The following is a 57,671-nucleotide window of genomic DNA, read 5'->3' as shown; positions in this document are numbered from 1 at the left end:
CAGCAACGCCTCCAGGCATGCTGAACCGCTCCTCGTAAACATTATACATTTCGGCAAACCGTTTGCGAAGACCCAATCCGTTAGAAACTCGGGCCTTTACAGGGCATTCAGCTCGATCTCGAATCCCAAATCCTCGATGATCTGGTGATCCGCCGTAACTTCCTGGCCTGCCGTCGTCAAATAATCGCCGACAAAAAGCGAATTGGCGGCATACAACGCCAGCGGCTGCAGGGAACGAAGGTTGACCTCGCGCCCCCCGGCGACGCGGATTTCTTTTGACGGGCAAATGAACCGGAATAACGCCAACACCTTGAGCGCTTTGACCGGCGCCGTGCGTCCCGCGTTTTCCAGCGGAGTCCCGGGTATGGCATTCAGGAAGTTGACCGGAATCGAATCGGCGTCCAGCTCCCGAAGCGCGTACGCCATTTCGGCGATTTCGCCGTCGGTTTCCCCCATGCCGATAATAACGCCGGAACAAGGGGACATCCCGTGAGATTTTACCTTCTCCACCGTCTCCACGCGCTGGTCGTAGGTATGCGTCGTCGTAATCGATGGATAGTTCGTTCGGCTGGTATTCAGATTGTGGTTGTACCGGTGCACGCCCGCCTCCGCAAGGCGTTCGGCCTGGCCTTCCTTCAGCAGGCCCAGGCAGGCGCAAATTTTGAGCGGCATCGTTTCCCGGATTTCCTTGACCGCATCGACCACCTGATCCAGCTCCCGGTCCGTCGGGCCTCTGCCGGAAGCGACGATGCAGTACGTTCCCGCCTTGCGCGACATGGCTTCGCGCGCCCCGGCTAGCAGCGTTTCCTTGTCCAGGAGGGTGTATTTTTCGATCGGCGCCGTCGATACGATCGATTGCGAGCAATACCCGCAATTTTCGGGACAAAGGCCGCTTTTGGCGTTAATGATCATATTCAGCTTCACTTTTTTTCCGTAGTAATGCTTTCGCACCTCAAAAGCCGCCTGCAGGATCGGCAGCAGTTCATCGTCGTCGGATCGGAGCACCGCCAGAGCCTCCTCCATCGATATCCGTTCTCCGTTCAGCGCTTTTTGGGCAAGCTCCCGCCACGGGTTGACCGAAATCATGCTCATGGAATGAATCCCCCTCATCATGTTATGGATAAAACCGCTCTGACCGGTTCCAGCCGGATCGTTTTCCGGGCGGTGCCGCGCAGCCGAAGATAAGCGGCGGTCCGAACCGTATGGTTCACCGTGCCGATGCCGGTCATCGCTTCAAGCTCGGCTTCGGCGCTGACAAGCGGGCATCAAGACGACCGCCGGCCGTTCACGTCGAACAGCTTGATCCCTTTCAAATCGTCAACCAATTATATTAACAATGGTTAACAATTGAATAGTGCCATTCTATCAAACCATAATTTTCTTGTAAAGCGCCTATGCGCCGATGTCTCTAGCCCTCCTCCCCCGTTTCGTGGAGCGAATATGCCGAATTTTTTGAATGGTTGTCCCCCCTCTTTATGCCTAAAAAAGGCCTCGGCTCCAAGCCTGCAGCCACGCAGAAAGACCGCCGCGCGCCGTCCTCCCGCCGAACGGGCAAAGAATTGTCAACCTTACGTTAAAAAGGCATCCTGATTTTTCGCGGGCAGATGGTATGATAATAAGCAAAGACAAGTTATTATTTGCCGTAGGAAGTGAGAAAACGATGTGGAAGCCCGACCGACATAACCCAAAACCGCTCTACGAACAAATTGCGGATCATCTCGAGCAGCGGATTTCTTACGGCGAATTTCCTCCGGGGAGCCTGCTTCCGTCCGAAAGGAAACTGGCCGAACAGCTTGGGGTCAACCGTAGCACCGTCATTTTGGCATTCGGCGAGCTTCGCTCCATGGGGATTATCGAAAGCCGGCCGGGGAGCGGGACGCGGGTAAGCAAATTCAAATGGGGGGCCGTGCCCAAACATACCCCGAACTGGAAGCGGTATGCCGAAGGCGGGAGTTTTTTGCCGAACCTGCCGTTTTTGCGGCGCATACGCGAAGCGCTTCAGCAAAACCCGGCGCTGATCGATTTTGCCAGCGGAGAGTTGTCCGCGGATTTGGCGCCGATCGAGGAAATGACCGAACTGATGGGAACTAATCCCTATCCTTCATACCTGGGGTACGGCCACCCGCAAGGATATATGCCTTTAAGGCAAGCCGTCGCATCGTACCTGGACCGGTACCGCGGAATCCAGGCGACGGAATCGTCGATTTTGATCACTTCGGGATCCCAGCAGTCGCTTTATTTGATCACGCAATGTTTATTGTCTCCCGGGGACGCGGTGGCGATCGAAGATCCGTCGTATCACTATTCGCTGCCGATGTTCCAGTCCGCAGGGCTCCGGCTGGTCCGCCTCCCGGCCGACGAGGAGGGGATCCTGCCGGAGGAGATCCGCTCGCTGCACAAAAAACACCGCATCAAAATGATATTCGTCAACCCGAATTTCCAAAATCCGACGGGGACGCTTTTGTCGGACGACCGGCGCGGGGCGCTGCTGGAAGTCGCAAGCGAACTCGGCCTGCCGATCGTGGAGGACGATCCCTACAGCTTGACGGATTATGAAGGCATCCCCCGTTCGCCGCTGAAATCCATGGATCGGGTCGGCTCGATCCTGCATATCGGCTCTTTTAGCAAAATGGCCGCTGCCGGCCTGCGCGTCGGCTGGATGGTCGCCCCCCATTCCATCGTGGAACGGCTTGCGGATGCCAGGCAGCAAATGGATTTCGGACTCAGCGTCATACCGCAGCAGGTTGCGGCCCGGTTCCTGGAATCGCCTTATTTCGAACCGCATCTGCATCGTTTGCGCACGCAGCTCCGGCGGAAGCGGGACCTGCTCGTCGAGGCTCTTCAGCAAGAACTGCCGGATTCCGTCCGTTTTCATGTTCCGCAGGGCGGCATCCACCTGTGGTGCCGACTCGTTCCAAGCGTGAGCGATGCCAAGCTGCTGGAAGAGGCAATCAAAAAGGGGGTCGTGTTCGTGCCGGGCAGCGTGTACGGCTCCGATTCGGGGTACGTCAGGTTCACGTTCGGACGGGCAAAAGCGGAAGAGATCGGCCCGGGAATCGCGAAATTCGCCGAAGCTCTGCGCGGATTGACCGATTCGTTCCCGACCGTAAAGAAAGCAAAATAAAAACGGCCGCGCTTCTAGAAGCGCGGCCGTTTTTCCATGTGTCCTTTTATTATTTGCCCGTTCCAACCATAATCATGATGACGGCAAGCACGATGATGCAGGCGACATAAATTCCGCTGAGGCGCCCCCACTTTTTCCCCGTGTGCTTGAAATAATTCGGATCGCTTTCTTTATTGCTCTTCGATTGCCCGATCATCATGGTTGCGACAAAACCGGCCGCCATCACGAGCACGGCCATCACCAATAACCAGAACATCTTTCCCCTCCTACCATGGGTCCTACCTGAACATGTCTCATTATAATCAAACGGCCGGGTCCTGACACCATCCATTGACCCGCCCGTTTGAACCATCCAGTTTACTCCCACAATCCGAGCTCCTCGTAAATTTTCCGCGAAACGACGCCGTCCTGCCTCCATTGACGTTCGCGCTGGAATCTTTTGACGGCGGCGGTGGTCCCGGGGCCGAACCTTCCGTCGCATGCGCCATGAAAGTATCCCGCGCTTTTCAGGCGGGATTGGATGAGCTGCACGTCCCCGCCGACGTCGCCTTCGGCGAGGTCTCTCGGATTTTGTTGCGGTTCGCCCAAGACATGGCCGTGAATCGTGACTTTCGTCCCGATCGGAATCATGTCGTACAAACGAATCACGTCGGCGTTGTTCATGCGGACGCAGCCGTGGCTTGTGTGCTGGCCGATGGAATAGGCTTTATTGGTGCCGTGAATGCCGTAAATGCCCCAAGGAACGTTTAATCCAAGCCATCTGGGGCCGAAAGCCGGTCCCCAGTTTGTTCCTTTGTAAACCACTTTGTATTCTCCGATCGGGGTTGGGGTGGAGGGGTTTCCAACCGCGACGGCATATTTCTTGACGATCAAGCCCTTTTTCTTGACGATAAGCCGATGTTTGTCGGGATAAACCTCGATGGCGAATTCCCCTTCATCCGCAACGATCGGCAGCGACGGTTCGGCAAAAGCGGACTCGGTTTGAACGCCCCCTATCCAGCAAACCGCCAACCCTAACTTCAAGATTCGAACAGCTAATCTATGGATCTTTGGCCGCAACATGGTCACCACTTTTATAGTATCATCTTGTCTTAAGTGTGCGACCGATCCGGCTTTTTATGCAGCGAGCCCCGGCGGCGCGTCCTCTCCTCAAAACGCAAAAAGCTCCCCTTGATTTTCAAGGGAAGCTTCCGCAAATAGATGCTCTATGACATTTTCACCAGGCTGTAGTTTTTCTTGCCTTTCCGGATGATGATAAACCGGCCGCCGATCGCGTGATCCGCCGTCACTTCCAGCGTCAAGTCCGTCACCCGCTCGCCGTTCATCGAAATGGCGCCGTTGTTGATATCCTCGCGCGCCTGTCGTTTGGACGGCTCGATGCCCAGATCGACCAGCCAGTCGACGATGTTTTTCGATTCCTTCGCCGCTTCGAACGTCGGCATTTCTTTGAAGCCCTGCTCGATTTCATCGGCGGTCAGCGATTTGATGTCGCCGCTGAACAAAGCGGCCGTAATGCGCTTGGCCTGCTCCAGCAGCTCCTCGCCGTGAACGAACCGGGTCATCTCTTCGGCCAGCGCTTTTTGGGCTTCGCGTTTATGCGGCTCGGTTTCGACCTTGCGCGCGAGCTCCTCGATTTCTTCTTTGGACAGGAACGTAAAGTATTTCAAATATTTCACGACGTCGCGGTCGTCGGTGTTCGCCCAGAACTGGTAGAACTCGAACGGCGTCGTTTTGTTCGGATCCAGCCAGATTGCGCCGCCCGCCGTTTTGCCGAATTTCGTGCCGTCGGCTTTGAGCATCAGCGGAATCGTCAAGCCGAACGCTTTCGCTTCGGGCCCTTCCTTTTTGCGGATGAGGTCCAGCCCGCTCGTGATGTTGCCCCATTGGTCGGAGCCGCCGATTTGCAGCTGCACGTCCTCATGCCGGTACAGATGGAGGAAATCGAGCGACTGCAGGATTTGGTACGAAAATTCGGTAAAGGAAATGCCGCTTTCAAGCCGGCTGGCCACGACATCCTTCGCAAGCATCGCGTTGATGCTGAAGTTTTTGCCGTAATCGCGCAAAAATTCGATGACGTTGATTTGATGCGTCCAGTCGTAGTTGTTGACGAACCGGATTTGATTGTCGCCTTCGGTCATGAACAATTTTTTCAGCTGCGCGGTCAGCGCGTCCACGTTGGCCTGCACTTGTTCCAGCGATTGCAGCGAACGCTCCGTTTGACGCCCGCTCGGATCGCCGATCGTGCCGGTGGCCCCGCCGATCAAAATCACCGGGCGATGGCCGGCAAGCTGGAACCGCTTCAGCACCATAAACGGGATCAAGTGGCCGATATGCATGCTGTCGCCGGTCGGGTCCACCCCGCAGTACAACGAGACCGATTTTTGGCTCGTCAATTCCCGGAGGCCTTCGGCGTCCGTCTGCTGATTGATGGCATCGCGCCATTCAAGCTCGTCGATAATATTCACTGCAAAAACACTCCCTTAATGTCAAAAATGCCCTTATACCGCATCGTGATGGCGTTGAAAAAGCAAAAATCGCCCCTTGTCTATTCAGACATAGGGACGATCGAATAACCGTGTTACCACCCACATTGCACCAATGGCCGTTCGCGCACGCCGCGCGCCGTTGATGCCGCTCTATCCGCGAAATATCGTTCGCGGCTCCGCCCGGCATTACCCGGGATGCTCCAGAGTGTAATTCGCAGGCGTTTGGTGTGTGCCGGGTTCCACCACCCCCGGCTTTCTGGAACAGGGACCAAGCTTGCTACTGGGCTCTTTCAACGCATATCGCATATAAGATTACAGTCAGTATAGTGAAATCGCATGTTGATGTCAACCATGCCCTTAGCTTGGCCAGGCGGCGCCCTATTTATAATACCTGCTCCGAAACCGGCTCGGGGATTCCCCCGTCCAGCGCTTAAACTGCCGGCTGAAATGCGCGATATTGTGATAGCCGAGCCTTGAAGAAATGGCCTCGATGGACAACTCCGGGTCCATCAAAAGCAGCTTGGACTTCTTCAGCATCAAGGCCGACATGTACTGCCGCGGCGAAAGGCCGTACGCCTGCGTAAAAATCCGGTTTATCGCCGACGTGCTGTAGCCGACCTTGGCAGCGATCGACGCAATGCCCGCCATATGAACGGGCCCGCCGTCGTCAAGCGTCCGCTCGACCTCCCGTTCGAGCAAAGCCGCGATATGCGAGGCCGTCAGGGCGTGTCGGGTGTGGGCTGCGCCGCTCTCCTGCTCCGAAAGGGTTCCGCTAATGCCCGCAAACAGCTCGAACAAAGCGGACAGGATCCTCATCCGCGAGTCCACGCGAGCCGCCGTTTCATCCGAGGTTAACGCCAGCAGCCGGTCCAGGGCGGGGCGAATCGCGGCCGCGAGCGGACTGCCCGCTTCGTGAAAGCAGGTGCGGTTTTGGCATAACAGCTCGCGAAAGGCCCGTTCGTCCACGTCGAAGTGAAGGCAATAATACGTCATTTCCCCGCCGCCGACGACCCGGCTTTCATGCCGGTCCCCGGGGTTGAGCAGCATGAGGTCGCCCGGCTGCTGCGTGTATTGCCTTCCGTTTACGCTCATTTCCTGGGTCCCCGAAAGAACAAGGTTTACTTCGAACAGCGGATGCCGGTGGAGCGGGTAACTCCATTCGCCGGTGACCGTCCGCCAGTGGGCGGCAAACACGCGGAAGGTCGAATCGATATCCGGAAGCATATATTCCTTGCGCATCAGATGGGGGGCGAATTCCATCGCGATCAGCTCCTTGGGATTGAGGTTGACAGTTGTTTCGAAATGATTGGGCGAAATGGGTAAATATCGGCCAGCAATGGATATGTGAACGTCCCGATATCATTGATAAGATGTAGATATTATAGCATAAATTGAAGCCCGTTCCCGAAGTACAGGAATGGGTAATGACTTCGAAAGAGGAGTGTTACGATGGCCATCATCCAAAATCCGATCCTTACCGGTTTTAATCCCGATCCTTGCATTTGCCGGGCAGGCGAAGACTATTACATTGCCGTATCCACCTTCGAATGGTTCCCGGGCGTCGGGATTTACCATTCGAAAGACTTGAAGCATTGGCGCCTGGTTTCCAGACCGCTTAACCGGCTCAGCCAGCTTAACATGACGGGCAATCCGGATTCGGGCGGCATTTGGGCCCCCCAATTGTCTTATGCAGACGAACGTTTTTGGCTCATTTACACCGACGTCAAGGTGACGGAGGGGCAGTGGAAAGATTGCCATAACTACCTCGTCACGTGCGAGACGATCGACGGGGAATGGTCCGATCCGGTCCATTTGAACAGCTCGGGGTTCGACCCGTCGCTGTTCCATGACGAAGACGGAAAAAAATACCTCGTCAACATGATGTGGGACCAGCGCGTCGGCCATCATCCTTTCTACGGCATCGTGCTGCAGGAATACGACGCCGGGCGGCAAACGCTCGTCGGCAAACGGGAAGTCATTTTCAAAGGCACCGACATCAAACTGACGGAAGCGCCCCATCTTTATAAAATCAACGGGTACTACTACCTGCTGACGGCCGAAGGCGGCACCCGTTACGACCATCAGGCGACGATCGCCCGATCCAAACATCTCCGCGGGCCGTACGAAGTGCATCCGGACAATCCGCTCATCTCTTCATGGTCCACGCCGCGGAATCCGCTGCAAAAAGCCGGACATGCCTCGATCGTGCAGACTCATACCGATGAATGGTTCCTCGTCCATCTGACGGGCAGGCCGCTGCCGCGGGAAGGCCAACCGCTCCTGGATCCGCGCGGGTATTGCCCGCTTGGCAGGGAGACGGCGATCCAGCGTTTGGAATGGCGGAACGACTGGCCTTACGTCGTTGGCGGCAACTCCCCCGCCCTGGAGATCGAAGGACCGGACATGCCGGAAATGCCTTGGGAGCCGGATGTTCCCGAAAAAGACGACTTCGACGGCAGCGTGCTGAACCTGCATTTTCAAAATCTGCGCATTCCGTTAGGACCGGAGACGTTATCGCTGACCGACCGGCCCGGACATCTTCGCCTGTACGGCCGGGAATCGCTGACGTCCAAGTTCACCCAGGCCTACGTGGCGCGGCGCTGGCAGCACTTCCGGTTTACGGCGGAGACCAAGGTGGCCTTCAGGCCGGACACCTTCCAGCAATCCGCGGGGCTCGTCAATTACTACAATACGCAAAACTGGACGTCCTGCCAGATCACGTGGAACGAGGAGAAAGGCCGCATTTTGGAGCTCGTCACCTGCGACAACTTCGTCTTCGACCAGCCTCTGAAAGGCCGGGAAATTGCGATTCCGGACGAGGCGGAATACGTGTACTTGCGCGTCGACGTCGATTATGACGTTTATCGTTACTCCTATTCGTTCGACGGCAAGGATTGGACGACGCTTCCGGTGACGCTCGATTCCTCCAAGCTGTCGGACGACTACATCCAAGGCGGCGGATTTTTCACGGGAGCGTTCGTCGGCATGCAGTGCCAGGATACGTCCGGACGCCGCCAACACGCGGACTTTGATTATTTCAGCTATATCGCGCGGTAAGAAGCGCCAAACGAGTTTATCGAAGACGGTCTGCCTTACGGCAGATCGTTTTTTGCTTGGCAGAACCTCGATTCCCCTTGATCGCCGGTCCTCCGTAATATAAAACAATCCCTTCCAAGTCGTATTGGAAGGGATTGTTTTATCGCTGCTTGGCCTTTGGCAGCATAAAAGCTTGCCCGAAGACCGGGATCCCGGTCTTCGGGCAAGCTCTGCGTTTTTTTAGCCTTTTACCGAGCCGGCGGCGATTCCTTCCACGATCCGGTCGCTCAGGAACAGGAACATGACGAGGATCGGCAAAATGCTGATCATCAGCGTCGCCCCGATCGAACCCCAATCGGTCGTGTACTGGCCGATAAAGTTCTGCACCCCGACCGTCAGCGTCTTGTACGAGTCCGAGCTGATGAACGTGTTGACGAAAATGAATTCGTTCCAGTTATAAATCATGTTGATGATGCCCGTCGTGGCAATGACCGAGCTGGTCATCGGCAGCACGATCCGGAAAAACAAGCGGTTGACGGAGCAGCCGTCCATCACTCCCGCCTCCTCCACTTCCCGCGGCAGCGCGTAATAAAAACCGAGCATGATCATGATCGTGATCGGCATGTTAAACGCCACGTAGGACAAAATCAGCGACAGCGGATTGTCGTTCAGCCCGGCTTTGTTGAACATGCTGAACAACGGAATCAGCGTGGAATGGACGGGAATCATCATCGCCACCATAAACAGGCCGAGCACAAGCGAGCTTCCCTTCCATTTCATCCGCGTCATGGCGAACGTCGCGAGGCTTCCCAGCATAATCGTCAGGGCCGACGCGGCGATCGTGATCCATACGCTGTTCAGAAAATAAACGCTGATATTGCCCGCGCTCCATACCTTTTCGTAGTTTTCCCAGCGGAAATGGGTCGGGAGCGAAAGCGGCGGGAGGTTGAACACTTCCTGATTGTTTTTCAAAGAGAAAAAGAACAGCCAGACGAGCGGCAGCAGCTGCAGGGCGGCAACGGCCGTCAATACGATGTACAAGACGCCGTAACCGATTTTTTTGCCCGTCTTGGACTTCGGCGACATCTGCCGGGCAGGCGGCAACAAAGCTTCGGACGTCATAAAGCGGCCCTCCTTAGGAATATTGAATCGTATCTTTCGTGGCGGTCAGCTTGCGGATGATCCAGGTCACGACGAGACAGATGACCAGCAGGAAAAAGCCGATCGCGCTGCCGTAGCCGAAATCATAAGCACGGAACGCCGTATGATACATGTAGGACGCCATCACTTCGCTCGAGCCGTTGGGTCCGCCGTCGGTCATGACGTAGATCAAATCGAAATACTTCAAGGAACCGACCGCAGCCAGCACGATCGTCACCTTGATCACTTCCATGGCCAGGGGCAGCTTGATTTTCCAGGCGATCTGCCAGGAGTTCGCCCCGTCAATTTTTGCCGCCTCCTCCAGCGAGGAAGGGATGTTTTTGAGGGCGGCGTAATAGATCAAAATATAGAAACCCGCATACTGCCACAAAATCGGAACGAACAGGGCAAACAGCACCAGCTTCGGCTCCGACAGCCATGCAGGGGGATTGGCAAAACCAAGCGACTCCAGCACGCTGTTGACGATGCCGTTCGACGGATGGTAAATCCGCAGCCACAGCTGCGCAATGGCCACCGAAGACAGCAGCATCGGGATCAAATATATTTTCCGGAACAGGTTGGCGCCTTTGATCCGGGCGGCCAGCACCATCGCGATCGCCAGGTAAACAAGCAGGCTCGCGCACGAAAAAACGGCAAGCAGCAGGGAATGCCAGGCGCTGTTCCAGAAGGTGCGGTCCCCAAGCAGCTCCGCGTAATTGTCCAGCCCGACGAACTTCATGCGGCCGATGCCGTTCCACTCGTTCAGCCCGTAATAAGCGGTCAAAACGATCGGAATATAAACTATGGCCAATATAAGCAGCAGCGCGGGCAGCACGTACAGCGCAATCATTTTTTTGTTGGACATGACCTTGTCCATCGCTTCCGTCTCCTTTCTGGATGAGGATGCCGGGAAAAACTGATCCGGCCTGACGGCCGGATTCAGTGCGTGTTTGCTTCTCCCGTACCCTTCTTCTCGTTAGTTGCCCTTCGCAATCGCCTTGTCATGTTCTTCCGAAAATTGCTCAGGGGAGACGGCTTTGCCGAACAGCGCCTGAATGTTGTTCAGATGCGTCTCGGCCGCGTTGGCCGGCATTTGTACGTCCGCAAACAGGGTAATGCTGCTCGCTTTATTCATTTCGTTGAACAGATCGATGTACAATTGAGGCAAATCAAGGGAAGACGTATCCACTTTGGTCGCCGGAATGACGCCCGCCCCGGTGACCGATTGCTCGCCCCATTTGGTCACGAAATACTCCACAAAAGCTTTGGCTTCTTCTTTCACTTCGGAATTTTGGGATACGAACAGGCCTACGCCCGGGCCGCCCACCCAGCTGTCGATATTGCCTTTGCCGCCTTCCACCGTCGGGAATTTGAAAAAGCCGACGTTGTCGCGGAATTCCTTCGGAATCTCTTCATTGGTCGTATAGTTCGGCAGTTCCCACGTGCCCATCAGGTACATGGCCGCTTTGCCGTTCAAAAACTCGGATTTGCCTTCCTCGTTGGACAATCCGTTAAAGCCCTTGATAAACGCATTGCTGTCTACCAGCGACTGCACTTCCTTGGCCGCCTGCACGAGACCCGGGTCCTTGAACGAACCGGAGCCGGCGATCGCGTCCGCAAGCGCTTTTTGCCCGGCAATGCGGTCGGCGAGGTACATGTACCAAAGCGATCCGGTCCAGCGGTCCTTGTTGCCGAGCGCGATCGGCGCGACGCCGTTGTCGGAAAGCGTTTTCGATACCGCCTTAAATTGCTCGTAGGTTTGCGGAACTTCGAGATTGTATTTCTTGAAAATCGCTTTGTTGTAATAGATCGGCGCAATGTTGAATTCAAGCGGAAGCGCATACGTTTTGCCGTCGATCGCGTAAGCTTCGGTCGTGCCGGCCACGAACTTGTCCTTCAGCTCGCCGCTCAGCAGGTCATCGACCGGCGCAAACAGGTTGCCTTCGACGTAAGGCTTCAGGAATCCGGCCGCCCAGGTTACGCCGACGTCCGGCAGTTCGTTGGAAGCGGACAACACTTTCAGTTTGTTTTTGTACTGCTCGTTGTCGAGCACTTCCTGCTTGATCGTGACGTTCGGGTGCTCTTTTTGATAGTCGTTTATGATCTGGTTGACGATTTTGTTCTGCCCGGCGGATACGCCTTCAGGCCATAAATGCATAAACTTGATCGTTACTTTTTCGCCGGCCTTGTCGCCGCCTGCGGAGGAGGATGCATTCGAACCTTCGTCCTTTTGGCCGCAGCCGGCCGCAAACAACGCGACGCACAGCGTCAATAGCAAAACGCCCCATTTTTTACCGAACATCTTTCACAGCCCCTTTTTTCGTTATCTGTAGACGGGTTGCAACCGCTTACCTAAAGTGTATCAGCGCGCCGCCCGGGCCGTAAGGTCAGAGAGATTGGGACTCATACCACTTTTATTGGATCTTCGCATCCTCGTCCAGCCACTGCTGCCTGTACTGCCCCGGACTTACCCCTTCCAGGGAACGGAACACCTTCACGAAATATTTGGGCGTCTGGTAACCGGCCTGCTCCGCGATTTCGGCGATGGACAGCCTTGTGCCGGTCAGCAGTTCCTTCGCCCGCTGTACTCTCCGCCTGGTGACGTAATCGCTGAACGTAAGCCCCGTCTGCTCCTTGAAATGAACGCTGAAATAGCTCGCATTCATATGCAGATGTTCGGCGGTTTCGCGCAGCGAGACCGATTCCCCCAGATGCTCGTCGATGTACTGGAGCGCCTTTTGGACCTGGGGGCTGTAGACCTTTTCATCCTGAACCGTTTCGAGCAGCTTGGGGTCCACCAGCTTCCGCATCCGTTCGATCCGGCCGTTCCACTGCTCCCGCTGCAGCGCCGTTTCCACCGCCTGGACGAGCTTGGTTTTGTCCAGCGGCTTCAGCAAATAATCGACGACCCCGAATTTCAGCGCGGTGCGCGCGTATTCGAAATCGGAATGGCCCGAAATGATAATGACTACCGGAGGATGAGGCATGCCGGCGATCCGCTCCACGAGTTCAAGCCCGTTGATTTCCGGCATGCGGATATCGGTCACGAGCAGGCTCGCGTCATGGTTCTCCAGCCATGTCAGCGCTTCCCCGCCGCTTGAGGCGATTTCGATCCGGTAACGTCCCGAGGACCACATCTCCAACGTTTTGCGGATGCCTTCCCTCGTCCGCGGTTCGTCGTCCACGACAAGAATATTTTTCATTGGGATCTCCCCTTTCCGTCATCAGGTATTTCCAAAGAAACCGTCGTGCCTTTCCCTTCCTCGCTGCGAATCGAAAGCCCTTCCGCTTTGTCCATGTAATACAGCCGAAGCCGCCGCTCCACGTTGACGATGCCGACGCCCTTCCCTTTGGAGGAGCTCATGTAACCTTCCCGCATCGCTTCGTGGATCGAGGATATTTTGTCGGCGGACATTCCCGGGCCGTCGTCCGTCACCGTAATGCGCGTATATCCCTCGCGTTCGGAAGGCCGTACCTCCAGCACGACCATGCCCGGACCGGTACGCTGCTCGACGCCGTGCAAAATGGCGTTTTCGACGAGCGGCTGGATGAGCAGCTTCGGCAGCGGAACCATGCGGCAAGCTTCATCGGCGTCGATCCGCCAGGCAAGACGGTCCAGCATGCGCATTTTCATGATCGTCAAATACCTGGCCGCATGATCCAGTTCGTCCCCGATCGTTACCCACTCTTCGTCGTCGGACCGGTTAATGACGTACCGGAACAGGCCGGACATGGCCACGACGATTTGCGCCAGCTCTTCCTCCCCCTGATCCTCCAACGCCCAATAGAACGCTTCCAACGTGTTGAACAGAAAATGGGGGTTGATTTGCGCCTGCAGCGCTTTCAATTCCGTCCGGCTCTGGATGATCTCCTTCTGGTATACGACCTCGATCAGCTCGTTGAGCGAATCCACCATCTGGTTGTACGTGTTGTTCAGCTCCTGGAGTTCCATCGTGGAGGACTCGATCGTATTGCGCTTCAAATTGCCGAACCTGGAGCCGCGCATCGCTTTGATCAGGTTCAAGATCGGCCGGGTGATCATCGTGGACAGCATGAAGCTCAAGACCAGGAAAAGCAGCGCCCCGGCGAGGCCGGACACGATAATGACCGTCCGCAGCACCGAAATGCCCTCGGTCGTATAATTCACCGGCGTCAAAATGACAAGATCCCAGCCGGTTTTTTTGGACTGGCGTTCGACGGCGATGTACGCTTCGCCGCCCAGCCCGATCGTCTCCCCGTCGCGGTGAAGCACCTGCCGGGAAAGGATCGCCGGACCGAAGCTGGAAAATATTTTTCTGCCCGCTTCATCGAACAACCCCATCGTCTCCTGCGTTTCGGTCGCGGAATGGATGTCGGAGAGCGCAAAATAGCTTTTGTCGATCCGGACGAGCACGTAACCGCCGTGGGCAAAAGATTCGTCCATCAGCCTGACCTGCCGGATCGCGACGACCGTGTCCGGATCGAGCGGATCCAGGCCGAGCCAGACCAGCTTGCCCCCGTTTTGGTCCACCCTTTGGATCCAGGCGGCGGACACGCGGTCGGTAAGCTCGAGGTCGTACAGGGGCACCAGGCTCCGGTAATCGGTCGTATACAGCTCCAGCGAACGGATTCCGGTCGTGTAAGCTTCGTATTTTCGCACCTCTTGTTGCAGCGACTGGCGCATGGCGAAGCTGACCCGCTCCCCCCGCACCTCCCGGCCCAGCAGCGATTGAATCGTCGCATCCGTCGCCACCTGCGTCGACAGCATGTCGATCTGCTGCAGCAGCGCGTCCAGCTGTCCGGCAGCCTGCACCGCCGTCTGCTGAATATGCTTCTGGGCGTTGTTGCGGAGCAGCACCGACACCCGGTCGAACATAAAAAAACCGACAAGCGCCAAAATGATACACATGACCAGCATGAATCCAAGAAAGATTTGGTTGCGCAGCGTGTTCCTTTTTCCCAAATGTATCAACAACTCACTTCTCCCCCTTGAAGCTCCCCATGTCTGCCTGCATTGTACACCAAAAACGCGCCGGCTGACGAGAGCGTCGCGCCTTCCGCATGGCACGGCATCCGGGAGCAACGGAAAAAGCGCCCTTCTTCAGAGCGCTTCGGCCAACCTTTTTTTCCATTCTATCGGGCTTTTTCCTCTTTCCGCCTTGGCTTCAGACCCGTTCTTTCGTTCGAACTCCCGGAAATTTATTTTCCCGCAAGCCGGGCCACGCGGTCATAGGCCGGTTTCGGCCGGTGCCGCTCGTCGAACAGGAACGGCCAGTTTTTACGGCCGCGCACCGGAAAATCGTCCAGCCACGTATAATCGTCCGCGGCTCCCCAGAACGTGACGGCGCTGACCGTCCCGCGGTATTCCTTCAGCAGCCGGAACACCGCTTCGTACACCTCGGCCTGCCGTTCCAGCATGCCGGGCTCGGGCTCCGCCAGATCCGTCCGCCGGTCGTCAAACCGGAAAACCGACACGTCCAGCTCCGTCAGCTGAAGCTCCAGCCCCAGGGAGGCGTATTTTTCGATTGCCGCGCGGATATCGTCAAGCGACGGATCGAAAATGTTCCAGTGCGCCTGCAGGCCGATGCCGTGGATCGGAACGCCCTGTTCGAGCAGCGACTTGACCAAGGCGTAGATTTTGTCGCGTTTATGCGGATGGGATTCATTATAGTCGTTGTAGAACAACCGGGCGTTTGGATCTGCTTCATGCGCGAATTCAAACGCTTTGGAGATAAAGCCTGGACCTGCGATATCCAGCCATTTCGACGGCCGGAGCAGTTCGCCGCCCTCGTCGGCGACCGCTTCATTGACGACGTCCCAGGCATAAATCTCGCCTTTGTACCGTCCGACAACGGTTTCGATATGGGAGCGAAGCCGCTCCAGCAGAACCTCCTTGCCGGCGGGGCGTCCGTCCCCGTCCTGAAACAGCCAGTCTCCGGTTTGGTTATGCCACACCAGCGTATGTCCCCGCACAGCCATGCCGTGCCGGCGCGCAAAATCGACGATGGCATCGGACTCGTCAAACGCGTAGACGTCCTCCGCCGGATGAATATTCTCGAACTTCATCTCGTTTTCCGCCGTCACGCTGTTAAAATGCCGCTCCAAAAGTTCCTCTTGCGTTTGAATTGTCCCGGAGCTGACCGCCGCCCCGATCTTGAAATCGTCCGCAAACACGTCTTTTAACGCTGCCTCGGCCGTCTTTGATTGATTCATGAACCTCTCCCCCTTCTGCTTTCCGTAAAACGATGGATTCGGATCTTCGGGAAGCACCGTCCTCCCGGGCTAAGGTACACCTTTCGCATACCGCTTATTCTTTTACGCTTCCCACGTTCAGGCCGACGACAAAATATTTTTGCATAAACGGATAGACGAGCAAGATCGGCACGGAAGCCACGATCGTAACCGCTGCCCGGATCGACAACGGGGTTACCATCGAAACGGCCGCATCCTGCGTCATGCCGGCCCCGTTGGCCACGGCCGGGTTGCTGTTGGCGTTCATGCTGGATGACAGCAGCTTCATCAGCTCGTATTGCAGCGTGCTGAGCTCCTGCCGCGACGAGGTGAACAGGAAGGCGTCAAACCAGGAGTTCCACGCCCCTACGGCGACAAACAGCGCGATGGTGGCGAGCACGGGTTTGCACAGCGGAAAAATGATCCGCCAAAAAATTTTGAACTCCCCCGCTCCGTCGATTTTTGCCGACTCCACCAGGCTTTCGGGGATCGTGCCGATATACGTGCGGATCACGATCATATTAAACGCGCTGATCATCGACGGAAGGACGTAGACCCAAAACGTATTGATCAGATGCAAATCTTTCATCAGGAAGTATCCCGGAATCAAACCGGCGTTAAAATACATCGTCAGCACGAATATAAGCGTGATCGGCTTGCGGAATACGTACTCCCGCCGGCTGAGCGTGTAGGCGAGCATCGTCGTCAAAAAGATGTTCAGCACGGTGGAAAGCACCGTCCTCGCCACGGAAATCAGGAAAGCGTCGTAGATCGTTCCCGACGCAAACACGGCCTTGTAGTTTTGCAGCGTAAACTGCCGCGGCCACAAGTAAAGTCCGCCCCGAATCGTATCGTTGCCGGCATTAAACGACACGACGATCGTGTTCAGGAAGGGATACAGCGTGACCACGACCAGCAAGATCATGAACACTGTGTTGAACGTATGAAAAAGAGTCGGCTCGATCCGGCTTTTCCCGCTCCGTTTATACGTCGCAGCAGCCGGCACCGGCCCCGGGGTGATGGTTTGGTTTCCCATGTCTATAACAGCCTCTCTTCCCCTAGTCGTTTGGCAATCCAGTTGGCGATCAGCAGCATCGTGACGCTGACGACGGTTTTGAATATGCCGCCGGCCGTCGCTAACGAATAGTTGCCTTGCGCTATCCCGTACTTCAGCACAAAGATGTCGATCGTTTCCGCCCAATCCACGACAAGCCCGTTGCCGAGCAGATACTGCACCTCAAATCCCGCTTCCAAGATGTGGCCGATCGACATGATCAACAAAATGACGATGGTCGGCTTGATGCCCGGAAGCGTGACGTGGAACATTTTCTTGTAACGGCTGGCCCCGTCGATTTCGGCGGCTTCGTACAGCGCCGGATCGATGGAAGACATGGCGGCCAAATAAATGATCGTGTTCCAGCCGACTTCCTTCCAGACGTGGGAAGCGCCGACGACGCCCCAAAAATAATGGCCTTCGCTGAGCCACAGGATCGGCTCCTTAATCAAATGCAGCTTCATCAAAACGTCGTTGACGATGCCGTCCGAAGCCAAGGTTGTCGCCACGATGCCGGTAACGATGACCCAGGACAGGAAATGCGGCAAATAGGAAATGGTCTGTACCGTCCGTTTCCAGAATACTTTTTTAATTTCGTTCAGCAAAAGCGCCAAAACAATCGCCGTCACAAACCCCAATACCAGATTGATGACGCTCATGGCGAGCGTATTGCGAAGTACGCGCAAAAAATTGTCGTCCAGAAACAAAAACTTGAAATGCTTGAATCCTACCCATTTTTGATCCGCAAAATCGAGGGCCGGCTTGTAATCCTGGAATGCCATCGTCCAGCCCCAGATCGGCACGTAAGAAAACAAGATGATATACGCCAGCAAAGGGACCGACATCCAGATCAACTGCCGCTGGTTTTTGATCAAGGACCAGGTCATCGGCTGCCTTTTCCCTTTTTTCGGTTTGCGGACGACGGGCTTTTTCGTTAAGGTCTCTTCCATCATTTTTTCTCCCCACCGAGCCTTGGATTTAAGAAAGCGGAAGGCCGCATTGGCGCCTCCCGCCTCCAGCTAGCTTCTGATGCCTTACTTCACCGACCAGTTCTCGATCCGCCATTGAAGAACTTCGTTGATCCGATCCTCGTAAGCTTTAATGTTCAGCTTGTGGATCTCGTTCGTATATTCCGTCCATACGCTGTCAAAATCGGACGGGTTTGCCAAGATCGCTTTCGGCAAAAATTTGGTCGACAAGTCGTTTTGCTTCGTATTGACGATTTTGGCTTCGGAACCTTCCACCAGATCGACGCTCCATGCCGGATAATAGATCGGATTCTCCGGCGCCGGGCTGAAGAAATCGACATAGCTGTTGAAGCCGTAGGCCTTCAGGAACTTTTTGTCGTATTCTTCGAGGCCTGCCTGGTACTCTTCCGGCTGCGCCGCGCCATCCGTCGCGTTGCCGTCACTGAAGAAACCTTGCATTTTCGGGCTGAAGCTGTACAGCGTGTCCGCTTTGTTCGCCAGCTTCCAAGTGGCGTCCGTAAATTTGTCGCGCTGCTCCTGCGTTTTCATGAAACGGCCTTTCTCGTTCACGATGTAGTCCTCGCCTTCGATTCCCCAGGAGAGGATCTTCTGCCAATCTTCCTGGATCAGGCGGTCCCACAGCTTGATTATTTTCACCGGATCCTTGGCGTTCACGCTGATGCCGAAGCCGTTGTTCAGGTTCAGCGCCGGGCGGTCCAAATAATAATCCCTGGTGCCTTCGTCATACACGAGCGGAAGCCCTACGTACGTTCTTTCATGTTTTTTCTGCGTGATCAGGGCGTTTTCGGCGTTTTGGAAATTCCAATGCTGGTCGAACATGCCCAGTACCGTTCCGCTGGAAATTTTGGCGAGGTACTGATCGAAGTTCTGCGTGAACGTTTCTTTGTCGATCAGCCCTTTGGCGTTAATTTCGTTCAGCTTTTGATAGTAACGTTTCGCATAGTCCTTGTCGGCAAAAATTTCCGCCTTGCCGTCGTTGACGACCACGCTGCCGTCGTTCGGATGGCCGATCAAATGCTGCGGCGGGTTGAACAAGCCCCAGTTTTTCCAGTCGTAGTTCAAAATTTCGAATCCGATCGTCGGCTTGCCGTCGATGTTCGGATGTTTTTCCTTATACTTGGCGATCAGGTCGAAATATTCGTCCAGCGTTTTGACCTTCGGATATCCGGCTTCCTCAAGCACCGCCTTCTGAATCCAGAACGCCGGCCCGGAATACCATGTCGAGCTCACTTCCCCGTTGTAGGCCCCGTAGTTGGGCAAAATGTAAATGTGCCCGTCGTTCGGATCCTTCATCATGTTCCAGTACTTCTCGTAATGTTTTTTCAAATTCGGAGCATGTTCTTCGATGAGGTCTTCCAGCGGAATGTATGCGCCTGCCGCCGTCAATTTCGTATTGCCCGTCATGATGTCCGGATAGTCGGAGCCGGCGATCATGACGCCAAGCTTCTGATTAAGGTCGCCGGCCAGAAATTCGAATTTGAAGGTTACGCCCAGCTCGTCCTTAATCTTTTTGTAAATTTTGTTGTCCGGCGTCGGCTGCTGGCCGGCTTCGCCGATGAACGCCGTAATTTCAAACGGTTCGGGTTTCCCCTCGCCGCTGCCTCCCGATGCCTCGTTTCCGGCCTTGGCGTCTCCGGATGTCGCCGTCTTGTCGCTTCCTCCGCATCCCGCCAGAATGAAGCTGAACGACAGCAGCATAATCATGCCGAGCCGGATCACTGATTTTGACTTGCCCCCCATGTATAGCACCTCCGCTAAAATTTGTTACTTCAGGGATTGGAAGCCCTTACAAGTAACTTACTCTTATTGTAAAATCGCTTTCAAAACCGAACTATATCGCAATTAAAGCATTACCCCCAAAAAGTTTAGGTTTTGGTTTTGAATTCGTTGGGGCTCATGCCCATTCTTTTTTCGAAGTGCTTCAAAAATTGCCCGTAGTTGGCATAACCGACGCTTTCGGCGATTTCGCTGTTTTTCAGCTTGCCCTGCTTCAGGAGCGCCGCGGCTTCTTCGATCCGCAAATCATGGATCAGCTCGTTGAAGCCGATTCCGTTCTTCCGAATCAAAAGCTGCCCCAAATACACCGGATGCAGAAAAAATACTTCGGACAGCTTGCGGATCGTCAAAGGCTCGCGAAAATGGGCGCGGATGTATTCATTGATCTCCTGGATAATGCCCTGCGACTTCTGCGCCTGTTCGCGGGCGAGAAGTTCGATCGTGCCGCGGCCGCAAGCAAGCAGGCTGTCCATCAGATCGTCGTGGTGAATGACGGCGTCCGACATTCCGAACGGCAGCGGACGGCAGGCTTCCAGGAGACTTTCGGACTGCTCCGTTCCAAGCTCCTTCCAATAGTCCATCATTTGATACATCAGATGAATGACGAACTTTTTGACGATTTCGGGTTCGACCCACTCGTTGCGGAAACTTTGCCCGGCCGACGCCACCGCTTCGGCGAAACCGGGCGCATCCAGAACGTTCAGGGCCCCCGTCATCCGGTCGATGAGGCGCACCTGGTCGTAATGGTACCGGAAGGTTTGGTCCTTCACCGAATCGTACGTGCGGATCCGGCCGTAAGCGGTATCGTAGAAATTGAAAAGAACGGCCTCCTTGGCCGTCTTGCAGCACCGCCCCAGCTCCATCAGCGTACCTGTCTCCATGCCTGTCGCCATAAACACCCGGGATGAAGCGCAGGCCTCCGACAGGCGTTCGAGAATCCGGAACGCTTCATCCTCCGCCCCCCGGAACGGCGCATAACCGTACACGATCCCGAAGCTGTGCGTATCGATGTCGATCAGGTACATCGCTTCCCGCTCCCGCAGCAGGGCCGCAGCGGTTTCGCGCATCCGGGCATAAGCCGGCGGGTCGCATTGCACCAGGCAGAAATTCCACGCGGCCTTCGCGGCGGACAGACGTTGGAGCGCATCCAGATCGCCTTCGGACAGCGGTTCGTCCATCGCCGCTTTTTTAAGCAGGCATACCGTTTTTTCATGTGCGGCAATGAGGTTGATGCTCCGTTTTTCATGTTCCCTGCAAAGTTCGCGGTATACGGTCTCCAGTTCCTTTTCGGCCACCTCCTCTTCGATCGGCTTCAGCAAAAAATGGTTGATCCCGTACCGCATCGCCCGGCGGGCATATTCGAACTCGCTGTACCCGCTGACGATTACGAACATCACGCTGCGGTCCCCGTCCTTTTGCCATGCGCCGATCATCTCCAGTCCGTCCATGAGCGGCATATGGATGTCGGTCACGACCAAATCGGGCTTCAGCTCTTTGATTTTGCTCAAACCGTCGGCCCCGTTGCCGGAGGTTCCGCAAATCTCGAAGCCAAGCCGCTCCCAATCGATCCACAGCATCATGCCCTCCAAAGCTCCGGGCTCGTCATCGATCAACAGCACTTTGTAACGCATGTTCGTTCCCCCCGGCAAGTTCGTCTCGTTGATTCAACAGTTTCATGGGAATATCGAATAAAACCTCCGTTCCTTCGTCCAACCGGCTTTGAATATCGAAGCGAACCAAATCGTCGTAATACAGCTCCAGCCGCCGGTAAACGTTGCGGATGCCGATGCTGTTGCCTGAAACGTTTTCGATTTGGATGGCTTTCATGATGTCGTTCCGCTTTTCCGCGGACATGCCTTTGCCGTTGTCGGACACGGATACGTGCAGCCGGTCCCCTTCTATCGCGGCCCCGACCGTGATCAGCCCCTGCCCGTCCACGGCCTGAATGCCGTGCTTGCAGGCGTTTTCCACCAGCGGCTGGATGCTCATTTTGGGAATTTTGTAGTTCAAAACCCGTTCGTCGACATCAAAGCGGTATTCGAATTTATCCCTAAATCTAAACTTTTCGATTTTGAGGTACATTTCCGTGAACCGGATTTCTTCCTCCAGCGTCACCAGATCCTCCTTCCAGCTGAGCAGCCTGCGGAGCAGCTTGGACAAGCTTTTGATGATGTCCGTCACCTCGGAATATTCGTGTTTGGTGCATACGACAAGAATGGCGTTCAGCGTGTTGAACAGGAAATGGGGATTCATCTGGCTTTGGAGAACATTCAGCTCGGCCCTCACCTGTTCCATCTCCAGGCTTTTCTTTTGAATTTCAAGCTTGTACACGTTGTTGATCAACGAATTGATGCGCGACGTCATCATGTTGAAATTGCGGATCAGTTCCCCGATCTCGTCCTGGCCTTCGTCCATGCGGATCAGCTCGAACTTTTCGTTCGTCACTTTATGCATATGCCGGGACAACCTTTTGACGCGGTAATTGTAAGAGCGCAGCATGATGTAGATGAAGACGGACGTAAACAGCGTAATGACGGCCGCCAGAAGCCCGACGGACCACTGCATGTCGCGCATCGCCTGGCTCACCCGCGTTCCCCGCGTAATGCCGATCAGCTTCCAGCCCTTGACGTATTTGGCCGTGCCGATCGAAACGACATGGACGTCCTTGTTTTTTTCGCTGTCCGACAGGTCGAAGACGGGGTAAGCGCCGCTGACCGCATTTTGGTAGCCGCTGTCCGCCGACATGATGATTTCGTCGTTTTCGTTGACCAGATACAGGTTCAAATAATCCCGTTCGCGGATGATCACGTCATAAATTTTCCGCAGGTCGATATCGATGCGCAACAGCTTTTCGAACCGGTCGTAATAGTCGTAATAATCCATCCGCTCGATCACGCTCAGATAAGGGGCGATCACGGAGGAGTTGCTCGCCTCGGCTTCCCGGTAGGCCGCAACCAGGACCGAATCCTTCGAACGCTCCCACAGCTTGTACCATTCGCTGTTTTTGACCTGCTGATCGATGATTTGATAATTTCCTCCTTGCACGATCGTCGGATTATCCGTGTATATGCCGATCCGCAGGATTTGGTTGTTGACCGGAATGTAGCTGCTGACCCGGTTGCGAAGCTGCTCGTCGAACGTTTCGTAAAAATCGAGCGGATTGGCGTATGTCCGGTCCAGTATCTCGTAAAGCGCTTTGTCCGTGTTTAAGGCATGGCTGACGGCCACGCCCCCGTCCACGAAATCGTGGATGTCCTTCCGGGCCCGCTCGAGCGACACTTCGAGGTTCTGCTCCTCCCGCTGCTTGATCAGCTCGGACATCCGGTCCATAAAAACGAGATGAATGACGGCGATCGGCAGCAAAACGCCGAGCAAATAGATCAAAATAAACTTGAGGTTGATCGGAATATCGTTCACGATTTTTCGGAACCTGATTTTTTTCCCTAACATGCCTGCACCATCCCGCTATTGATCCGCCTGGCGGTTTTCCCATTGTCCCTTGTAAACCGAAGGCAGCATTCCCGTGTAGCTTTTAAACTTGCTGATAAAATAATCCGTGTTCGGATACCCGACCTTCAACGCCACGTCTGAAATTTTGGCCTGCGTCCGTTTCAGCAGTTTTTTCGCCTCTTCGATCCTTTTTTCGTTCACGTATTCGTTAAAGGTTTTGCCCGTCGTTTTTTTGAACAATTGCCCCAAATACGTCGCGTTCATGTGGAACTGCCGGGATAAATCCTGCAGCTGCAGCTTGGCGTGAAATTCCCGGTCCACGTATTGGATGACATGGAAAATCGTATTGTTTTCGTTTTGTTTGGCAAGAAGCAAAAGAAGGGCGCCGGCTTCCGCGCAAAGGCATCCTACATACGCTTTCAGGGCCGGGTAATCCTTGATGTCGCCAAGGCTGCCATGCTGCTCGCGGATCCGGGCCATCAGCGGGCCGGGGGTTCCGTTCATCTCCGAAATCCGCCTGCAGAGCGTCAGCTCCAGATCGGCGATGCGGGTTTTGGCCCATTCGATGTCCGAAAATCCCGATGCAAACGACGCTACCAGATCGTGGACCTGGCCCTCCACCGCTTCCGAAAGGCCCGCGCAGACGGATTCGGCCAGCCGCTTGATTTTTTCATCATGATCTGCGCGCTGTTCCGGCGTTTTTCTGCAGCAGCCGTAAAAAAACAGCCCTTCCTTGCCCTGGCAGCGTTTGGATTTGCTGACCTCCAGCGCCTGCAAATACAGGGAGCGGATGGAGCGTACGCCGGACAGCGGATCGCTGAACGAGATAATGACCGGCCGGATCAAGCTCCCGGTCAAATCCCGATATAACGCAAGCCCGATCTCCTCAAGACGATCCGCAGAACATTCTTCCGTCGGCACGATAACGCCGACCCTCCCCGCATTGTCCTGAAAAGACCGGTCAACCGCGCCGGGAAAAAGGAGCTGCAGCCGCTCCCGCAAATCCGCCGACCCGATGTCCGTCTCCACCAGCAAACACCGCAGTTCCGCATCGGTTTTCACATGCAACGCCCGCGCGGCCTGCTGCTCCAGACCTTCATCCGCTTCGCCCTGGATCAGCCTGTTCAGAAGATTGTTCAGAAACAATGAATGCATGCGGTTTTCCGTGCGCTGCGCGGCGGACTCGGCTTGGATCGATGCCCCGACCCGCTGCAAAATCGCTTCGAACTCCTCCTCGTCGATCGGCTTCAGCACATATTCGGCCACCTTTTGTTTCATGGCGGAAAGGGCATAGCCAAAATCGTCGTAACCGCTCAAGATGACGAATTTCGGAGGCCGCTCCATGGTCCTCTTGGATTGCTCCACAAGCTCCAGCCCGTTTAACGCCGGCATATGAATATCCGTCACGACGAGTTCGGGGCGAAGCCGATGGATCAGGTTCAACGCTTCGGCTCCGCTCAGCGCCTCTCCGCATACCTGAAATCCGAACTTCCCCCAATGGACCATCGTGCGCAGCCCTTCCAGAACCAACGGCTCGTCGTCGACCAACAGCACGTTCATCATTCGCATTCCCTCCCCCGTGTTTTGCGGATTTACGGGCAGCCTCCATATCCGGATGCGGCCTCGCCAAATCCTTCATGACTTTAAAGCGCTTAGTCCTTATGCTACCAAACTTGCTTGGGTCCTGAAAATACCAATCGAAGCAGCGCAGGCAGCCCCGATCTTCCGGAGCTGCCGCAGGTGCCGATTTCGAATAAAAAACGCTTCCATTTCCAATTATAAAAAACCTTTCATCGAAACGCCGATCAAAACTAAAGGTGTTACCTTAAATATTTTAGGTTTTCATGCAAAAAAAGCTGTCTTGCATGCCTTGGCGATCAGGCGGGTGCAGGACAGCATCATTCAAAATTGTTTGGCGTACAACTGGGCATACACGCCGCCCCGAGCGATCAGTTCGTCATGGGTCCCCTCTTCCGCGAGGCCATCCTCCGTCAGGACCAAAATCCGCTGGGCTCCCCGGATGGTGGAAAGACGGTGGGCGATCACGATCGTCGTCCGGCCTTCGGCCAGCGATTCCAGCGACCGTTTGACGATGTCTTCGCTTTCGTTGTCGAGCGCGCTCGTCGCTTCGTCCATGATGACGATCGGCGGATTTTTCAAAAACACGCGGGCGATGCTCAGCCGCTGTTTTTGTCCGCCCGACAGCTTGACGCCGCGCTGCCCGATCTCCGAGCGGTATCCCTGCGGCAGGCCCATGATAAACTCATGCGCATTGGCCTTGACGGCTGCCGCGATGATCTCCTCGTCCGTGGCCGCCGGATTTCCGTACCGGAGGTTCTCCATGACCGTACCGGCAAACAGATAGACGTCCTGCTGCACGATGCCGATGTTTTTCCTGAGCGATTCCAGTTCGAGATCGCGAACGTCGGTTCCATCCAGCCGCACTTCGCCTGCGGTGGCGTCGTAAAAACGCGGGATCAGCGAGCACAACGTCGTTTTTCCCGCCCCGGAAGGACCGACCAGCGCAACGTACTCCCCCGGACGGATCCGCAGCGACAAGTCGTTGAGCACATGCGTCTTGCGGTCTTCGTAATGGAACGACACCCGCCTGAATTCGATGTCCCCGTTCACGCGTGCAAGCACGGCCGCATCCGGCTTGCTGGCGATGCTTGGCTTCAACTTCATGATTTCCATGAAACGCTGAAAGCCGGTGACTCCTTCCTGAAGCTGCGTGCTCATATGCGTCATCCGTTGAATGGGTTCGATCATGTAGCCGATATAGAGCAAAAACGTGATCAAATCCGCCAAATCCAGCTTATGGCGAACGATTTGGGCGCTCCCGAAAATGACGACCGTGATCGTGATCAGCTGAAGCAGCATCTCGAAGCTGTTGTAAAAAAGCGCTTCGGCCCGGTACGTTTGTTTCCGGCTTTCGAGGAACCGGGAGTTCTCGCGCTCGAATTTTTCGATTTCCATCCGCTCGCCCGCAAACGACTGGACGACGCGGATGCCCGATAAACTATCTTCCGCCTGGGCGTTGACGTCCGCGATCCGCTCCTTGTTTCCGGCCAACGCCTTGTTCAGCTTTTTGTTGAAATAAAGGGCGAAAAACACGAGGATCGGGAAAAAGCACAACACCACCAGCGTTAACGGCGCATCAATAAAAAACAAAATGGCAAGCGCTCCGAAAAAGCGGGAGAGCGAACGGACGTAATCCTCGGGCCCGTGATGGTAAAGCTCGGAAATCAACAGCAGGTCGTTCGTGAGCCGCGACATCAGCCTTCCCGTTTTTTCTTTGTCGTAAAAATCGAAAGAAAGCTTCTGCATGTGGGCAAACAGCTCGCTGCGCATGTCGCTTTCCATGCGTGCCCCTACCTCGTGCCCCTTGTAATCCACGAAGTAGCTTCCAAGGTTCTGAACGGCCGCCAAAACAAGCATCAGCCCGCCGATCCAGTAGACCTTTCCCAGCGCTTGGGACAAATCCTCCTCCAGCACATGTTTCGTGATATAACGCACGAGCAGCGGAAACGCCAGCGTGACGGCGGAGACGAGCAAGGCACAGGCCAGCACGGACAGAAACAGCCCGCGATAAGGCTTGTAATAAGAAAAAAACTTTTTGATCGGAAAACGCATAGGATACCCCTTTATACGGTTTTTGGACGCGCATGCAAGGGGGTTGCCGTTTACAAGTTAAGCGACAGTTCCACCCTCATATGCTTGGAGCGTTGCAACCGTCGTTTTTTTCATGCCGATCTCCTCCCTACGTTGTGGTTGGTTTCATTATATTCGAAATCAAGGCTCAGGCATCCGGTAGCAGATGGTTAAATTCGTTTTTTACCGCCTGGCGATGCGCGCGGGGGAAATGCAAAAGGCGCTGCGGACATCTTCGGAAAGATGCCGGCGGTGCCTTCGGTCTTGCGGCCGGTTGATCTGCTACACATGCCTTAATTTATCCGGATTGCCGATGCTGTAGATCGTTTCGATCCGATTTTCGCGATACGCGAACGAAAAAACGTATTGCCCCACGTCCGCCACCCGGACCCGGACCCCCGGCATGCCATTGACGAAAAGAAAGGAAAACTCGGATTTCCCTTCGTACATCGCAAGCAGATTTTGGATAAACAACAGAACCCGCTCCATTCCAACGACCGGAATGCGCGCCGCCCTTGCTTTGCCGCCGCCGTCGGAATAAAAAACGACGTTTTCGCTGAGAAGCTCCAGCAGTTTGCCGGTATTCCCCTGCATCAGGGAGCTTATGAACGATTTGATCCGCTCCTCCGCCACGTGCACCGCGGGAACCGATTCGGGATCGAAATGGATGCCGGCTTTGGCCCGGCGGTAAATCTGGCGGCAGTTCGCGCCGCTTTTTCCGACCATATCCGCGATTTCCTCATACGAATAATGGAAAATTTCCCGCAGCAGGAAGACAGCCCGTTCAACCGCGTTCAACTGCTGCAAAAGCAAAAGATACGCCATGGAAATCGTCTCCTTTTGCATGTAGACGGCAGAGGGCTCCTCTTCGGCGGCCGCACGGCCGACCAACGGTTCCGGGAGCCAGGGCCCCACGTAAAGCTCCCGTTTTCTGGCCGACGAACGCAGCAGGTCCAGGCAGCGATTGGTTGCGATTTTGTACAAAAAGGCCCTCTCATTGCGGATGGCGCCGGGATCCGGCAGCTGGTCGTACGCTAGAAACGCTTCCTGCACGATGTCCTCCGCATCCATGACGCTGCCCAGCATCCGGTAAGCCAACGAAAACAGCTCGTTTTTATACAATCGATACAGCGCTTCGGTACTCATCTTCAGGCATTCCCTCCGTTCCCGTCCGGGCCAAAATATGCCGCACGGCCCGTTTGGCGCTTGCCGTCGCGGCATCGACCAACTGTTCGCCATGCGACGCCCAATCTCCTGCCACGTACAATCCCGCGATTTCGGGCACGGCCGGACCCGGGTTCTCCTTGCGCTTGATATGCATAAAATCATGGCACACCGTCATTTTCGGAAGATATTGTTTGGCCGCCAACTCGTTCCGCCAGCCCGGCTGCACCAAGTCGAGCGTCTGTTCAAGCTCAAGCAAATCCCGCTTGGCATCCGTGTCCTTTCCTTGGTACTTCATCAGCGAAATCACCTGGGCTCCGTCATCGCTTAAGCAGGCCGCGCGCGACTGGTTGCTTAAAAAGACGGTTTGATCGATGCCGTACACGAATTGCTGTTTCGGTTTGGGCAGGCGCCGCAAAGCCACGTCCAGGCAGGCGGCCGTAACCGGAATCGCTTGTTCCTTCCACGTACGGAGCGCGGTTCGGTCGGACTGCGGGACCAGGCGATACGCCTCTTCGGGCGGAGCGGCGATGATGATGCTGCCAGCGATGATTTTCGTCCCGTTGTCGCACAGGACATGCCGGACGGCGCCTTGATCATGGCCGATCGCAACCGCTTTGCTGCCCGTCAGGCAAGCAACGCCCAAGCGGGAGGCCAATCGTCTTAATTCCTCCACGGTTTCTCCCCAGCCCCGATCCAGATAGAGCACGCCTTTCAAAGCGTTTTTGAGCTGTCTGAGCGCCGGACCCGCGGCCTGCAGATCGGGAGCGACCACATAACTTGCCGTGCGCAGCAGGGAATAAAAAATGTGCCGGACCATCGGGTCTTTGATCTGGCCTTCGATCCATTCGCGGAGGCTGATCCCGTCATAAAGGCGGGTATCCAGCTTGCCGAATTTCGCGAGCCACGCGGCAAGCTCCATTTTCCCTTTCCAGGAGACCAGCGGGGTGGCCAACAACGATGCGGCGTTCGTCGGCAGCGTCTTCAGGGTCCCTTTCCAAATCCCGTAGGCGTCAACCGAGGGCTGATTCCCTTGCAGGCGTAGTCCCAGCTCCCGAAACGTCTCCCAAGCGTCCCCATGATACAACGCATGCCCGCCTAAATTGAAGTACGCTCCGTTTTTCTTGTTGGTGATCGCCCGGCCGCCCAACCGCTCCTGCTTTTCGATAAGCACCGTTTGTTTGCCTGCTTTTGCCGCATAGACTGCCGCCGTCAAACCCGCGACCCCACCGCCTACAATCGCCACGTCCGCTTTTTTCATTCCAAATCCTCTCCTTCCGTTTGGTTACCCGTATGACGGGGAAGGGGAGCGAAACGTGACAAAAATGAATATTTTTTTCGGATAACGCCCAAAGCCCTTGATCATCAAGGGCTTTGGGTGCAATCGCTCATCTCGCCGGCAGGGTTGCTCCATGTATCATGCAGTCCTTCACTCCGCGTCCGCCGTCCCCCACAATCCCCCGCCCGGCAAAGGGCAGCCGCGGGCCTTCAGCTTGGCCGCCACGGGAATGATGCAGCCGCAGACGGAGCAGCTGATGCCGTCCTGAAGTTTCGGGCAGGCTTGGCAGATGGCGAGTCTCTGTTGATAAACCTCCTCCGGCACGCAATGCTCGGACGAAAACATCGGATGGGACAACACGCGTTGGATATACTCGTCATTCACCTGATATTCGGGGCCGCATCCTTTGCATGCCCCTCGTTTGGCGGTTTGCATCGCCCGTTTGCCCCTACGCCAGCTCGATGACCGTCACGGATTTCGACGGCAGCTCCAGCTCAAGGCGCGACCCTTCGAGCTTAAAGGCATGGAACGGCTGAGGCGCGATCCGCTCCGGCTGATCGAACGTGTTATGCGCATCCAGAGCGTCCGATGTAAGCGTCGAACCCGAAATCGCGGGCGTAGACGTCTGCAAGCCGCGAAGGTCTATGCTGACGGACGACGACGACGCATGGTTCAGGTTGCACAAGCTGATATGGATGCGCCCGTTCGCATCCCGGGAGGCCGACGCCGACACCTCCGGAATTCCCCGGCCGAAGGCGCTGTATGTACCGGACGACAGGTTCAGGTCCAGCAGCTCCGCATCCTGATGCACCTTGTACATATCGAAGACATGGTAGGTCGGCGTCAGCACCATTTTTTCGCCTTCCGTCAAAATGACGGCTTGCAGCACGTTGACGGTCTGGGCGATGTTGGCCATGCGGACCCGGTCGCTATGCCTGTTGAAAATGTTCAGCGTCAGCCCGGCGACAAGCGCATCCCGCAGCGAGTTTTGCTGGTACAAAAACCCGGGATTCGTGCCGGGCTCCACGTCGAACCAGGTGCCCCATTCGTCCACGATCAACCCGACGCGTTTTTCGGGATCGTATTTGTCCATGATGGCGCTGTGCCTCGCGACCAGCTCTTCCATGTGCAGCGCCTTTTCCATCGTGACGAACCATTCCTGCTCGTTAAAGCCGGTAGCCGCCCCCTTTTGCGCCCAATTCCCGGGAACCGTGTAATAATGCAGCGTGATCGAGTCCATGAAGCGGGCCGCCTCGCGCATCAAGACGTCCATCCAATTGTAGTCGCCGGCATTCGGGCCGCAGGCGATCCGGTGAATCCGGTTGTCCCCGTAGTTCCGGACGTACGTCTGGTAACGGCGGTACAAATCCGCATAATATTCCGGACGCATATTGCCGCCGCAGCCCCAATTTTCGTTGCCGACGCCGAAATAAGCGACCGACCAAGGCTCTTGGCGCCCGTTTTCGGCCCGCAGCGCCGACATCAGGGATTCCCCGCCGAAGGTCAGGTATTCCACCCATTCCGCCATTTCCTGGACGGTACCGCTTCCAACGTTTCCGTTGATGTAAGGCTCGCAGCCCAACTGGGCGCATAATTCCATAAACTCATGGGTGCCGAAATGGTTGTTTTCCACGACGCCGCCCCAATGGGTATTGATCATCCGCTTGCGGTTTTCCCGCTTCCCGATGCCGTCCTTCCAATGGTATTCGTCCGCAAAACATCCGCCCGGCCAGCGAAGCACGGGAATTCGGATCCGTTTCAACGCTTCGACCACGTCGTTTCGAATGCCGTTCGTGTTCGGAATCGGCGAATCTTCGCCTACCCAGATTCCTTCATAAATGCATCTGCCCAGATGCTCGGAAAAATGACCGTAAATATTTTTGTTGATCTGTCCTTTGGCAATGTCCGCGTTCAGTACGCCGTTTTGGGCCATCTAGTTCTCCTCCCGTTTTTTCAATAAATTGGATGTATTCAAAGTATAGGAGCTTGATTTTCCCCGGACAATGAATTAAACTGCCCATTAACTGACCTATCGTGCTTGATCGTGAGGAGGAAAGGACATGATTCGCGTCATCAATTGCGGTTACAATTACATCCATCGGGATGGGGTTAGGATCGACCGTCCTGCCGGGGCGGGCAATTACGCTTTCGTTTTTTTCCGGAGCCATGCGGAGGTCATCGTCGGGGGCAGGCGCCTGTCCGCGGCCAAAAACTCTTATGTGCTGTTCCGGCCGTCCACCCCTCACGCGTACCGCCACGTCGAAAAGCCGTTCGTCAACGATTGGTTCCATTGCGAGGGCGCAGAAATGGAAGCGCTTTTAGAAGAGCTCGGATTCGCCTGCGACGAACCGGTGAAAGCGGCATTCCCGGCTTCCCTGACCAGGAGCATCATGGAGCTGCAGCACGTGAACCGGCTCGGCGGCCCGCTCCGGGACGGCATCGTGGACCTGGATCTCCGCAGCCTGCTCCTGAAGCTGAGCAATTGGCAGCAGCTGCCGCCCTTGCCCGAAAAAACCGAAAGGTATTACCGTCAGCTCCTGGAAATCCGCAACGAACTGTACAGCTCCCCGCAAACGGCGTATTCGGTCGGCCAGCTGGCCGCCAAAGTCAACCTCAGCAAATCCTATTTCCAGCATGTCTACAAAGAGCTGTTCGGATGCTCGGTTTCCGCCGACATGATCAACGGACGGCTGGAGCATGCCAAATATTTGCTCGATAACAGCTCCCTTTCGATCGCGGCCATTGCCAAAATGTGCGGCTACGAAAACGACACCCATTTTATGCGGCAGTTCAAAAAGTTCGTCGGAGAGACGCCCAGCGGCTACAAAAAACGCTCCTGAGCTGCCTATTCGTAAAAAAGCAGGCGGTTGGCATACGCGTTGCGGTAATCGGTCGGCGTCAGCCCCGTGATTTTCTTGAAGCTTTTCATAAACTGCTGGCTGTCCGGATATCCGAGCTGGGCCGCGATTTCGCTAATGTTTCTATTGGTGTCGGTCAACAGCGATTTGGCCGCCTCCATTTTTTCCTGCAGCATATATTGCTTCAGCGAAATCCCGGCGATGCCGGAGAACAGCGTGGACAAGTATTTCGCATTGTATCCGAAGTCCTCCGCAAGCCGGGCGACTTTCAGGTTTCCGTGCCGATGCCATTTGATGTAATCGACGATGTCATTGTAAAGCTGCCGCTGCTTCAGCCGATGCCCGGCCTGGTTCCGGACGTAAAACAGCTGGTTGAACAACTCGCAGAGGATCGTCGTAGCCATGTAGCTGCCAAGCGTTTGTTCCCTGTAAGTCCGCATCGAGTCCTGCAGCTGCTTCATCAGCACGATCAGCTTGTCGGGACTGCGCAGCGCGCCCGCAGCCGGCACGACGATCATGCCTTGCTCGTAACCGTACTCCTCAACGTCCTTCAATCGCTCATGGCCGCCCGCCGCCGTAAAGTGAAGCCAATAAAAGCTGCAGTCGGACTTTTGGTACCCGTATTGGCGCGTCCCCGGAGGCATCAGCAGGAAATCTCCTTCCTTCAGCTCGTAACGCTCCCGGCCGGCGGCGATGTACAGGCTTCCCCGGGTTTGGACAAACAGCTCGAAATCCATCAACGTCCGGTCCATATGCATCCATTCCGAAGACGGCGCGACGAATTTGCCCGCCATGTTCAGCGTCAGCGGCACATCCACCTTAAACCGATAGTAGTCCATATCCATCCCGCACCTTTCAAACTTTTTAACACTTCATTAAAAACAGGATAGCAGATTCACCCCTTATAAACTATGGATTGCCGCGAAAAAATCTCCTCGCCCGTCTAACGTCGCATCCAAGAACGAACCTTTTGACACCAATTCGAACCTTCCGCCATTTACGGCGAATTCCCGCTTGGACTAAGCTTGTCGTAGTCTAATATGAAAGGATGGCTGCGCAAAACATGGCAAATACGAACACGCTGCCCCGAAACGAGGCGTTGCTGGATTTTTCCCTCGACCAAGTGGTCTTGACAAACGACGATTACGTAAACGCGTTTGAAAAAGAAATCGGTTATTTGAAAAGATTCGAAGCGGACCGCCTGCTTGCAGGCTTCCGCGAAACCGCCGGGCTTGCGCCGAAAGCGGCCAAATATCCCGGTTGGGAGGACACGGAGATCCGCGGCCATACGATGGGCCACTATTTGACCGCATGCGCCCAAGCCTATGCTTGCAACAAAGACCGGGAGCTTCGCGACCGGCTTGAATATATCGTGTCGGAGATGGCGGAATGCCAACGTCGGGACGGGTATGTCTCGGCTTTTCCCGACGTGTTGTTCGACAACGTGGAGAACAGGAAACCCGCCTGGGTTCCTTGGTATACGATGCACAAAATCATCGCCGGGCTGATTGCGGTGTATGAAGCCTCCCGCCTGCAAAAGGCTTATGACGTTGTGAACAAACTGGGCGACTGGGTTGCGGACCGGACTTCAAAATGGACGCCCGACTTGCAGGCCACCGTGCTCCAGGTCGAATACGGCGGCATGAACGACTGCCTGTATGACCTATACCGCTTGACCGGAAACCCGAGGCATCTGGAGGCGGCCCACAGCTTTGACGAAATCGGGCTGTTCGAGGCCATCCGCGAGGGCAAAAACGTTCTGCAGGGCAAACATGCCAATACGACGATCCCGAAATTCATCGGGGCGCTGAAACGGTATCTGACGCTGGGCGAAAGCGAAGCCGCTTATCTCGAAGCCGCCGTCAAATTCTGGGACGTCGTGGTGCATCACCACAGCTACGTGACGGGCGGCAACAGCGAATCCGAGCATTTCGGGCAGCCGGACGTGCTGAACGCTAAACGCTCCGACATTACGTGCGAAACATGCAACAGCTACAATATGCTCAAATTGACCCGCGAACTGTTCAAGCTGACCGGGGACGTCAAATATGCCGATTTTTACGAAAGAAACCATCTTAACTCCATCCTTTCGTCCCAACACCCCGAGACGGGCATGACGATGTATTTCCAGCCGATGGCGACCGGCTATTTCAAGGTGTACGGCTCCCCGTTCGAGCATTTTTGGTGCTGCACGGGGACCGGCATGGAAAATTTCACGAAATTGAACGACAGCATCTACTTCCGCCGCGGCAATCACCTGTTCGTCAATCAATATGTCAGCTCCGAGCTGGATTGGGCGGAGCAGGGAATCCGGATCATCCAAACGTCCGGGCTGCCGAAGACCGACCGGACAGAGCTGCGGGTAAACACCGGAGGCAAGCACATCCATGCGGCGATGGCTTTCCGCGTGCCTTATTGGGCCGCCGGCGGCTTGGACATTTCCGTTAACGGGGAAACCGCGGCGGCCGAGGTCAAAGGACGTTATGCGATCATTGCCCGGGAGTGGAACGACCACGATACGATCCGGGTGCGGATTCCGATGCAGGTCGCTTATGCCGGCCTGCCCGACGCGCCGCATGTGGTCGCCTTCCAATATGGCCCCGTCGTGCTCAGCGCCGCTCTCGGCACCGAGGACATGACCGAGTCCCGGACCGGCGTCATCGTCAGCATCCCGACCAAACGGATGCCGGTCAAGGATTATTTGATTCCGCAGGGCATGGGCGCCAAGGAGTGGCTTGAACGGCTGGACGAACATTTGATCCGCCAAGGGGAGGAGCTCGTTTTTGCGCTCCAAAACACGGACGAAGACGGACGCTTGCTTTTCACCCCCCATTACAAACAGCACCGGGAGCGGTACGGGATCTACTGGAGCATCCTCGAAGCGGATTCGGAGGAATTGCGGGACCATCTGGAGCGCAGCCGGCAGGAGCAGCTGATCAAAGAGGCCACCGTCGACGGCGTGCAGGTTGGAAACGATCAGTACGAGCTCCAGCACGGCATCCGGGGTGAACGGACGCATGCCGGAACCTGGGAAGGATTAAACGGAAGAAGGGCCGAGGCCGGCGGCTGGTTCAGCTATGACATGGTCGTGCTGCGGGGCCAACAAAACGCGCTGCATGTGACGTTCTGCAAGCTTCACCACGGCGGAAGCATGGAAATCTGGGCGGATGGGCGTCTGCTGTTTACCGAGCCGTTTGAGGGGCGGCCGCAGCGGGCTTTTTATGAAAAAACCTTCGATCTGCCGGCCGGGCTGACGTCGGACCGGGACACCGTGAACATCAAGTTTGTCCCTCAAGGCGCGATGAACGGCATTTACGGCGTGCTCCGGACGCTAAAGGCTTGATTTTCACGGGGCTGCAAGTTTAATTCCATCGAATCAGGGATTGGTAAACACATAGAAGCGGCTTGCTCCTAAGGAGTGAGCCGCTTTTTCGCGGTTGCTATTCGTCTCATTGCCCAATGCCATCGCCGTTGTTAGGATCGGTATCCTTGCCTTTGGTTAGGAAATCGACGTTATTGGTATCTGCCCGCAAGCCGGTTCCTTTGTTATCATGTATATAGTTGGTGATATTTTCCTCTCAAAGTGCTTCCTTTTAAACCATTCGTAGATAAATTATAAAGCCTCCTTCGTTGGAGGCGATATCAGCCTAGAGGGAAGCCGCAAACGTCGAAAACAATTAACATTCGGGAGGTCGGAAGATGAACGTCATTCTGTGGACATTCGGTTCGATCGCCGCGGTCGCAATCATTTTCGCGGCGGCGGCGGGAACTTACGCGGTGCTGAAGGGAAAAGCCAACGAATTGAACACCCGGCGGGACGAGAACGGCAACCTGATCCTGCTCGATACGCCCAGCATGCGCATCGGTGCCGCCTCCGCGTACGACCAGACGATCGAGATGGAAAAGCGGGGACACGCGAACTCCGACGGCATGAGCTGGAACGACCGCTGGCTGGGTACGATCCGATCGATCCGAAAAAATACCGAGAACCCCGAGTGGTACGTCCAATATATCATCGAGCAGCGGCGAAAGGCCGGGCTTCCCGAACTCGAGGGGGTCGATGAAGCCTGGCCGTAAGGCAGGTTTGCGGCTATCGGCGCTTCACTTGCCGTAATTCTTAGTGATTAATCAATAACTAGCGAAAAGTCCAAATTCTTTTTACTTAACCTTCATCCAAGCGCGGATCGTTTCGGAGATCCCCTGCTCGAAACCGGTTGCCGGGATCGGGCCGATTCGTTTTCTGTATTTTTCGCCGCTCAGCGTCAAAGGCTCCTCCGTCAAATACAGCATTTCAACAATTTCCTTCATCACCGGTTGAAACAACCCCAGAAGGGATAGACCTGCCCGGCCAAGCGAAATGACCGGTTTCGCGACGCCGCTTGCTTTTTGCGCAATACGAACGATTTCCTTGCCCGATATGATCCCTGCGCCCGGGATGTTCCAATTTTCCCCGTAAGCATCGTCCCTGCCTGCAAGTTCAACGATCATCTTGGCCGCGTCAGGCAAATACACATATTCCCGCGGAACCCGCATGTTGCCGATAAAAAAGGCGGTTTTGCCAGCCGCGATCGCGGCAAGCGTCGACCCCAGATAGGAGGCGTCATTGGCCGTGGGACCGTAATAATCCGGCAGCCGGACGATCATTTTTTGCACGCTGTCCCAGCGCTCCTCAAATAACATCCGCTCAAAAGCAAGCCTTGTTTTCCCCTTTCTGGTATGCGGCTGCTTCGGATGCTCTTCGGTCACTTCCTTCATCTGCCTTCTTCCGTAAGGATAAATGCCGTCAACGGCGACCACCTTCAGGTTCAGCCCCTTGGCCGCTTCCATCACCGATTCTCCCAGCGGAACCAGCTTCTGGGCCATCTCGTTGTAGGGGACGTTCGCGCAATGGAACAGCACCTCCGCTCCGCCGGCCGCCGCCGCAACGTCTCCAGGCCGGAAAGCATCGCCGGTGGACAGCCGCAAATGCCCCGGGTTTCCAAGCTGCCGGGCCAGCTGCTACAGTTTCGCCCGGGATCTCCCGAATGCAACGGTTTCCACCCCCCTCTGGACCAATTCTGCCGTAATGGCCGCGCCCGTGCCGCCGGTAGCTCCTAATACGATTGCTTTCTTCATGATAAGTCATCCCCATTTCCATTTTGGTTAGTGATTGATCAATCACTATTTGAGAACATCATATTATTGAATTAGTGATTAGTCAATAACTAATTTTCAACGGGGCGCCTGATCCGCGCCGACGGCTATTTTTCCATCAGTTCCGGCATATCCAGCGCCATGGAAATGTTGCACAACATCCCTCTTGCCAAAAACAAAAGCGTCCGCTCTTCCGGATGCGGGATCGAAGCATGCCGGAAAGCGTCCAATACGATGTTCCGAACGTTCCGGAAGCCTTTCCGCATTTCCTCGCGGATGACATCCGACGGAATGGTCTGGGCCTGCATTTGAAGAAGCATTTCATTGGAGCGGTCCGCCAAAATGCGTTCGTAAGCTTCAATGAGCTCGGACTCCAGCTGCTCGGGCTGAGCGGTCTCCACGACCCGCCGGAACGATGCGATGATCCGCTCCCAGGACGCTTCCAGGGCCGCCGCCAGCAAAGCCTCCTTGGTCGGGAAAAACTTGAAAATATACGGCTGCGAAATGTTGGCTCTTTCCGCTACCTGCGCCGTCGTGGCGCGATAATATCCGATCTCCGCAAACGTTTCGATCGCCGCCGAAACGATCTCGTCCTTCCGGTTGACCGAAGGAGCTTCTTTCTTAGACATCCTGTTTCCGCCTTTCCGCGTGTCAAAAAATGAGTGATGAATCAATTAACGTACATTATACTGAAACCCTCCGGGCATCGCAATGCAGATCCTTCCTTTTGAACCTGGCGGATCCGGCTCCGCTATAATTGACAACAAATGCACCGGAGCATAAAAATAACGGCCCGACGCCTGAAGAAAGACGTTTTGGGCCGTTATTCCGCGCACCAGCCGCAAAGGCTTTTCGGGTACGGTTGTCCGGGCGTTTATTGGACCGGAATCGTCATTTCGAGATCCTTGTGGTACGTTTTGACCGGCTTGCCGTTTGCATCTTCCACGACGGACCAGTCCTTATTGACCGTCATCGTATACGGCTTGATCGTAATAGAGGTCGGTTTCTTCGCAAACGGGCTGTAGGTTTCGTCCTCATGGTATTCGGTCTTCGGATTTTGATGGAAGTATCCGATCATTTTTTGATCCAGCGGCTTTCCGTCCTGATCCACGATATCGTAGTACATTTTGGTGGCGCTGAATTCGCCCGATTGCTCCGGCGTGGACGGCACGCTGCCTTGGCTGTCCAAAACGAGGCGGGTCGTCACCGGCGTGATCTCGATCGTTTTTACGGTGTAGCTGAACTTGCCGCTGCTCTGGGTTTGGTTCGGATGAAGCACCACGTTTCCTTTGGCCAGGTTTTTGACCGGCACTTGGAACACGAACGGCTCTTTAAAACCGCTGACATTCATTTTGACCGTCATGTTGAACTCGTTTGGAAGTTGTTTATCCGACAATCCGCTCGTGATTTCATACATGGCCATATTGCGGATGAATTTGCCGTCTTCGGTTTTGCCGACCGCGTCCGTGAAGGAACCGAAAAATCCCGATTTCCCTTGGATTGTCACCTCCGGCATGAACAGGTACCCTTTTTTCTGCTGTTCCACGGGCACTTTCTTCTGCGTCTCCCCGGATACGTTGGTTGCGCCTTCCGGAAGGTATGGAGACAGGACGGTATCGTCGTCCATGCCCTGGCGTTCGATCATAAACGCGAGCCGCGTTCCGTCATACATGACTTCCTTGATGTTCAGCGTCAGCCCGTCCCGGGTCACGCTCAGGTTCGGCTCCGTCGTCAGCCCCGAAATGCTGGCTTGCTTCAGGGTAGGGTCAAAATTGTATTGGAACACGCTGCCGATCAAAGGTACGTTTTTCAGCGCGTCCGCCATGGCCGGGGATACGAACCCGCTGCCCAACACGACGCCTCCGAGAACGGCCGCCGCCGATACGCTGATCGCCGTTTTTTTGACCCAGCCTCCTTTGCGATGGATTGACTTTCTGCTTCGTCTGTCCATGTTTTCCACCCTCTCCATAATTTGATTGACATAGCTAACCTCGGGCATTTTCGTTTGTTTGACCGCCCGCCGGATCTGCATCGTTTGCTCTTCCTCAGTTTGATCTAACCATGCGCTCATGGGTTAGCCCTCCTTCTTTGCTTTTTTGCTGAATGAGTTTTTTCCTTACGCGTTCGTATTTCTTCCGCAGGGTTGCAGGTTTGCAGTCCATGATCTCTCCGATTTCCTCGAAGCTGTACTGTTCCACGACCTTCAGCAGCACCAAATTCCGCTCCTCCGGCTTCAGGTTCATCAACAGCTCCTCCACCGCGCGTTCGCTGCCCGCATGACGGTGATCGTCAAGCTGCTGCAGCTCCTTTTGGCCGTCGATCAGCTTTTTGCGGCGGCTTTTCTTGCGAAGCTGATCCAGGCAATGATGATACGCCACTTTGTACAGCCAGGAGGAAAAGGACACCTGCGGGTTATATTTGTCGATCGACTGATACACTTTAATAAAAATGTCCTGCAGCGCATCCTCCGCTTCCTCGCGGTTTTTCAGGATGTAATAGCAATACGTGTAGATTTGATGCTCGAAGGCGCGTATGATAACGGCGTAAGCCTGCCTGTCTCCGTTTTTGACTTTTTCCACGACGGCTTCGATTTCGTCCGGCTCTCCGGCCCCGGGGCTGAACCGTTCCATGGAATCACCTCCTCTTGTCCGTCTTCACCTGTATAACGTCTGCCAAACGGCCGAATGTGACATAAGCCCGGATAAAAACGAAAAATCCCTTCGGCAAACCAGGTTTGCCTGAAGGGATTTTCTTTCGCTCTCATGGGTGGCGCGAAGCTTGTTCAAGGCCGCTGCGTAAAAGCCGCTTACGCCTCAAGCTCCCATGCGGGGTTCCAGACGACCTCCCAGAGATGCCCGTCCGGATCCATGAAATGGCCGGAATAACCTCCCCAGAAGGTCTCATGCGCCGAGTCCGTAATTGTGGCGCCCGCCTTCCGGGCTTGTTCCATCACTTGATCCACTTCTTCCTTGCTGGCCACGTTGTGCCCGATCGTCATTTCGGTCGAACTTGGCGGGACGAGCGGGACTTTCGCTTCGTGGGAGAGGTCCTTCCGGCTCCAAAGGGCAAGCTTGACCCCTGCCTGCAAATCGAAAAACGCCACTGCTCCGTGCTCGAATTCTTTGCCCACGATCCCTTCCGTCGGCAGGCCAAGCCCGTCCCGGTAAAATGCAAGCGACCTTTCCAAGTCTTCAACGCCAAGCGTAAGTACAGAAATGCGCGGTTTCATCGAAATTGATCCTCCTTCGTATGGTTTCAAGCCTGTTTATAGGATCGCAAAATCTTCTCGGTTTTGGATTGTAAAAAACGGACATATTACCTGAACACTTGATGGGGCGTCAATCCGTAAAACCGTTTGAACATATGGATGAGATGGGGCTGATCGTAGTAACCGTGTTGAACGGCCGTATCCGAAAAGCGGAACGAAGGCCCCTTATGCAGCTCCTGCAATAAGCACTGGAATCGAATGATGCTTGCCAGCTCCTTGGGAGCCATGCCGAATTCCTTCTGAAACATCCTTCTCACGGTCCGTTCGCTGTAGCATAACTCCTCGGCCAAAGCACGCACGGAAACCATTCCCCGGCCGGCATACAGATGCTGCATCGCGGTTCGGATCGGCTGAGGGTCAGGGCATGCCGAACGATGGAGCTTCGCCGAGAGCATCGATTCCGCCAACCCGATCATCGCCTGCACGCTGCCCGCCGCTTCTTGAACCCGTTCTGCGACCAAGCTTGCTTCCGTTCCCCAGACGTCTTCCAGAAATACGTCACCCCCGGAAAGCTCCGAAACGGAATAGCCGATAAACCGGCTGGCCTGATCCGCAAAAAAGCGAATGCCGAAAAAATAACATCGATCGGTTAAATCCATCGTCTCGAAGGATGACATTAAACCCGCTAGCATGGCGCTTTGGGCAAACGACGTGGCGTGGAGGTCGAAAATGATGTCCGCGCACCCATCCGGTATGATGCGGTGCAGTTTGCGGTCGCAAGAAGCGTCGAATTCGACGGTCCAATAACAAGCCACGTAAGGCTCCAGCGCCTTGCCCGGCGGAAATTCCCGATACCGGTAAGACGAATCCTGCACGGGCTCCAGCATCGGCGGCTGCAACGGCAGATAGGTTCTCATGTTCGGTCCCTCCCATCCGATTTAAGCCCATTCTACTATACTTCCGCCGTCCCGCCAAAATAAATCCCGGGGGTGCAAGGCAGCAATCCATAAGAAACGCGGCAAGCCGGCGGGGGTTATAATAAAACCCGTACGGAACACCAAAATGACCCGAAAGGATGTATGCATATTGGGAACGCTTAGACCATTTATTTTATCGGAAGATGCCAGAAGCCAGGCCCGGTTCTATGCGGAATCGCTCGGCGGGGAGATCAAGTCCTTGTTAACGCATGGACAAGCCGCGGGCGCCGAAGGCGATCATCGGGACAAAGTGATGCATCTGTGCGTGACGGTCGCGGGGGAAAATTCGATTTTTATGGCGGACGCGCTCGAACCTTTCACGCAAGGCGCAGGCATGATGCTGGATGTATCGTACCCGACGCGCTCCGAAGCCGCGGAAGCATTCGCCAGACTATCGTCCGGCGGCACAGTGAAGCATCCTTTCGCCCGCCAGCCTTACGGCCTGCATTACGGGGAACTCGTCGATCCATACGGCGTGACCTGGATGATCACTTCGGACGATCCTTCGGAAGGGTAGCCGTTTAAGCGGCCGCTTCCGCAACTTGGACACATGGCTGCAACCCAATCTTAAAAGACCTCCTTTCCCCCGTTTTGGGGGATGAAAGGAGGTCTCGATCCTTTATAAAGCGAAGGATGGCACGATCGGAGGAATCCCTCAGCGTATGGCGCGGCAAAAGGACCCCCAGGGAGCGCCATGTCCGAAGATACGGACGTGGCCATGAGATTATCCACTCCCGGCTTGACGCCCGAAAATTGAAATGACCGAGCGGGGAATCTTGCATAAAACGAAGCATGCAACGCGGGCTCCGTTTCTTTCGGCGTTTCCGGGCGAACGTTCGCTTGCCCCGGATAGGAGATTGCAAACGGGGTTTTGGACCGAGTCCGCCTTCTTGTTTCGGTCACCGCGAGCGTACCCCCGCTTTTTGCTCCAATTCTTCCTTTTGACGCAGGTGATGGCGCAAATGCATTTCATTCAGTTCAAACCATTCCCGCGCGTTCAACCAGCCAAAGCCGTCGTGTTTTACTTTGCGGCAGGGATGGACCGGGTCGATCCGCTCTTCCCAATCCTTCATTTTTTGCAGCACTTGATCCAGCCCGCGCAATAATGCTTCTTTGCTTTCCGTATTGCTGGGATTGTTTTCCGGGCCGTCCGGCAATTTGATTTTCACGGGCGGGAATCCGCCAAGCTCGAGCAGCCGCTCGCCCGCTTCCGTTTTTCCAAGCGTTTGTTCTTCGCCGTCGGCCGCGCAAATCTCCACTTTTTCAAAATAATCCAAGGAGGCCAGGATCAAGTGGTCGAGCATTTGCCCAAGAGACCAAACCCCCGGCGCGGATTGATGCCTCAGTTCAGCCATCGAATAGCGCTGCAAACCGCTTTTGTACGTTTCAATCAGCATGGCACCGTTCATCATGAACACTCCTTTTCCAATCTGCTCCCTGTCGGCTATCTGCCAAACCATGTTATGCCTGATCCATTTGATCTTATCACACCGCCTATCCCATGATTTCTTGAATTTTGCGAAAGCGCCATGCCCGGAAACTCGCGTTTTGCCAAGGGGCCGAGGCCAGCCTTCTCGCCGGGGCGCACAATAGAAAAAGCGCCGAAAACATGCTTCGGCGCTTTTTTGCTGCATCTGGTCATTTTAGCACCGGTCGCCGCCTCCAGGGACGGGAAACCTGTGCCATATATGTTTGTCCGTTCGCTTTATTTTCTCTTAGGAGCCAGCTCCACGGCCTGACGGATCGCTTCCATCATGCTCTTCTCTTCCACGATGCCTTTCCCGGCGATATCGAACGCGGTGCCGTGATCGACGCTCGTACGGATGATCGGAAGGCCCACGGTAATGTTCACGCCCGCATCGAGGCCAAGCACTTTCACCGGCCCGTGCCCCTGATCATGATACATCGCCACGACGATGTCGAAATCGCCGCGCACGGTGCGGAAAAACAACGTATCGGCAGGCAGCGGCCCGACGGCGTTGATGCCTTCCTCCTGCGCCTTTTTCACGCCGGGAACGACCTTCTCCTCTTCTTCGCCGTATCCGAACAGGCCGTTTTCGCCCGCATGCGGATTGATGCCGCAGACGGCGATGCGCGGATTTTCGATGCCCGATTTGGTCAACGTTTCATGCGCCAGCTGAATGACGCGGTACACCCGCTCCGGATTGATCATTTTCACGGCGTCGATCAGGCCGACATGCGTGGTGACGTGGATGACTTTCAGGTTAGGCGCGGACAGCATCATCGAAAATTCGCTCGTATCCGTCAGGTCGGCCAAAATTTCGGTATGCCCCGGATACTGGTGGCCGCCCTTATGCAGCGCTTCTTTATTCAGCGGAGCGGTGCAGATCGCGTCGATTTGCTGTTTTTTGGCCAGATCGATCGCCTTGGCCAAATATTCGAACGCCGCATGTCCGGCTTCGGCGGATACTTGTCCAAGCGGCAGGTCGGCGCTGAGCAGGTCGAGATCCAGGCAGTAGACGGTCCCGAATTCGTACGCGAGCCGACCAAGCTGGTCCTCCGTTACGGTCTGAACCTCCAGGTCGCTGTTCACGTAGGATTTTGCGCGGTCCAAAATTTTGCTGTCGCCGATGACCAGCGGGTCGCAAAGATCGTAAATTTCGCGGTTTTTCAGGCTTTTCAAAATAATTTCCGGTCCGACCCCGGCTCCGTCGCCCATCGTAATGCCAATCACAGGTTTCTTTTGATTCATGTTACTCATCCTCTCCACTCATATATTTCAGCACGTTCGCCAAAGAATGCCGGCCGCCGAATCCCCCGGCTTTCGTCACGGTCCAATACTTTTTGCCCGTACCTGCCGCATCCCTCAATATTCCCAGCGGAAGTCCGGTTTCGACCTCGGTATGCAGCTGCATCCGGTTCATGTTCAACCGGCTGCAAACCGCCTTGGCCGTGTCGCCTCCCGTCAGGACCAGCCCCTCGATGTCAGGGAACGAGGTTACGATTTCGGAAGCGATGTTTGCGAGCTCCCGCGAAATCGCCTCGCTGATTTCCGTTTTGTTTAAGGAGAGTTCTTCTCCCAGCCGTTTCGTCGCCTCTCTATTTTTTTCCGACGAATCGACGAATAATACAAAATGCTTTTTGTCCCGGGCGCCGCCGAGCGCCTCCAGCACCTCGCGCACCGCGCAGGTTTGCCGGACGAGTTCGACCGGATCGACCTCCACGAAGGAGGCATCCGCCATCGTCCGCACCTGCTCAAGCTGCTCTTTGGTCACGCGGGACAAGCTTGCCGATACCGTCAGCGTCCGCGGCACTTGGGGCCGCTCTTGCGACGTTACGGCATTCTTTTGCAGCTCCAGCGCCTCGGGCAAATATTCGATCAGTCCGGCCGATCCGGCCCAGACGATCGTTTTTTTCGTTTGGCCGAAAACGTCCGCAATAACCTTCAAATCCTGATCGGTGGCCGCGTCGCAAACAAACCAGGTCGTGCCTTGCGCCGCATGCCGTAAAATAAATTCCAGGAAAACATCCTCCGGTCCGTTCAGAAGTTCTTCTCCGACAAGACGGATGCGTTCCGCGTCCGCGTACTTCCCGAGCAAATTCGGAATGTAGCTGTCCGTTACCGGCGTCTTCGGGTCCCTGCCAAACTCGGTTTCAGAAACCGGCCGGCCGTTCACGAATTGACGGCCCCCGATCGTCTGCCGGTTCATTTTCGGATAGGCCGGAGCCACGACGACGATTTCCGGCTGGTGGACCGAAACGACGGCCGCCAGCTCGGCGGCCACGTTCCCCCGGAGGGTGGAGTCCATTTTTTTATAAGCATGCCCGTATCCCCGGGCCCGAAAAATTGCGCTTGCTTTACGAATCCGGTCATAGGCTTGTTGTTCGTCGGCAGCGCGGCTGTCCGTGTCGAGTATCGCCACGTCGCCGCCGTCTCCCGTCCACGATCCTTCTTTCCAATCCAGGTAGACGGTAGAGGCGATCCCGATTTTCGACAGCTGCACGCCGGCATCGTTAGCCCCCGTCAAATCATCTGCAATGATGTAAAAATGCTGCATATCCAAACGACTCCCTTAAGCTTGTGCTTTCCGGCGCTGCGCCCGTTTGGCGAACCAGGTCGTCAGGAGCGGCGTCAAAATGGCGGTGACGATGACGGCTGCCGTTACCTGCAGCGTTGCCGTTGCCGCAATGCCGCTGTATCCGGTATACACGGCCGCTACCGCCATCGGCACGGCTGCCGCGTTGCCCGCCGTCGATGATGCGGCGATCCCGGCAACGCCGTCTCCGCCCGTCAAACGGTCGATCAAAAACAGCATGCCGCCGGTAATGACGACGACGCCAAGGCCCAAAATGATGCCGGAAGCGCCGGCTTTCACCACGTTGGCAAGGTTGATGCTCGCGCCGATCGCCAGCGAGAACAGCGGGATCATGACATCCTGGCCTTTGCTCAAAAATTCGCGCATTTTTTCGTCCAGATTACCCAGAATCATGCCGATCAAAAGCGGCAAAATCGCAAAGACGAACGCCATGATCGGGAAGCTTGCCAGACCTGCAACGCCGAGAATCAGCATCGTGAAAAACGGGCCGGACTCCAGCGACATGATGGAATAAGCGGCGACGTCTTCGGCTTTTTTCCCGAGCTGGCCCATCAGCGCCATGTACAATCCGCCGTTCGTATCGGAGAACGCGGCGACGATGGCCAAAGCGGACAGTCCGAGGAACAGGTTGTTCTGATCCGGGAAGATCGCTTTAATCAGCAGCGCGATAATGAAGGTGGTGCCGATTTTGCCGATCCACAAGCTGACCCCTTTCTTCAAAATGTAACCGGTTGCCTGGAAGCGAATCGTCGAACCCAAACAGATATAAAAAGCTGCCAGCAGTGCGGAAGTCCCGGTTAGGAGCCCGCCCGTGAACGAGCTTTTAAATTCAGGCAAGTCGAAGATTCCGGGAAAAAACGTACGGATAATGGCCCCGATCAAGAGCGGAATCAGCATCATCCCGCCGGGAATCTTGTCAATGGCTGCCTTGATTTTCATGACTGTCTCATCTCCTGTGTTTTATTTTGCAACAATAATGTGAAATGATTGCGTTTTCGTTTATTATATTAATCGCTTACAAAATAAAATGCAACAGTTTTCGACATGTTATTTTTCGTCATGCCAAAAACGTTGCATTTTTAAACAGTTTATAGGAATCGTTTGGTAAAATCAGTCTTTTAACTTGCGCCAAAGCGTGGAACGGTTAATTTGCAGCCGTTTTGCGGCCTTCGTCTGGTTGAACCCCTCTTCTTCCAGCACCTTTTCGATGATTTTTCTCTCGATCTGATCCAGCGTTCCCTTTAGCAGTTCGGAGGATGCGCCGGATTCGCTTCCTTTGCGGCGCAGCAGCTGCTCGATCAGCGAATGTTCGATGACGTAGCCTTTTTCCAAAACGACCGCCTCTTGCAGCAGCACCTTTAATTCGGATACGTTGCCGGGCCAATCATAGTCCGCCAGCAGCTTCATGCCTTTCTCCGTCATCCGGATCGCCGAGGTGCCGAGCGTCTGGCTGAAATGCAGCAGAAACGTCGTGACCAGTTCCTTCAGGTCCTCTTTCCGTTCGGCCAGCGCCGGAACATGCACGTGAATGGTTCCGTCTTCGTATATCCTATGTTCCCCGGAAGCCTCCTCCTCAGTCATGGCAAAAATAAGCGTGAGCCCGCGCCTTTTTAACGCCTCGATTTTTTGCCACTGGATTTCCTCCCGGCCGCCCGGCAAACGGTCAAAGGCATGGACATACACCGTCCGGACCTCCTCGGGGATCTCCTCCGGGCTCAGCTCCCGCAAATCCGCCGCCTTCACCGAAGCGAAATATCCGTGCCCTTTCGTTTTGAGGTCATGCAAATGCCTGGCCAGCAATCTTTTTCCCGTTCCCTTCCCGCCAATGAAAATAAACCGGTCATATGTCACGCTGCGGCCGATCATCGTCAGGCATGTGTTCATGGCCTCGCTCTGATGGATGATCAGCGGGGCGGGCTCCCTATGAATCCGGAGTTTGTCTTCGGCCTCCCTGCGGGTCGGCTGCTTGAAAAATTCGCAAAGCCAATACGCCGATTCGCCGATTGCGATTCGGGTTTTGACCACTTGGACCGATTGTCCGTCAGGATCCGTTGCATGAACCATCTCCCGGCTTGGCCCGCCGGGTTCGGATGCGCCCTCGGCGACCGGAATGTCAAGTTCAGGCCGTGCGCTGAACGTTTTCCACTGCTCATATACCACGCTCCCGTTATCCGCTAACACCATCAAGTCGGACGCCGCGGCACGTAAAAACCCCTTCAGCCGCTCGATTTCCTGCCTGCTTTTCGCAAGCCAGCGCGAAACGGTCGCCGCTTCCTTGAACGCATCGAAAATGGATTCCCGGCCGGACTGGATCAAGATCCCGAGCAAGCCGAGCCGCGACGCCGTTTCGAACGTCACCACGTCGCCCATGATCAGCTGGTACCCGTCTTCTTTTAACTGCCGCAATAACGCTTCCGTTTCGCTCTCGTCCCGGATCGTGAACATATCGATCGGAATGTCGAGCAGGTCGATAATCGCTTTCGCGCCGGCCGTAATGGCCGGAAACCCGACGATCGCCTTTTTCCTCGGAAAATCGTTCGCCAGCGTAAGCACCCGCAGCATGTCGTAACCGGACACGCGCACGTCGATCACCGGGATGTCGACCGCTTCGCTGATCAGCTTGGCCGTTCCGCCCCGGCTGATGATGCAATCGAAGCCTTCGGCTTCCGCCTGCTTGGCCAGCGCGACCCCTTCCTGCAGATTGCCTGTCCGGATGGTCAGATCGAGCTCGCTCTCCTGCTTCCTGCACTCTTCTATTAAGTTCTCCATCGCCGCATACGGGGCTACGAACAGAGCTTTGATCTTCATGTTAACCACACCTATATCCTTTACTTTTGTATTTCAGTCATAACATATCGGCCGGACCGATGCAACGAACGCCTGACGCAGTCCAATTGCGCTATACCATTGTCGGAAAATATATATTAAGATGATATCAAGAAACGAGCACTCAGCGAGAAAGGGCTGATAAACGGTGGAACGACGTAACCATATGCAAAACGATATGCACTTGACCCAGTTGGCTTCAGTCGGGCAAATCGCAGCAGGCATTGCCCATGAGGTCAAAAATCCTCTAACGGCCGTCAAAGGATTTCTCCAGCTCTTGAAAGAAAAAAATGATGCGAACTATATCGACATTGCCCAGTCCGAACTGGAGAATGCCATTGACATCCTGCAAAATTTGCTGCAAGTTTCCAAACCCGATCTGAATAACGAGCCCACCGAACCGATTGATTTGACCGTCGAACTGGAGTCGATCATTCAGCTATTTCAAGATCAATTTTATCGGGTGCATTTGCAACGGGAGCTCCGGGACTCGGGCAATTTTATTTACGGCAGGCGCAATCAATTGAAAAAAATGTTTTTCAACTTGATCAAAAACGCGTTCGAAGCGATTCCGGACAAGGGCACCGTCACGATCGGCCACCAGGCCTCCGATAATCATATCACCGTTTACATAGAAGACACCGGCAGCGGAATTCCGAAAGAAAAGCTCAGCCAGTTAGGCACTCCTTTTTTTTTCGACGAAAGAAAACGGCACCGGCATGGGACTTACGCTTGTTTTTTCCGTCGCCTACCAGCATAAAGGGGAAATCTCGGTCAAAAGCGAAGAAGGCGAAGGAACGAGGTTTACGATCGTTTTTCCGAAAGGCACCGGCAACACCGGAATAAAAGAGGTGAATCGTTTGGACCTGGAGACGTTCAAAGGGGGCAATTTATCCGAGTTTTTCATTTACAACCGCGACATGTTCGAACAAAGGCTTTTGTCCGAGGCGGTTACCGTCAGGGATAAAATCAACGAGATTTTGGACATCGGAAACTTCAACCTGCTGGATAATGCCCATAAGCTCGTGCTGTATATCGTTCAAGGAAAAGAATACGAGGTCATCTCCTTCGCCAAGGCGGAGGGCATCACGTGGGCGAAACATTCGCTGACCCTGGCCTTCAAATTGGAATGGATCCAAGCGGTACGGCGCGTCATGTGGGAGTTTCTCTACAACTACGACCGGATAAACGGCCATACGACGAACAAAGAACAGTTTTACGGGCTGGAGAAGCAGATCAACGAACTGATGGATCTTTTTTTAAGCCATTTTTTCATGAATTATTCCCAATTCAAAGATGATCTGATCCGGACTCAGAAGGAAATGGTCATGGAGTTGTCCGTCCCGTTCATCCCGCTCAGCCAATCGATTTCGATCCTGCCCCTGATCGGCTCGATCGATAACGTCCGCTACGATATCATGGAAGAGAAGATTCTGGATCAAATCGGCAAAGAGAACATCCAAACGCTCGTCATCGATTTGTCGGGAGTCGTCGGCATCGAAGCCGAAGCGGTGCACCGGCTGATCAACCTGATCGACGAGATCAAAATGATGGGCTGCAAGACGATCATTACGGGACTCCGGCCGGAAATCGTCAAAATGATGATCCGAAACGGGTTGTCCTTCGAGTCCAAGGCCGTGACGAAAGGAACCTTGCAGCAAGCGCTGGCAGACTATCTGGCCCATTCGAAGCTGGGCGGCCAGCAAGACCAGGAACTGCTCCCTCATTCTTCGGGAGCCGCGCTAAATCTGTAGGAATACGGAGAGTGAAAAACGATGTTGATGGACAGCCGGGGAAACATCATGTTAAAGCGTCTCCTGCCGGAACATGCGCAGGAGCTGCTCGAACTTCGGATCCGCAACCGCCAATATTTGCAGCCGTTCGAGCCGATCCGCGACGCGTCCTATTTTACGGCGGAAGGCCAGGAAAAGGATATTTTGACCGGAATGGGCGATAAGGATCAGGCGACGTCGGTGTCGTTCGGCATTTTCCTGAAGGAAACGGACGAGCTGGCGGGCAGGGTAGCGCTCACCGGAATCGCGCGCGGCCCGTTTCAAAACGCAAACCTGGGGTATTTTATCGGGCAAGAGCATCGCGGAAAAGGACTCATGACCGAAGCGGTGCGGCTTTGCGTAGGGTATGCCTTTGAGGAAATGGGCCTTCACCGCGTTCAGGCCGGCGTGATGCCGAGAAATCGGCCTTCGCTGCGCGTGCTGGAAAAGGTCGGATTCCGGCGCGAAGGACTTGCCAAACGATATCTGCAGATCCATGGCGTGTGGGAAGATCACGAGCTGTTCGCCATGACGCGGGAGGATTGGGAGGAACAAAAACAACCCGGCTCATAAGAGTCGGGTTTTGTTATTTTCACCGTAACGTCCATCAATCTTCGATCGCAGCCTTGCGGGAATTGATGCGCCGGATGGTTTCAGGGTCAAACTTGGCGCGCCTGTCGTAGGTATACAGCCCGTTCACTTCCTGCTCCACGTCGTACAGCTGGGTATAACAAAATCCGAAGATCATCGGATGTTCCAATAAAGCGCTTGTCAAACCCTCGTAACGCTTCATAAACGCTTCTTCGGAATCGGGTCTGTCGCCGTATCCCCATGCCTTGTCGTCCTTTTGATCGGGATTCCACCAAATGCCGCCGTACTCGCTGACGAAATAAGGCTGCCCCTCGTACGTCTGCCGGTCCGGGAAGGTGTTGTACGCCTCCCCGCCGCTTTTCATCGGTTCCAGCTTGGCCCGAAACGTCTCCGGATTTTGGTCATAGTCATGGATGTCGAAAATATCGGTGACGACATGGAAGTTGCCGCTGGTATCGATCACCGGGCGCGTCGGGTCGATCCGTTTCGTCATCTCGTACACGATGCGCAGCACGTCGTCGTTTTGCTTGACGCCGTCCTGGTCCCAAGTCTCGTTGAACGGGCACCAGCCGATCAGGGCAGGATGATTGAAATCGCGCTCCACGCCTTCGACCCACTCGGGCAAAAACCGCGCAAGGCCTTCGGCGCCGGTAATATCCAGTCCCCAGTTGGCATGTTCGCCCCATACCAGGTAACCCAGCCGGTCCGCCCAATACAGGAAACGCGGCTCGAACATTTTTTCGTGCAGCCTGGCGCCGTTGAAGCCCAGTCCCATCGATATTTCGATATCCTTGCGGAGATCTTCGTCGCTTGGAGCGGTGTAGATGCCGTCCGGGTAAAAGCCTTGATCCAGCACAAGCCGCTGGAATACGGATTTGTCGTTGATCCGGAACGCCATGCCGTCGAGCCTTACCGTCCGCAAGCCGAAATACGATTCGACCGTATCGCTGATCCGATCCTGCTTGTTAAGGGACAGCCGCAGATCGTACAGCCTGCCGTTGCCCGGCTCCCACAAGTGGATTTCCGATAACGGAATCGTAAGTTTCACCGCAGGCCCTTGGATCAGCGCGCTGGCACGGCCGACGGGTTTACCGCCGTAAAACGCGGCGGCTTCGAGGTTGTCTCCGGCCGCATTGCCGTCGATTTTCACTTCCAGATGGACGCAGGCGTTGCCCGGATCGGCCACCACCTTCATGTCCGCCAGATAGGATTCAGGCACGTGCTCCAGCCACACGGTTTGCCAAATCCCCGTCGTGCGCGTATAGTCGCAGCCGTGCGAGTGGTACCTTCCGCTTTGCTTCCCGCGCGGCTGGCGCCCTGAACGGACATCGTCTTCGGCATACACGGTCACGACGTTCGTCCCCGGCAGGACGTGCGAGGTGACGTCAAAAGCGAAAGAGGCGTATCCTCCCCGATGTTTGCCCACGGAAGCTCCGTTGACCCATACCTCGGTTTCGTAATCGACGGCGCCAAAGTGCAGCAAAATCCTGCCGTCCTTCCACGTTTCGGGCACCGAAAATTCCCGTTTATACCATACCGCCGCCATGAAATCTTTGTATTCCACGCCGGACAGCTTGCTCTCGGGGCAAAACGGGACGGTAATCGTTCCCGACAGCCGATGCGCGGGCTCCGCATATCCGCGTTCTTTTCCGCTTTTGCCGTGGTCGATCTCAAATTGCCAGGGCCCGTTTAAATTGAGCCAGCTGCTGCGCACCCATTGGGGGCGGGGGTATTCGGGACGGGGAATCGAAGACATCTGTTCCACTTGCAAAACTCCTTTGCAATAAAATCGGATGATTCATTCGGTTAACATATAAGTTAATCATTAATCCATCAATTCTCGAGTAGATCATAAAATAACCGGTCATTTTAGTCAACATTTTTCTTTTTGATTAATACATACATTAACTAATGGATGCCATTTTCAGCCTGCTCACGCAAAAAGCCACCGTTCCTTTAAACGGAACGATGGCGGTTCATGAAGCGCATTCGTTTTCAAATGGCGAAAAAAAACCGCGGTCCGGCATGAACGTTTCAGGCGGGCAATATGACGTCGATCGTGGTTCCTTCATTGACGACGCTGTTGATGTTGATGCCCCCTTTATGGTCGCCGATGATTTTGTAGCACATCATGAGGCCAAGCCCCGTCCCCTTTTCCTTCGTCGTAAAAAAAGGCTCGCCCAACCGGGGAAACTGGCTTTCGCTGATGCCGACGCCTTCGTCGGCAATGCGAATCATGACGCTGCCTTCCTGCACGCGGGCATGGATGCGGATCACCCCGCCGCACGGCATCGCTTCGATGGCATTTTTCAAAATGTTTACGAATACCTGCTTGATTTCCATTTCCGAGCATTCGACCAAAGGAAACCCGTCTTCCACTTTGGTGCGGATTTCTATATTGTTCAGGGCGGCCTGGGTCTCCAGCAGGGTGATGACGCTGTGTAAAATATGGATGAGGTCTTGCTTTTGGAATTTCGTGCGAACCGGTTTGGCGATCACCAAAAATTCGTTGACGATGCTGTTGATCCGATCGATTTCGGACAGCATGATGTCAAAGTATTCTTTTTTGTTGACCCGCCCGGACTGCATGATTTGCAAAAATCCGCGCAGCGAGGTGAGCGGGTTCCGGATCTCATGCGCCAATCCGGCGGCCAGTTGGCCAACGGCGTTCAATTTATCGGCTTTGCGGTAAAAATCCTCCGATTTTTTCCGTTCGGATATGTCCCGGGTAATGCCGGTCAAGGCGATGATGGCGTCATTTTCGTCTTTGATCGGGGACAGCGTCAGAAAAACGTGAATGGTTTTGCCGTCCTTCCGCGGCCTCACCGTTTCGAAATGGATCGCTTTTTGGGTATGCAGATGTTTGCAAATTTCATCAAAACGGTTTTCCAGATGGGCCGGGATCATCGGCGCCTGCCTCCCGATCAGCTCGCTCTCCGGCCAGCCGTAAATTTTCTCGAAGGCATGGTTGATGCGGATGACTTTGCCGCCAACGTCCATGATGCAAATGCCGTCGACGGAGCTTTCGTACAACGATTCCAGCAATTCCTTCGTTTCCCTCAGCTCTTGTTCGCGGGTTTTCAGTTCCGAAATGTCGACGCAGGAGGCGATCAATTCCACGACCCCCCCGAGTCTTCTCATCGGCTGCAGGGAAACCAGATAAAACACCCCATGAAACTCGCTTTCGTAAATGATCCCTTCCTTCCCCTGCCATGCATCCCGGTAAAAAGATTCCTTGTAAGCCGCCAATTCGGCGGGATAGAAGTCTCCCAGCCGTTTTCCCGTGACCTCCTGAGGAGTCAGACCTATTTTGGATAGCAGCCGCCCGCTGCAAAACGTATGTATGAACTGCCCGTCGATCTTTTTGACCTTAAACGTCATTCCCTGCTGCTCGGACAACATTTCGATCAATTCAGAAGAAGAATACTCCAAAAACTCACGCGGCGGTTTCCCCATCGGCATCCACTCCCTCGGTCGATAATTAAATTTTTAACATTTCATTCGACGAACGGACACCCGCCTCCTTCCCGGGAGACATTTAAAAAATCCGGTTTCGAAAGCTGCATTCCGGCCGCGGCTGGGATCGAACCGATTTTAATTCCGCCCGGCCATGTTATAATAATCGCAGGTTACATGGAGCTTGAAAAACGGTGCTGCAATCGGCAAGGCATGATACCGCCAGATTCAGAGCAGCCGAATTCATCATTATGGGTGTGAAAACATGGAAGTCAATCAGGCAGGATTCAAAGAAAAAAAACCGCTGTACATCAAGGTGTACGACGAACTGTACAAACAAATCATGAACGGTACCTATCCTTGCGACAGCCAATTGCCTACGGAAACGGAACTTGCCAAAACGTTCAAGGTCAGCCGGATGACGCTCAGGCAGGCGCTGGCGCTTCTGCAGGATGACGGGCTGGTCAGAAGCGTGCACGGCAAAGGCAGTTTCGTCACCAGACATCGGCAGGCAAACAAAACCGCAGGTTTGGAGAAAATCGGGAACCCGATTTACAAATGCCTCGCCGAACCCATCGACCAGATCGAACTCGACTTCAGACTGGATTTGGAAAGCGAATATACCCAGGAGATTTTGAACAGAAGGGCCGCCGCGGTCGTGGCGATCGAACGGTGGTATAAAAGCAAGGGGGTTGCCGTCGCGTTTGCGTTTACGTTTATGGCGATCGAAACCGTGTCGGAATTGAACCTGGATCTGCAGGATACGAGCCAGCTGATGGACCTGCTCGAAAACCGGGTATACGAAATGGCTCATTCCGCATCCATTGAAATCAAACGTTCGAGCGCGATCAATTCCCCGTCGCAAAAATACATCATCGCCGGGGGAGCCGATCAATGCGACTTAATTCTGGAGAGCCTGTACGCCAACGAGGAGCATCCGATCGTCTACAACAAATTTTATATCCCCGAGGAATCCAGCGTGATGAAAATCAACGCCGTCAAATAGCCAAGGATAAAAAAACAGTATCTTCCTTTGAAAGAGGGGGATACTGTTTTTGCGTTTGTTTCCGTCAAAATCAATGCCGAACGCCGTCAAATTTTGTAGTTGAACAACAAGCGCTTTATGTGGTATTTTTACATATTACAAATTAGACAACTAACCATACAACAAACATAGTTGTAATAAGGAGACTGAGAACATGAAAACGCAAGCACCGAAGGAAACCCCTCACATTAAACCCAACGGGGCGGAAATCGCCGAAACGATCCTGCTCCCCGGCGACCCGCTGAGAGCAAAATTCATCGCCGAGACTTACCTGGAGGATGTCGTCCAGTTCAACGAGATTCGCGGCATGCTTGGCTACACGGGTACCTACAAAGGAAAGCGCTTATCCGTGATGGGAACGGGCATGGGCACGCCGAGCATGAGCCTGTATTCCTGGGAACTGATTCACGTGTTCGGCGTCAAAAACCTGATCCGCATCGGGTCCGCCGGGGCCATCCAGGATCATTTGCATCTGAACGACATCGTCTTGGCGATGGGTTCCTCGACCGATTCCAATTATATGCATCAATTTAACGTTCCTGGGCATTATTCCATTACGGCGTCGTTCGATTTGCTTGAAAAAGCCAAAAAGATCGCCGACGCAAAAGGCCAGAAGGTCCATGTCGGCAATGTCCTTTCAAGCGATATTTTCTACAACGTCGATCCGACCGCGCTCGAAAGATGGAGCAAGATGGGCATCTTGTGCGCCGAGATGGAATCGGCAGGCCTGTACCTGAATGCCGCCTACGCCGGCGTCAACGCGCTTTGCATATTGACCGTAAGCGACCATATCTTCAGACATGAGTTCCTGTCCGCCGAAGAAAGACAGACATCTTTTACGAACATGATGGAAATTGCCCTCGAACTCGCATAAACAGATCGGCAAAGGAGATTTTATGGCATGAACCCGACTCATCACGTACCTGACGCTCAGGCTTCTCTTGCGAAAAAAGCGGTTCCCGTTTTGTTGATATTTTTTGTTTTTTCGTTGATCATCGATAACTCGTTTAAGTTGGTTTCCGTCGCCATTGCCAAAGATTTGGGGATCTCGACGACGACGGTCAGCTGGCAGGCAACGTTAGCCGGCCTCGTGATCGGCATCGGGGCGGTCGTCTACGCGTCGTTGGCCGATTCGATCAGCATCCGCTCGCTGCTTGTCGCAGGCATCGGCTTTATCACCGCCGGATCCGTCCTGGGTTTCGTCTTCCAGCATTCGTTTCCGCTGGTGCTCCTCTCCAGAATCATACAAACGGCGGGCCTGGCCTCCGCGGAGACGCTTTATGTCATTTATGTCGCCAAACATTTGCCCAAAAACGAACAAAAAAGATTTCTCGGTTACAGCACCAGCAGCTATTCGCTCTCGCTGGTCATCGGATCGCTTACGGGCGGTTTCGTCTCGACCTATTTGAATTGGGCGGCGCTGTTTTTAATTCCGTTGTTGTCGATCGCCTTGCTGCCGCTGATCCTGAAATATATGCCGAAGGAAGAATCGAAAAAAAGCCGCGTCGATATCGTCGGGCTGCTTCTGATCGCTGCGATCGCGACGTCGGTCATGCTGTACATTACGGACTTCAACTGGATTTACATTCTGGTTTTGGCCGCTTCGGTCGCGTTGTTCCTTTTGTATATCAGCAAAAGCAAACACTCTTTTATCGACATTGCCTTTTTCAAAAACAAAAGGTTCGTATCCGTATTGGCCGTTGCTTTCATTATTTATTCGGTGCAATTAGGTTATATCTTCCTGTTTCCGTTCTTATTGGAAAAGGTTTACGGCCTTCATCTGGATACGATCTCGCTGCTGCTCATTCCGGGATACGTAACGGCGGTGGTCGTCGGGGCATCGTCCGGCACGATCTCCAAGTACCTGTCCAATAAACAAGCGGTTTCGATCGCGATGATCATGATTGCGGCAAGCCTGATTTTGCCGGTGCTGCTTTACGGGGGGCCTGTCATCGTGTACGTGATTTCCATGATGCTTTTCTCAGGTTCCTTTGCATTTATGTACGCGCCTTTGCTCGATTCGTGCGTAAGCGCTCTACCTTCCAGCCAATCGGGAACCGTGATCGGATTTTACAATTTGACGCTGAACGTCGCGACATCGATCGGCATCACCTACACGGCAGCCATGATTGAATCGGTATCGTTTAAAACGATCTTGTCCGCGCTTTCCTTGATTACGCTTTTGGCTTTGTGCGTGTATGGGCTTCTCATCGGAAAAACGAAAGAACACGCATAACGTTCTGCCGCCTTCCACGAGATAGATAATCGAGTAGAAGGGGGCGGCAAACCCCCGTCCTCTCACACCACCGTACATGCGGGTCCGCATACGGCGGTTCCAAAAGGTTAACGAAGTTCCAAGTAACGAGAAAGCAAACTTTTCAGCCCTTT

At 54.8% G+C, this 57,671-nt stretch carries 46 protein-coding genes and 2 pseudogenes; 12 read left to right on the top strand and 36 right to left on the bottom strand.

Annotation, left to right across the window (positions count from 1 at the left end):
• Nucleotides 1-96 precede the first annotated feature (96 nt).
• Entirely contained in the window at nt 97-1,092 is a 996-nt protein-coding gene (gene bioB, locus KI367_RS13895) for a biotin synthase BioB (RefSeq protein WP_036707978.1), read from the bottom strand.
• Between the two features lie 568 nt (nt 1,093-1,660).
• On the opposite strand from bioB, the gene pdxR reads away from it, so the two are divergent.
• Entirely contained in the window at nt 1,661-3,124 is a 1,464-nt protein-coding gene (gene pdxR, locus KI367_RS13890) for a MocR-like pyridoxine biosynthesis transcription factor PdxR (protein ID WP_212950356.1), read from the top strand.
• Nucleotides 3,125-3,173: 49 nt separating this feature from the next.
• Here pdxR and KI367_RS13885 read toward each other — a convergent pair whose 3' ends face one another.
• From KI367_RS13885 to KI367_RS13870, 4 genes are all read right to left on the bottom strand, one after another.
• Entirely contained in the window at nt 3,174-3,380 is a 207-nt protein-coding gene (locus KI367_RS13885) for a hypothetical protein (protein WP_036707974.1), read from the bottom strand.
• Nucleotides 3,381-3,481: 101 nt separating this feature from the next.
• Nucleotides 3,482-4,147, bottom strand: coding sequence for a L,D-transpeptidase family protein (locus tag KI367_RS13880; RefSeq protein ID WP_246536911.1), 666 nt, complete (start codon nt 4,145-4,147; stop codon nt 3,482-3,484).
• A 182-nt stretch (nt 4,148-4,329) separates the two neighbouring features.
• Complete coding sequence (tyrS, locus tag KI367_RS13875; protein WP_212950352.1) at nt 4,330-5,589, bottom strand: tyrosine--tRNA ligase; 1,260 nt, start codon at nt 5,587-5,589, stop codon at nt 4,330-4,332.
• A gap of 399 nt (nt 5,590-5,988) precedes the next feature.
• A complete protein-coding gene (locus KI367_RS13870) occupies nt 5,989-6,870 on the bottom strand; it encodes a helix-turn-helix domain-containing protein (protein WP_212950350.1) in 882 nt (293 codons plus the stop codon).
• A 189-nt stretch (nt 6,871-7,059) separates the two neighbouring features.
• Here KI367_RS13870 and KI367_RS13865 point away from each other — a divergent pair, with 189 nt between their 5' ends.
• Nucleotides 7,060-8,667 carry a glycoside hydrolase family 43 protein gene (locus tag KI367_RS13865; RefSeq protein WP_212950348.1) on the top strand — a complete coding sequence of 536 codons (1,608 nt, stop codon included), beginning with the start codon at nt 7,060-7,062 and terminating at the stop codon, nt 8,665-8,667.
• 219 nt (nt 8,668-8,886) lie between these two features.
• Here KI367_RS13865 and KI367_RS13860 read toward each other — a convergent pair whose 3' ends face one another.
• The 17 genes from KI367_RS13860 to KI367_RS13780 all read right to left on the bottom strand — a co-directional run bounded on the left by KI367_RS13860 (nt 8,887) and on the right by KI367_RS13780 (nt 31,292).
• Entirely contained in the window at nt 8,887-9,732 is an 846-nt protein-coding gene (locus tag KI367_RS13860) for a carbohydrate ABC transporter permease (protein WP_373316233.1), read from the bottom strand.
• Between the two features lie 49 nt (nt 9,733-9,781).
• Nucleotides 9,782-10,663: a carbohydrate ABC transporter permease gene (locus KI367_RS13855; protein WP_036707971.1), complete on the bottom strand. Its 882-nt coding sequence runs from the start codon at nt 10,661-10,663 to the stop codon at nt 9,782-9,784.
• Nucleotides 10,664-10,762: 99 nt separating this feature from the next.
• Nucleotides 10,763-12,088: an extracellular solute-binding protein gene (locus tag KI367_RS13850; protein ID WP_036707970.1), complete on the bottom strand. Its 1,326-nt coding sequence runs from the start codon at nt 12,086-12,088 to the stop codon at nt 10,763-10,765.
• Nucleotides 12,089-12,200: 112 nt separating this feature from the next.
• Complete coding sequence (locus tag KI367_RS13845) at nt 12,201-12,989, bottom strand: response regulator (protein WP_212950347.1); 789 nt, start codon at nt 12,987-12,989, stop codon at nt 12,201-12,203.
• Complete coding sequence (locus tag KI367_RS13840; RefSeq protein WP_212950415.1) at nt 12,986-14,683, bottom strand: sensor histidine kinase; 1,698 nt, start codon at nt 14,681-14,683, stop codon at nt 12,986-12,988. Before KI367_RS13840 ends, KI367_RS13845 begins: the two co-directional genes overlap by 4 nt.
• 281 nt (nt 14,684-14,964) lie before the next feature.
• Entirely contained in the window at nt 14,965-15,978 is a 1,014-nt protein-coding gene (locus KI367_RS13835; protein ID WP_212950345.1) for an endo-1,4-beta-xylanase, read from the bottom strand.
• Between the two features lie 94 nt (nt 15,979-16,072).
• Nucleotides 16,073-17,032: a carbohydrate ABC transporter permease gene (locus tag KI367_RS13830; RefSeq protein WP_212950343.1), complete on the bottom strand. Its 960-nt coding sequence runs from the start codon at nt 17,030-17,032 to the stop codon at nt 16,073-16,075.
• A gap of 2 nt (nt 17,033-17,034) precedes the next feature.
• Complete coding sequence (locus KI367_RS13825) at nt 17,035-18,000, bottom strand: ABC transporter permease (protein ID WP_212950341.1); 966 nt, start codon at nt 17,998-18,000, stop codon at nt 17,035-17,037.
• Nucleotides 18,001-18,084: 84 nt separating this feature from the next.
• Entirely contained in the window at nt 18,085-19,779 is a 1,695-nt protein-coding gene (locus tag KI367_RS13820) for an ABC transporter substrate-binding protein (protein ID WP_212950339.1), read from the bottom strand.
• Between the two features lie 125 nt (nt 19,780-19,904).
• Nucleotides 19,905-21,446 carry a response regulator transcription factor gene (locus KI367_RS13815; RefSeq protein WP_212950337.1) on the bottom strand — a complete coding sequence of 514 codons (1,542 nt, stop codon included), beginning with the start codon at nt 21,444-21,446 and terminating at the stop codon, nt 19,905-19,907.
• On the bottom strand, nt 21,418-23,265 hold the full coding sequence (locus tag KI367_RS13810; RefSeq protein WP_036707967.1) for a sensor histidine kinase: 1,848 nt from the start codon (nt 23,263-23,265) through the stop codon (nt 21,418-21,420). The genes KI367_RS13815 and KI367_RS13810 overlap by 29 nt, the downstream gene beginning before the upstream one ends.
• Nucleotides 23,266-23,280: 15 nt before the next feature.
• Entirely contained in the window at nt 23,281-24,828 is a 1,548-nt protein-coding gene (locus KI367_RS13805) for a response regulator transcription factor (protein WP_212950335.1), read from the bottom strand.
• A gap of 339 nt (nt 24,829-25,167) precedes the next feature.
• Nucleotides 25,168-26,898, bottom strand: coding sequence for an ABC transporter ATP-binding protein (locus tag KI367_RS13800; protein ID WP_212950333.1), 1,731 nt, complete (start codon nt 26,896-26,898; stop codon nt 25,168-25,170).
• 300 nt (nt 26,899-27,198) lie between these two features.
• Nucleotides 27,199-28,062: an RNA polymerase sigma factor SigJ gene (gene sigJ / locus KI367_RS13795; RefSeq protein ID WP_212950331.1), complete on the bottom strand. Its 864-nt coding sequence runs from the start codon at nt 28,060-28,062 to the stop codon at nt 27,199-27,201.
• Nucleotides 28,031-29,341 (bottom strand): phytoene desaturase family protein, encoded by a 1,311-nt coding sequence (locus KI367_RS13790; RefSeq protein WP_212950329.1) that lies wholly within the window; start codon nt 29,339-29,341, stop codon nt 28,031-28,033. The genes sigJ and KI367_RS13790 overlap by 32 nt, the downstream gene beginning before the upstream one ends.
• A 168-nt stretch (nt 29,342-29,509) precedes the next feature.
• The gene (locus tag KI367_RS13785) at nt 29,510-29,794 is read right to left on the bottom strand and encodes a DUF6171 family protein (RefSeq protein WP_212950327.1); all 285 of its coding nucleotides are present in this window, start codon (nt 29,792-29,794) and stop codon (nt 29,510-29,512) included.
• Nucleotides 29,795-29,807: 13 nt separating this feature from the next.
• The gene (locus KI367_RS13780; RefSeq protein ID WP_212950325.1) at nt 29,808-31,292 is read right to left on the bottom strand and encodes an alpha-N-arabinofuranosidase; all 1,485 of its coding nucleotides are present in this window, start codon (nt 31,290-31,292) and stop codon (nt 29,808-29,810) included.
• 127 nt (nt 31,293-31,419) lie between these two features.
• On the opposite strand from KI367_RS13780, the gene KI367_RS13775 reads away from it, so the two are divergent.
• A complete protein-coding gene (locus KI367_RS13775) occupies nt 31,420-32,199 on the top strand; it encodes a helix-turn-helix domain-containing protein (protein WP_212950323.1) in 780 nt (259 codons plus the stop codon).
• A 5-nt stretch (nt 32,200-32,204) separates the two neighbouring features.
• On the opposite strand, the gene KI367_RS13770 is transcribed toward KI367_RS13775, so the two are convergent.
• Nucleotides 32,205-33,056: an AraC family transcriptional regulator gene (locus KI367_RS13770; RefSeq protein WP_212950321.1), complete on the bottom strand. Its 852-nt coding sequence runs from the start codon at nt 33,054-33,056 to the stop codon at nt 32,205-32,207.
• Nucleotides 33,057-33,280: 224 nt separating this feature from the next.
• On the opposite strand from KI367_RS13770, the gene KI367_RS13765 reads away from it, so the two are divergent.
• Both KI367_RS13765 and KI367_RS13760 read left to right on the top strand, forming a co-directional pair.
• Entirely contained in the window at nt 33,281-35,560 is a 2,280-nt protein-coding gene (locus tag KI367_RS13765; RefSeq protein ID WP_212950319.1) for a glycoside hydrolase family 127 protein, read from the top strand.
• A gap of 356 nt (nt 35,561-35,916) precedes the next feature.
• On the top strand, nt 35,917-36,294 hold the full coding sequence (locus KI367_RS13760) for a hypothetical protein (protein WP_212950315.1): 378 nt from the start codon (nt 35,917-35,919) through the stop codon (nt 36,292-36,294).
• Nucleotides 36,295-36,375: 81 nt separating this feature from the next.
• Here KI367_RS13760 and KI367_RS13755 read toward each other — a convergent pair.
• The 6 genes and pseudogenes from KI367_RS13755 to KI367_RS13730 form a co-directional block, all read right to left on the bottom strand.
• Nucleotides 36,376-37,332, bottom strand: a pseudogene (locus tag KI367_RS13755) (NAD-dependent epimerase/dehydratase family protein).
• A gap of 125 nt (nt 37,333-37,457) precedes the next feature.
• Nucleotides 37,458-37,979: a TetR/AcrR family transcriptional regulator gene (locus tag KI367_RS13750; protein WP_036707946.1), complete on the bottom strand. Its 522-nt coding sequence runs from the start codon at nt 37,977-37,979 to the stop codon at nt 37,458-37,460.
• Between the two features lie 245 nt (nt 37,980-38,224).
• A complete protein-coding gene (locus KI367_RS13745) occupies nt 38,225-39,421 on the bottom strand; it encodes a DUF4179 domain-containing protein (RefSeq protein WP_212950313.1) in 1,197 nt (398 codons plus the stop codon).
• Entirely contained in the window at nt 39,396-39,980 is a 585-nt protein-coding gene (locus KI367_RS13740) for an RNA polymerase sigma factor (RefSeq protein ID WP_212950311.1), read from the bottom strand. Before KI367_RS13740 ends, KI367_RS13745 begins: the two co-directional genes overlap by 26 nt.
• 176 nt (nt 39,981-40,156) lie before the next feature.
• Nucleotides 40,157-40,579 carry a VOC family protein gene (locus tag KI367_RS13735; protein ID WP_212950310.1) on the bottom strand — a complete coding sequence of 141 codons (423 nt, stop codon included), beginning with the start codon at nt 40,577-40,579 and terminating at the stop codon, nt 40,157-40,159.
• 86 nt (nt 40,580-40,665) lie between these two features.
• Nucleotides 40,666-41,475: an AraC family transcriptional regulator gene (locus tag KI367_RS13730; RefSeq protein WP_212950308.1), complete on the bottom strand. Its 810-nt coding sequence runs from the start codon at nt 41,473-41,475 to the stop codon at nt 40,666-40,668.
• Nucleotides 41,476-41,644: 169 nt separating this feature from the next.
• Between KI367_RS13730 and KI367_RS13725 the strand changes: the two genes are divergently transcribed.
• The gene (locus KI367_RS13725; RefSeq protein WP_246536909.1) at nt 41,645-42,052 is read left to right on the top strand and encodes a VOC family protein; all 408 of its coding nucleotides are present in this window, start codon (nt 41,645-41,647) and stop codon (nt 42,050-42,052) included.
• Nucleotides 42,053-42,434: 382 nt separating this feature from the next.
• Here the strand turns inward: KI367_RS13725 and KI367_RS13720 are convergent, their stop codons facing one another.
• The 5 genes from KI367_RS13720 to KI367_RS13700 form a co-directional block, all read right to left on the bottom strand.
• The gene (locus KI367_RS13720; RefSeq protein ID WP_212950304.1) at nt 42,435-42,944 is read right to left on the bottom strand and encodes a DinB family protein; all 510 of its coding nucleotides are present in this window, start codon (nt 42,942-42,944) and stop codon (nt 42,435-42,437) included.
• A gap of 296 nt (nt 42,945-43,240) precedes the next feature.
• Nucleotides 43,241-44,248: a 4-hydroxythreonine-4-phosphate dehydrogenase PdxA gene (gene pdxA / locus KI367_RS13715; protein WP_212950302.1), complete on the bottom strand. Its 1,008-nt coding sequence runs from the start codon at nt 44,246-44,248 to the stop codon at nt 43,241-43,243.
• 1 nt (nt 44,249) lies between these two features.
• On the bottom strand, nt 44,250-45,554 hold the full coding sequence (locus tag KI367_RS13710; protein WP_212950300.1) for a four-carbon acid sugar kinase family protein: 1,305 nt from the start codon (nt 45,552-45,554) through the stop codon (nt 44,250-44,252).
• A 15-nt stretch (nt 45,555-45,569) separates the two neighbouring features.
• Complete coding sequence (locus KI367_RS13705) at nt 45,570-46,532, bottom strand: 2-keto-3-deoxygluconate permease (protein WP_212950298.1); 963 nt, start codon at nt 46,530-46,532, stop codon at nt 45,570-45,572.
• Nucleotides 46,533-46,703: 171 nt separating this feature from the next.
• The gene (locus tag KI367_RS13700) at nt 46,704-48,401 is read right to left on the bottom strand and encodes a sigma-54-dependent transcriptional regulator (RefSeq protein ID WP_212950296.1); all 1,698 of its coding nucleotides are present in this window, start codon (nt 48,399-48,401) and stop codon (nt 46,704-46,706) included.
• Between the two features lie 184 nt (nt 48,402-48,585).
• Here KI367_RS13700 and KI367_RS13695 point away from each other — a divergent pair.
• From KI367_RS13695 to KI367_RS13685, 3 genes and pseudogenes are all read left to right on the top strand, one after another.
• Nucleotides 48,586-49,183: pseudogene (locus KI367_RS13695) on the top strand (histidine kinase dimerization/phospho-acceptor domain-containing protein); the annotation flags it as partial.
• Between the two features lie 156 nt (nt 49,184-49,339).
• Nucleotides 49,340-50,173, top strand: coding sequence for an STAS domain-containing protein (locus tag KI367_RS13690; RefSeq protein ID WP_212950413.1), 834 nt, complete (start codon nt 49,340-49,342; stop codon nt 50,171-50,173).
• A 48-nt stretch (nt 50,174-50,221) separates the two neighbouring features.
• Nucleotides 50,222-50,764, top strand: coding sequence for a GNAT family N-acetyltransferase (locus KI367_RS13685; RefSeq protein ID WP_246536905.1), 543 nt, complete (start codon nt 50,222-50,224; stop codon nt 50,762-50,764).
• 34 nt (nt 50,765-50,798) lie between these two features.
• Here KI367_RS13685 and KI367_RS13680 read toward each other — a convergent pair whose 3' ends face one another.
• Together KI367_RS13680 and KI367_RS13675 are read right to left on the bottom strand one after the other, a co-directional pair.
• Nucleotides 50,799-52,538, bottom strand: coding sequence for a glycoside hydrolase family 2 protein (locus tag KI367_RS13680; protein ID WP_212950410.1), 1,740 nt, complete (start codon nt 52,536-52,538; stop codon nt 50,799-50,801).
• A gap of 278 nt (nt 52,539-52,816) precedes the next feature.
• Nucleotides 52,817-54,238 carry a PAS domain S-box protein gene (locus KI367_RS13675; RefSeq protein WP_212950294.1) on the bottom strand — a complete coding sequence of 474 codons (1,422 nt, stop codon included), beginning with the start codon at nt 54,236-54,238 and terminating at the stop codon, nt 52,817-52,819.
• A 265-nt stretch (nt 54,239-54,503) separates the two neighbouring features.
• Here KI367_RS13675 and KI367_RS13670 point away from each other — a divergent pair, with 265 nt between their 5' ends.
• The 3 genes from KI367_RS13670 to KI367_RS13660 all read left to right on the top strand — a co-directional run bounded on the left by KI367_RS13670 (nt 54,504) and on the right by KI367_RS13660 (nt 57,519).
• Nucleotides 54,504-55,244 (top strand): GntR family transcriptional regulator, encoded by a 741-nt coding sequence (locus KI367_RS13670; protein ID WP_212950292.1) that lies wholly within the window; start codon nt 54,504-54,506, stop codon nt 55,242-55,244.
• 193 nt (nt 55,245-55,437) lie between these two features.
• Entirely contained in the window at nt 55,438-56,157 is a 720-nt protein-coding gene (gene deoD, locus KI367_RS13665) for a purine-nucleoside phosphorylase (protein ID WP_212950290.1), read from the top strand.
• A gap of 27 nt (nt 56,158-56,184) precedes the next feature.
• The gene (locus KI367_RS13660; RefSeq protein ID WP_212950288.1) at nt 56,185-57,519 is read left to right on the top strand and encodes an MFS transporter; all 1,335 of its coding nucleotides are present in this window, start codon (nt 56,185-56,187) and stop codon (nt 57,517-57,519) included.
• Nucleotides 57,520-57,671 lie beyond the last annotated feature (152 nt).

Origin of the sequence: Paenibacillus cookii (assembly GCF_018333375.1) — a bacterium.
Taxonomy (GTDB): Bacteria; Bacillota; Bacilli; order Paenibacillales; family Paenibacillaceae; genus Paenibacillus_AQ; species Paenibacillus_AQ cookii.
Note: the sequence above shows the minus strand (reverse complement) of the source record. Positions and strands in the feature narration are given on the sequence as shown.

Bases quoted from the DNA above. Each gene is read 5' to 3' on its own strand.
- KI367_RS13775 (WP_212950323.1), top strand. From the start codon at position 31,420: ATGATTCGCGTCATCAATTGCGGTTACAATTACATCCATCGGGATGGG.
- KI367_RS13805 (WP_212950335.1), bottom strand. From the start codon at position 24,828: ATGATGAACGTGCTGTTGGTCGACGACGAGCCGTTGGTTCTGGAAGGG.
- KI367_RS13730 (WP_212950308.1), bottom strand. From the start codon at position 41,475: ATGAGAACCTATCTGCCGTTGCAGCCGCCGATGCTGGAGCCCGTGCAG.
- KI367_RS13830 (WP_212950343.1), bottom strand. From the start codon at position 17,032: ATGGGAAACCAAACCATCACCCCGGGGCCGGTGCCGGCTGCTGCGACG.
- KI367_RS13710 (WP_212950300.1), bottom strand. From the start codon at position 45,554: ATGCAGCATTTTTACATCATTGCAGATGATTTGACGGGGGCTAACGAT.
- KI367_RS13780 (WP_212950325.1), bottom strand. From the start codon at position 31,292: ATGGCCCAAAACGGCGTACTGAACGCGGACATTGCCAAAGGACAGATC.
- KI367_RS13720 (WP_212950304.1), bottom strand. From the start codon at position 42,944: ATGAACGGTGCCATGCTGATTGAAACGTACAAAAGCGGTTTGCAGCGC.
- KI367_RS13810 (WP_036707967.1), bottom strand. From the start codon at position 23,265: ATGTTAGGGAAAAAAATCAGGTTCCGAAAAATCGTGAACGATATTCCG.
- KI367_RS13845 (WP_212950347.1), bottom strand. From the start codon at position 12,989: ATGAAAAATATTCTTGTCGTGGACGACGAACCGCGGACGAGGGAAGGC.
- KI367_RS13675 (WP_212950294.1), bottom strand. From the start codon at position 54,238: ATGGGGAAACCGCCGCGTGAGTTTTTGGAGTATTCTTCTTCTGAATTG.
- KI367_RS13825 (WP_212950341.1), bottom strand. From the start codon at position 18,000: ATGGAAGAGACCTTAACGAAAAAGCCCGTCGTCCGCAAACCGAAAAAA.
- KI367_RS13835 (WP_212950345.1), bottom strand. From the start codon at position 15,978: ATGAATCAATCAAAGACGGCCGAGGCAGCGTTAAAAGACGTGTTTGCG.
- KI367_RS13870 (WP_212950350.1), bottom strand. From the start codon at position 6,870: ATGGAATTCGCCCCCCATCTGATGCGCAAGGAATATATGCTTCCGGAT.
- KI367_RS13690 (WP_212950413.1), top strand. From the start codon at position 49,340: ATGTTCGAACAAAGGCTTTTGTCCGAGGCGGTTACCGTCAGGGATAAA.
- KI367_RS13785 (WP_212950327.1), bottom strand. From the start codon at position 29,794: ATGCAAACCGCCAAACGAGGGGCATGCAAAGGATGCGGCCCCGAATAT.
- KI367_RS13660 (WP_212950288.1), top strand. From the start codon at position 56,185: ATGAACCCGACTCATCACGTACCTGACGCTCAGGCTTCTCTTGCGAAA.
- KI367_RS13790 (WP_212950329.1), bottom strand. From the start codon at position 29,341: ATGAAAAAAGCGGACGTGGCGATTGTAGGCGGTGGGGTCGCGGGTTTG.
- KI367_RS13840 (WP_212950415.1), bottom strand. From the start codon at position 14,683: ATGCTGGTCATGTGTATCATTTTGGCGCTTGTCGGTTTTTTTATGTTC.
- KI367_RS13700 (WP_212950296.1), bottom strand. From the start codon at position 48,401: ATGAAGATCAAAGCTCTGTTCGTAGCCCCGTATGCGGCGATGGAGAAC.
- KI367_RS13680 (WP_212950410.1), bottom strand. From the start codon at position 52,538: ATGTCTTCGATTCCCCGTCCCGAATACCCCCGCCCCCAATGGGTGCGC.
- KI367_RS13855 (WP_036707971.1), bottom strand. From the start codon at position 10,663: ATGGACAAGGTCATGTCCAACAAAAAAATGATTGCGCTGTACGTGCTG.
- KI367_RS13685 (WP_246536905.1), top strand. From the start codon at position 50,222: ATGTTAAAGCGTCTCCTGCCGGAACATGCGCAGGAGCTGCTCGAACTT.
- KI367_RS13670 (WP_212950292.1), top strand. From the start codon at position 54,504: ATGGAAGTCAATCAGGCAGGATTCAAAGAAAAAAAACCGCTGTACATC.
- KI367_RS13815 (WP_212950337.1), bottom strand. From the start codon at position 21,446: ATGCGTTACAAAGTGCTGTTGATCGATGACGAGCCCGGAGCTTTGGAG.
- KI367_RS13800 (WP_212950333.1), bottom strand. From the start codon at position 26,898: ATGCGTTTTCCGATCAAAAAGTTTTTTTCTTATTACAAGCCTTATCGC.
- KI367_RS13705 (WP_212950298.1), bottom strand. From the start codon at position 46,532: ATGAAAATCAAGGCAGCCATTGACAAGATTCCCGGCGGGATGATGCTG.
- KI367_RS13765 (WP_212950319.1), top strand. From the start codon at position 33,281: ATGGCAAATACGAACACGCTGCCCCGAAACGAGGCGTTGCTGGATTTT.
- pdxA (WP_212950302.1), bottom strand. From the start codon at position 44,248: ATGAATCAAAAGAAACCTGTGATTGGCATTACGATGGGCGACGGAGCC.
- sigJ (WP_212950331.1), bottom strand. From the start codon at position 28,062: ATGAGTACCGAAGCGCTGTATCGATTGTATAAAAACGAGCTGTTTTCG.
- KI367_RS13735 (WP_212950310.1), bottom strand. From the start codon at position 40,579: ATGAAACCGCGCATTTCTGTACTTACGCTTGGCGTTGAAGACTTGGAA.
- KI367_RS13850 (WP_036707970.1), bottom strand. From the start codon at position 12,088: ATGTTCGGTAAAAAATGGGGCGTTTTGCTATTGACGCTGTGCGTCGCG.
- KI367_RS13760 (WP_212950315.1), top strand. From the start codon at position 35,917: ATGAACGTCATTCTGTGGACATTCGGTTCGATCGCCGCGGTCGCAATC.
- bioB (WP_036707978.1), bottom strand. From the start codon at position 1,092: ATGAGCATGATTTCGGTCAACCCGTGGCGGGAGCTTGCCCAAAAAGCG.
- KI367_RS13860 (WP_373316233.1), bottom strand. From the start codon at position 9,732: ATGTCGCCGAAGTCCAAGACGGGCAAAAAAATCGGTTACGGCGTCTTG.
- KI367_RS13820 (WP_212950339.1), bottom strand. From the start codon at position 19,779: ATGGGGGGCAAGTCAAAATCAGTGATCCGGCTCGGCATGATTATGCTG.
- deoD (WP_212950290.1), top strand. From the start codon at position 55,438: ATGAAAACGCAAGCACCGAAGGAAACCCCTCACATTAAACCCAACGGG.
- KI367_RS13740 (WP_212950311.1), bottom strand. From the start codon at position 39,980: ATGGAACGGTTCAGCCCCGGGGCCGGAGAGCCGGACGAAATCGAAGCC.
- KI367_RS13745 (WP_212950313.1), bottom strand. From the start codon at position 39,421: ATGAGCGCATGGTTAGATCAAACTGAGGAAGAGCAAACGATGCAGATC.
- KI367_RS13770 (WP_212950321.1), bottom strand. From the start codon at position 33,056: ATGGACTACTATCGGTTTAAGGTGGATGTGCCGCTGACGCTGAACATG.
- KI367_RS13750 (WP_036707946.1), bottom strand. From the start codon at position 37,979: ATGTCTAAGAAAGAAGCTCCTTCGGTCAACCGGAAGGACGAGATCGTT.
- KI367_RS13885 (WP_036707974.1), bottom strand. From the start codon at position 3,380: ATGTTCTGGTTATTGGTGATGGCCGTGCTCGTGATGGCGGCCGGTTTT.
- KI367_RS13865 (WP_212950348.1), top strand. From the start codon at position 7,060: ATGGCCATCATCCAAAATCCGATCCTTACCGGTTTTAATCCCGATCCT.
- pdxR (WP_212950356.1), top strand. From the start codon at position 1,661: ATGTGGAAGCCCGACCGACATAACCCAAAACCGCTCTACGAACAAATT.